Origin of the sequence: Streptomyces sp. NPDC048185 (genome assembly GCF_043202495.1) — a bacterium.
GTDB lineage: Bacteria > Actinomycetota > Actinomycetes > Streptomycetales > Streptomycetaceae > Streptomyces.
Window position 1 is genome coordinate 111,132 of the sequence record NZ_JBIDAN010000005.1, and the last position, 55,023, is coordinate 166,154.

Here is a 55,023-nt window from a genome sequence, read left to right on the forward strand (position 1 = left end):
GGTGAACGCGCCGGGCCGGCGGGAGTAGAAGTTGAGCGCGCCGAGGTCCTCGTCCTCGGTGAACAGCAGGATGCCCATCATGCTGCCCAGGCCCAGTTTGCGGGCCTCGGGCACGTACGCGGGCCAGCGCCGCGCCTCGTCGGTGAAGTCGGGGATCCGGAAGTGCCGCTCTCCCTCGGACGTGCGGGCGGCGTCGAAGCAGGGCCCCTCCCCGGCGCGTTCCTGGAGCTGGTCGCTGTCGATCACCAGCTGCTCGGTGGGCGCCAGCGACTGCACCCGCCTGCCGCGCAGCAGGAGGATGCCGGCGGCTTCGCAGCCCTCCACCAGCTCGGTGGCCGAGGAGGTGATCCGCTCCAGCGTCTCCCGTACGGATTCCTGGGCCAGCAGATCCCGCGCCAGCGAGGCCATCTCCTCGGCGAACACTCGCCAGTCCATCGCGTCCTCCTGTTCCGCCGCGCCGTCGCGTCACCGCGTCGGCCGGTCCTCTAGGAGTGCCCGGTACACAGGGAGGCAAAAGCGCCGGGAGTCACGGGGGAGGCGCTCCGAACATCTTGTTTCACGCTACACCTATCTGCATAATGCGCTTATGGACATGCCCGTCACAGGTCCTGACGAGCCCGGCGCCTCCTCGGAAGACCTGGTCGTCGCCGTCGAGCAGATGGTCCGGTACGTGCGCCACAGCGCACGGGCCGGAGGGCTGAGCACCGCGGCCTCCTCGGCGCTGGCCCGACTGGGCCGCGAGGGCCCCCAGCGGCTGACCGAACTCGCCCGGGGCGAGGGCGTCTCCCAGCCGAACATGACCCAGCTCGTCACCCGGATGGAACGCGCCGGCCTGGTCCGCCGCGTCGCCGACCGCAGCGACGGCCGGGGCGTGCTGGTGGAGATCACCGCCGCCGGCCGGGAGGTCTTCGCACAGCGCCGCGCCGAACGCGCCCGAGCCCTCGGGCGGCTCATCGACGAACTGACCGAGCCGGAACAACAGGCCACCAGGACCGCGCTCCTCGCCCTGGCCCGTGTGCTCCGCGAGCGCCACGACACGACCTGACGGAGCCCTCGTCCCGTCCCTGACCGTCTCTCTTCCGTTCCCGTCCCCGTCCCCGTCCTCACGAAAGAGAACCGCACATGAGCGCACCGCACGGCAAGGCCGCAAGTCCGTTCCGGCAACCCAAGGCCGTCTGGGCCGTCGCGTTCGCCTGCGTGATCTCGTTCATGGGCATCGGGCTGGTCGACCCGATCCTGCCCGCCCTGGCCGAGAGCCTCGACGCGACACCCAGTCAGGTGTCCCTGCTGTTCAGCAGCTACCTCATCGTCACCGCCGTCGCGATGCTGATCGTCGGCTGGACATCCAGCCGTATCGGCGCCAAGCGCACCCTCGTCATCGGCCTCGCGATCATCGTCGTGTTCGCCGCCCTCGCGGGCGCCACCGGCTCCATCGACGGCATCGTCGGCTTCCGCGCGGGCTGGGGACTCGGCAACGCCCTGTTCATCGCCACCTCCCTCGCCGTCATCGTGGCCTCCGCGAGCGGCGGGTTCGGCGGCGCGATCATCCTCTACGAGACCGCCCTCGGTCTCGGTATCGCCGTCGGCCCGCTGCTCGGCGGGGAGCTGGGCGGCATCAGCTGGCGCGGCCCCTTCTTCGGCGTCGCCGCCCTGATGGCCGTGGCGCTGATCGCCACCCTCGCCTTCGTGCCCGACCTGCCCAGGCCGAAGCACCGCACGTCACCCCTCGCCCCGATCAGGGCCCTGCGCCACCGTGGCCTGCTGACCATGGGCATCATGGCCCTGCTGTACAACTGGGGCTTCTTCACCATGCTCGGCTACGCCCCGTATCCGATGGAGCTCGACGCCCACCGGCTCGGCCTCGTCTTCACCGGCTGGGGTCTGCTGGTCGCCGCCTTCAGCGTCTTTTTCGCCCCGCGCCTGCAGGCCCGCTACGGCACCGCCCCGGTCCTGTACGCCAACCTGGTCGGCCTCGGCATCGTCATGGCGGTCATCGCCGCCGGAGTCGACGACCCCACCACGGTCATCGTCGCGGTCATCGTCAGCGGCGCCTTCATCGGCATCAACAACACCCTGACCACGCAGGCCGTCATGCTCGTGTCGCCGGTCGAGCGCCCCGTGGCGTCCTCCGCCTACGGCTTCCTGCGCTTCATCGGCGGCGGCCTCGCCCCGTACGTCGCCGGAAAGCTCGCCGACGCCACCGATCTGAGCGTCCCCTTCTACCTCGGCGCCGCCACCTTCGTCCTCGCCGTCCCCGTCCTGGCCAGCGGCCACCGCCTGCTCCGCCAGGCCGAGACCGGCACGTCCGCCGGCGAGCCCGCGGCGCCGGCGTTCACCGCCGTCGGCACCCCGGTCACGATGGGCACCCCGCCCGTCGTCGTCGCCGTGGGCGCCCACGACCGGGCCGCCTCCATCGTGGACACCGCGGCACGTCTCGCCCGGGACACCGGCAGCCCCCTCGAAGTGGTCCACGTCCGGCAGACCGCCGTGGTCGAGGAACAGGCCGTCGACACCGAGACCGACGCCGAGGCCCGCAGGGCGGTCACCGCGCACCTCGAGCGGCTGACCGGCCTCGGCATCGCGGCCACCGGCCAGATCCTCACCAGCGTCGGCGACCACGCCGCGGCCGGAAGGGCCCTGGCCCAGCACGCCGCCGAGGCAGGGGCCCGCACGGTCGCGGTCGGCCGGTCCCCGCGCGGCCCCGTCGCACAGTTCGCCGACGGCAGCTTCACCAGCGCGCTCACCCACGCCGCCGGCTGCACCGTCGTCCTCGTCGACCCGGACGACGCACCCCTTCCCCTGACCGCCGCCGCGCTGCCCGGCCTGCGCACCCAGGCGGGCTGAACCGGTACGGCTCAGCGCCGGATGAGACCGAGGCCGGTGGCGGCGGCGACCGCGGCCGTGCGGGAGTCGACGTCCAGCTTGGCGTAGACGCGCGCCAGGTGGGACTTCACCGTGCCCTCGGTCAGGTGCAGCCGGCCCGCGATGTGCTGGTTGGACAGTCCCTCGGCGACCAGCGCGAGGACCTCGGTCTCCCGGCGGGTCAGCGAGGTGTGCGGCCGGCGCAGCCGGGTCATGAGCCGGTCCGCGACGGCGGGAGCGAGCGCGGTCCGCCCCGCCGCGGCGGTGCGCACGGCGGCGGCCAGCTCCTCCGGCGGCGCGTCCTTGAGGAGGTACCCGGTGGCGCCGGCCTCGATGGCGGGCAGCGTGTCGGCGTCGGTGTCGTACGTCGTGACGACCAGGACCCGCGGGGCACCCGAACGCGCGGTGATCGCGGCCGTGGCCTCGGCACCGTTCATGCCCTTGCCGAACTGGAGGTCCATCAGGACGACGTCGACGTCACCGAGTCCGGCCCGCACGACGGCCTCCTCCGCGGTCGCCGCCTCCGCGACCACGGTGATGCCCTCCTCGGTCTCCAGCACCGCGCGCAGTCCCGCACGGACGACGGGGTGGTCGTCGGCGAGCAGCAGCCGGATGGGCGTCGGGGCGGTCTCGGTCACGGCCGGTCCTCCGGGTCGTCGTCGGCGGGGGTGAGGGGGAGCCGGGCGGACAGGGCGGTGCCCCGCCCGGGGGCGGACTCGACGGTGAGCATGCCACCGACGGCGCGCACCCGGGCCCGCATGGCGGCCAGCCCGAACCCGCCGGCGCCGTCCGCCCCGGGCACCCGCACGGCGGCCGGGTCGAAGCCCACGCCGTCGTCCACGACACTCAGGACGACCGCGTCACCGAGGTGGCTCAGGGTGACCTCGGCCGTGCGGGCCCGGGCGTGCCCCACCGTGTTGGCCAGCCCCGACTGGGCGACGCGCAGCAGGACGACCTCCTGCGCCGTGGGCAGCGGGCGGGGCGGCCCGGCGAGGCGGAACCGCACGTCGAGCCGGTTCCGGTCGGCGGTGGTGGCGCACAGCCGCTCCAGCGCGCCGGCCAGGGGAGTGTCCTCCAGCGCGGGCGGGGAGAGGGCGACGACGAAGCGACGGGCCTCGGCCAGATTGTCCAGCGCGGCCTGCCGGGCCTGGCCCACGTACGTGACGGCGGGCTCCGGCCGGCCGGGCAGGGCCCGCTCGGCGGCGCGCAAGAGCAGCTGGATGCTCGACAGTCCTTGGGCGAGCGTGTCGTGGATCTTCCGGGCCAGCCGCTCGCGCCTCGAGGACGCCCGCGGCACGCTGGGCGTCGGCCAGGTCGGCACGGGTGACGGTGAGCTCCTCGATCAGCCGGCGCCGCTGCTCGCTCTCCCGGTACAGCGCCTGGTAGCCCCACACCACCGCGACGGCGACGGCGGCACCGAGGGCCGGACCGATCGCGGTGGCCGCCGTGAACGTGCCCTCGTGGACGGAGAACGCGGCGATCGCGGCGGCCGCCGTGCCGAGCACCGCGGCCGGTCCGGCACGGCGCGGGAGGAGATGGAGCTGGACGAAGTACAGGGGGAAGGCCAGCCATACCGCCTCGGCGGACAGGGCCAGCAGTACGAGCCATCCCGCGCCGACGGCCGTCAGCCACAGGGCCGCCGCGCGGCGGGAGGTGCTGACCGCCCGGAGGGCGGGGCCCACGGCGTACACCGCGCCCAGCACGACGGCGGCGGCGACGACGGCGGGCGCGTGCGGCCGGCCGTCCGCCACCGCACGCAGCGCCGCCAGGACGAGCAGGCCGGCCAAGAGCAGGTGCATGGCCCAGGCCAGGGAGCGGGGGGTGGGAGTCAGCGCGTTCACGATCGTTCCAGCGTACGGACCTCCCGCCGGGCCGGGCATCTGCCGAAAGTGAGAGGCCGGCCCGCACCCTTCGGCCCCCGAAGTGCCCGCCCGGGGCCGATGCCCGGCGGCCCCCCGGACGGCGACGGTGGGGGTGTCGCCGACCACGCGGTGACACCCCCTGCTTTCCTCCGCCGCACCGCTTCGAAAGGCCGGGCGAAGACGTGTTTGTCGCCTTGAGAGACCTGACGTTCGCCAAGGGCCGGTTCGCCCTGATGGGAACCGTCGTCGTACTGATCACCCTGCTGGTCGGGCTGCTGTCCGGACTGACCGCGGGCCTCGCCCGGGAGAACGTCTCCGCCGTCACGTCCCTGCCCGCCGACCGGATCGCCTTCGGCGCGCCGAGCGGCGGCCAGGACCTGTCGTACGCCGACTCCACCGTCACCGAGACCCAGTGGCGCCGGTGGGCCGGCGCACCCGGTGTCCGCAGCGCCGAGCCGCTCGGCATCACCACCACCCGCGCCGACGCCGGGGACCGGAGCACCGGCGTGTCCGTCTTCGGCGTCCGGCCCGGCTCCGCCCTCGCCCCCGCCGGCGACCGCCTCGACGACCGTGCGGTGGTGCTGTCCACCGCCGCCGCCCGGGAGCTCGGCGTCCGGGCGGGCGGCACCGTCACCGTCGCCGGGCGGCGTCTGACCGTGGCCGCCGTCGAGGGCGACGCCTCCTTCAGCCACACCCCGGTGGTGTGGACGAGCCTGCGGACCTGGCAGGCGATCGCCCCGCCCACCGGCACCGCGGACGTCCCCACCGCGACGGTGATCGCCCTGGACACCGGCCCGGGCGCCGACCTGGCGGCCACCGACCGGGCGGCCGGCACCGAGACGGTCACCAAGGACGGCTCGCTCTCCGCGATCGGCTCCTACCCTTCCGAGAACGGCTCCCTGCAATTGATGCGCGGCTTCCTGTTCGCCATCTCCGCCCTGGTCGTCGGAGCCTTCTTCACCGTGTGGACGATCCAGCGCAGCGGCGACATCGCCGTCCTGAAGGCTCTGGGCGCCACCACCGCGGGGCTGCTGCGCGACGCGCTCGGGCAGGTGGTCGTCCTGCTGGCCGGCGGGACGCTCGTCGGCACCGCCGCCGCCGTCGCGACCGGCGCCGCGGTCTCCCATGCGGTGCCGTTCGTCCTCGCGCCCGCCACCGTCCTCGTCCCGGCCGCCGTGATGATCCTGCTCGGCGTGCTCGGGGCGGCGCTCGCCGTGCGCCGCATCACGTCCGTCGACCCGCTGACCGCCCTGGGGAACGCCCGATGAGCTTGCGCCTGACCGACATCACCCTGACCTACCCCGACGGCGACGGCCGCCTCACCGCGCTCGACCACGTCACCCTGGACGTGCCGCGCGGCAGCCTCACCGCCGTCGTCGGCCCCTCCGGCTCCGGCAAGTCCAGCCTGCTCGCCGTCGCCGCGACCCTCGTCACCCCCGACGCGGGCACGGTCGTCGTCGACGGCGCCGACACCGGCGGGATGAGCCGCGGCGAGCTGGCCGACCTGCGCCGGCGCCGTATCGGGATCGTCTTCCAGCAGCCCAGCCTCCTGCCGTCCCTCACCGCGGCCGAGCAGCTCCAGGTCATGGCCCACATCGACGGCCGCGACCCCCGCGCCGCCCGGGGCCGGGCGCTGGAACTCCTCGGTGCCGTCGGCCTCGCGGACCAGGCCGACCGCCGGCCCCACCAGCTGTCCGGCGGCCAGCGTCAGCGCGTCAACATCGCCCGTGCCCTGATGAACGACCCCGGGGTGCTGCTGGTCGACGAGCCCACCAGCGCCCTCGACCACGAGCGGGGCGCCGCCGTCGTCGGTCTGATCACCCGGCTCACCCACGAGCGGGACACCGCCACCGTGCTGGTCACCCACGACCGGACCCATCTGGCCGCGGCCGACCGTGTCACCGAGGTGCGGGACGGACGTCTGAGCGTGCCCGCACCCGCCGGGTGACCGCGCCGCCGTTCAGGAGCCTTCGGGGCGCGGCCGTCCGGCCGCACCGGGCGGCTGGATCCGCATGCCGGGCCGGCGCCGATGGACCGTCAGGTACGTCACCCCGTCGGGTCCGGCCTGGACGGCACGCGTGGAACCGTACGGCAGCCAGGTCAGCAGCCCCGGCCGCAGCGGGCGGTCGCCGTCGGCGCAGACGAGCGTGGCCGCCCCGTCGAGGACGAGCAGCAGGACGTCGAGGTCGGGCTCGGTGTGCGTGCCGACCCGTCCGGACGCGGGAACGCGGACGACGTTGGCGTCCAGCTGGCGTCCCGGTTCCGCGAGGCGCCACAGGGCACCGGCCCCCGCCTCCCCGGTGCGGGCGAGGAGTTCTGTGGTGTCGCACAGGACCCGGGGGAGAGGGGCCTCCTCGGCCGGTGCGGGGGAGCCGTCGTCCTGCGCCGTCATCGGAAGTCACCGTCCGCCGTGTCCGACCGCGGCCGCCCGCCGCCCCGTTGAGCGGCCGTCCCGGCAGGGCCCGTCACGTGACGCGGTCCACAGGGCCACAGCCGCAGGTAAAAGGGAATCTAACATGCGTATTTGTTAGGGTCCCGGTGTGCGGCTCACGAAGTTCACCGACCTGGCGCTGCGTTCCGTGATGCGTCTGGCGGTACTGAAGGACGGCGACGACCCCCTTGCCACCCGCGAGGTCGCCGAGGTCATCGGCGTGCCGTACACGCACGCCGCGAAGGCCATCACCCGCCTCCAGCACCTCGGTGTGGTGGAGGCCCGGCGCGGCCGGGGCGGCGGACTGACACTGACCGACCTGGGGCGGCACGCCTCGGTCGGCTGGCTGGTCCGGGAGCTGGAGGGCGACGGCGAGGTCGTCGCCTGCGAGGGCGGGACGCCGTGCCCGCTGCGCGGGGCGTGCCGGTTGCGGGGGGCCCTGCGCGCCGCCCAGGAGGCGTTCTACGGCGCGCTCGACCCGCTGACCGTCGCCGACCTGGTGGCCTCGCCGACGGGTCCGGTCCTGGTCGGACTGACGGTTCGCCCGTCCGAGTGATGCGCGGGTGGGACGGCACGTGCCGACCCGCGACTCAAAACACGAAAACTGTCTACCAATTCAAGGAGTCGCTGTGCTCTCCGAGCAGTCCGTCCCCGTGGTCCGGGCCACCCTCCCGGCGGTCGGAGCGGCCATCGGTGACATCACCGAGCTGTTCTACCGGAAGCTGTTCGACGCTCACCCCGAGCTGCTGCGGGACCTGTTCAACCGGGGCAACCAGGCCGGCGGAGAGCAGCAGAAGGCACTGGCCGGGTCCATCGCGGCGTTCGCCGGCCTGCTGCTGGAGCGGCCCGAGGACCGGCCCGACGCGATGCTCTCCCGGATCGCGCACAAGCACGCCTCCCTCGGCATCACCTCCGACCAGTACAAGGTCGTGCACCGCCATCTGTTCGCGGCGATCGTCGAGGTCCTCGGCGACGCGGTCACCCCGGAGGTCGCCGCCGCCTGGGACGAGGTCTACTGGCTGATGGCCAACGCGCTCGTCGCCATCGAGGCACGCCTCTACCGGGAGGCCGAGGTCGCCGAGGGACAGGTCTGGCGCCGCATGGAGATAGTCGGGCGGCGCGAGGAGAGCCCCGACGCGGTCTCCCTCGTGCTGCGGCCCGCGGACGACCGCCCCGCGCGTCCCTTCCGCCCGGGCCAGTACGTCAGCGTCCAGTCCGAACTGCCCGACGGCTCGCGGCAGATCCGCCAGTACAGCCTGTCCGCCGCACCCGGCCGCGCCGACCGGCGGATCACCGTCAAGCGGGTCCAGGGCGCCGGACAGCCGGACGGCGAGGTCTCGTCCTGGCTCCACGCCACCGCGCGCGAGGGCGACGTCCTCACCGTCTCCGAGCCGTTCGGCGACCTCGCGCCGGCCGAGGGCGACGGTCCGCTGCTGCTGGTCTCCGCGGGAATCGGCGTCACCCCCATGCTGGCCGTGCTGGACCACCTGGCCGCCACCGGCACCGACCGCCCGGTCACCGTCGTCCACGCCGACCGCACCCCGGCCGACCACGCCCACCGGCAGGAGCAGCTCGACTTCGTGCGCGCGCTCCCGGACGCCCGGCTCCACCTGTGGTACGAGGAGCCCGGCGACCAGGCGCCGGAGGCGTCGGCCGGACTCGTCGACGTCGACAGTCTGGACCTGCCCGTGGGGCTCACGGTCTACCTGTGCGGCCCGGTGCCCTTCATGCGCGCCGTCCGCGGTGACCTGCTGCGCCGCGGGGTGCCCGCCGAAGCCGTCCACTACGAGGTCTTCGGCCCCGACCTCTGGCTCGGGCAGCAGTAGCACCACCCCGCGAACGACGCCCGCCGCGCACACGCCGGGACTGCGTTAGGCCGCTGCGGTGAAGGCCGTGGTGATGGCCGTGTCGACCCGGGCGTGCACGACCAGCCGGGGGCCGGTGGTGTCGGCGTTGTTCTCCAGCAGCCGCCGGACGGGCGCACTGTGGGTGACCACACTCATCAGGACACCGAGACGACCGCACCACTGGTGCGCCCGGAGCACGGCACTGACCGCGGCACCGCTCGAGGCCTCCTCGGACAGGACGATGACGACCGGAACCGGCTGATGGGCGTCGACGAGGTTGGTGATGTGCGTGGACAGCGCGGCCCGCCCGTCGATTCCCGGATCCTGATCCACCGTGATGACGAGGACTCCATGCTCCAGGGTGTGGGACAGCATCGTGGTGGCCTCCGATCTGACGCCTGATGGCGAAGTGCCTTCAGTGAAAGTGCCCCGGACCCGGTCCGCAATGCGCGGCGGCGGCGACGCCGCCGCCGGAGCGTCCCCGGCACGACCGCGCCGCGGCACCGGGTGCCCGAGGAGACGGGGCGAGACCGTGCCGCCGAAGGGACCTGCGGGCCCCGCCCCGCCGCCGCGTACGATCGTCCGGACCCTCCCCTGCAACCGGCAAGGAGCCGCGACCGGTGCACGCCCTCCTCCCCGCCCCGCGGAGCGGGCCCCGCCTGCTCGACCTGGAGCGACTGACCCGCGTGGAGGACGGCGAACGGCTGCACGCCCTGCTGTGGCGTCCCGGGCCGGGCTGGCGGATGGCCGGCAGCGCCGTGCTCGGGGGCGGCATCGCCGACTGTGCGTGGGTCCTCAACGCCCAGGTGACGCACGGTTATCGGCGCACCGACCCCGCCCGGCACCTCGCCGACCTGGCGCTCGCCGCCGGAGCCGAGGGGCGCGGCATGGGCCTGATGACCGCCGCCGACGTCCGCGACCCCGGCCGCGCGCGGGACGGCGGCACGGAAGCCGTCGTGACCGCGGGCGTCTCGGTACGCGGCTGGGCGGCCGCACCGCAGGAGGGCGGCACGGGGACCCCCGGACCGGGCACCATCAACATCCTCGCCGCCCTGCCGGTGCCCCTGAGCGACGCCGCCCTGGTCAACGCGGTCATCACGGCGACCGAGGCCAAGGTCCAGGCACTGCTCGAAGCGGGCCTCGACTGCTCCGGTACCCCGACCGACGCCGTGTGCGTCGCCGCCCTCGCGCCGCGTCCCGGCGCGGAGGTCCACGCCTTCGCGGGCCCCCGCTCCGAGTGGGGCGCCCGGTTGGCACGGGCCGTCCACCGCGCCGTGCTCGACGCGCTGCCCGCCACCGCTCACGGCTGAGTCCCGGCCCCAAGTCCTCCCCGCCGCGTGCCGCTCCGGCCGCCGGCCGCGCCGCCCCGAGGGACTACAGCGAGGTCCTGCGCCGTGCCGCCGCCGCGCGCAGGGCCAGCGCCACGGCCAGCAGCACCCAGGCCACGACGCAGTACGCCCAGGCCGTCGCACCCCGTGCCGCGCCGACGGCGCTCCAGACGGCCCACAGCGCGAGCACCACGCACAACGCCGTCCACGAGATGTCGGCGACACGGGTGCGCAACTGCGCGCGCTGCCGTGTGCCGGGTTCCAGATCGCCGAGACCGTCGTCGACGGGTGTCTTCCGGTCGTTCACGCAGGGCTCCTTCGCTGGAGTACGCACGAGTGGCTGTCGGGTACCCCCTCGGGGGACGCGCAAGCGGTCCCGGCACACGTGCGCGGGGACGGCCCGCTCCGGCCGTCCCCGCGACTGTCCTCACCTACCGCTCAGCGCTGTCCGCTCTTCTCCAGCGCCTTGTCCAGCGCGGCCGCGAACCCGTACGCCCACAGCTGGTTCACCCGGCTGCGCTCGGTGGAGTTGGGGTACGGGTTGGTGCACGACGGACCGGGGCCGCCGCCCGACATCAACTCGCTGCACGGGCCGGTGTAGTGGTCGGGCAGGCCGAGCACGTGCCCGGTCTCGTGGGCGGTCACGCGGGTGGAGTCGTACTGCTGGTTCTGTGCGTAGTCGAGGAAGATGTAGCCGCTGCCGTGGCCGTCCGTGGAGGCGTACGAACCGCGGGAGTCGTTGCCCTCGTAGTACGAGAAGTCGGCGCCGGAGCTGCTCTCCTGGAGGCGCACGTTGGACACCGAGCTGTTCCAGATCTGGGCGCTGCGGGATATCTGGGTACGGAAGCTGGGCGCGTTTCTCGTGCTGTAGTAGACGGTGACGGCGGCCGCCGAGGACGGGCTGGCCGCCCGCTTCTCGGCGACGGACTTGACGACGGCCTCGAAGAACTCCTGGTTGGCGCGGGCGTCTTCGGCCGAGCCGGCCGAGGGCTGGTACCCGGCCTGAGCCACGGGGGCCTGGGGCTGGGGAGCGGCGGCCGTCGCGGCCGGGCCGGTGCCGAGCACGGCGGCGGTCAGGCCGAGACCGACCGCGGTGGACAGCAGGGGCAGGGTGATGCGCATCGATGACTCCTTGCGTGGGGGAGTGGGGAGAAGTCGTCACCGGTGAGTGTGGGGCGCCCATGAGCCCGCTGTGATGATGGCAACAGGCGATAGGACCGGGCTATCACCCAGGTTCGGCCGGAGTGCAGAACTCGCCCTGTTCCGCCGCGTTTTGTTCACCTGGCGCAACCATCTGTTCCGCTCTACGCTCCCTGCATGGAGCTCGAGGTGAGGCATCTCCGCGCGCTGTGCGCCATCGCCGACGCCGGTAGCCTGCACCGGGCGGCACGCCAACTGGGTGTCGCCCAGCCCACGTTGAGCACCCAGCTGAGCCGCATCGAACAGGCCCTGGGCGGGCAGCTGTTCGTCCGGGAGCGCAGCGGCTGCCGCCCCACCCCGCTCGGCCGTACCGTCCTCGGCCGGGCCCGCCCGCTGCTGGCCGACATGCGGACCCTCGTGCGCGAGGCGCGCGCCGCCGCGGCCGGAGGCGACAGCCGGCCGCGCATCGGCTCCACCGCGAGCCGGGCCCTCGCCGGCTGGCTGCGCCGGCTCAGACGCCCCGGCCTGGAACCGACGCTCCAGATGGACGTCTCGGCCAACGCGCTGCTGCGCAGGGTCGGCGACGGCCAGCTCGACGTCGCCTTCGTGCACGAGGTGGAGGGCTGCCCGCTGCACGTCCCCGACGGCCTGCGGGTGCGGGTCCTGGTCGAGCGCGAACCGCAGTTCGTCATGCTGCCCGCCGACCACCCGGCGGCGGCCCGCCCCGTCGTCCACCTCACCGACCTCGCCGACGACCGGTGGATGGTCGACCCGACCGTCGACGGCGAATGGGACGGCGTGCACCGTATGCTGCGCGCCGTCGGCCTCGACCCGCGGGTCCTGCACGGCGACTACCACACCGCCGCGTCCCTCGTCGCGACCGGCGAAGTCGTCACCGTCTGCCAGCCCAGCTCCCAGTCCCGCCCCGACATGGCGGTGCGGCCCCTGCACGGCGACCCCCTCGGCGTGCGCCTGCTGCTCGCCGCCCGCACCCGGGCCGAACTGGACGCGGTCTTCCCCGCGCTGGAGGAGGCGTACTGGGAGGTGGCCCGCCAGTCCTGCGTCTACCGGGAGTGGCTGGAACGCCCCCGGCCGCACCCCGTGGCCCCGTGCTCACCGGCCGCCGGAGCGGGGACCGACCGGGCGGAGTTCGTCCCCGCCCGCTGAACCGGACCATCGGACCATTCGGGTGCTTTCTCTCCCGAACCGGTATGACAACAGGGCCAAACGGTTACCGACAGGGGCATGAGCTCTGCGCGACGACTACCCCCCATGCGTTCGATGGCCGTGATGTGTGCCCTGGGCAGTTCCCTGCTGCTGATGACGGCCTGCACCAGCGCCGATACGACACGCTCGAGTGTCGCCGAGGCGGCACCGACCGATTCCCCCACCGGTACCGCTTCCCCGACCGACACCACGTCCTCCCCCACCGCGTCCCCCTCCATGGACGAGGACCAGGCCGAGCGCAAGGCCCTGGTCCCGATGGCCAAGGTGACGTGGGACAAGGCCGCCGACACCGCCGTCAAGGAGGTGTCCGGCAGCAAGCTCGTCGACCTCGAGCTGAAGAAGACCTCCGCCGAGGCGACCGCGTCCCCCACGGGCTCGCCGATGCCGAGCACCCCGAACCCAGCCCCCAGCACGGGCGCCCCCGAGTGGCAGGCGAAGGTCGCCGTCTCCGACGGCACCGTGCACTGGATCGACATCGACGCGGTGAGCGGGAAGGTCTTCCGCACCCAGGTCGATCCCGACCAGGACGCCGACGACAAGAAGGAGATCGCCGACCGGCTGAGCAAGGCCACCCAGACCCCGCAGCAGGCGGTGAAGGTGGCCACCGGCAAGGCCAAGGGCACCGTCACCGGCGTCGAACTCGACGAGAACGACAACCAGCAGCTGATGTGGGCCGTCGACGTCGTGAACACCGACAACTGGTACAAGACGACCGTCGGCGTCGACGCCACGAACGGCAAGATCCTCAGCGAGAACGTCGACACCGACTGAACCTCCGTCGGCCGAGCACGTCGGGAGCAGCGGGCCACCTCGCCCGGCTGCTCCCTGTCGGCGTGCCGTCCGGTGTCAGACGGCGGCCTCGACGGCCTCCGTCCCCTCGCTCCGCATCCTGCCCGGAAGGGTCAGTACGGCCAGGAAGCCGCAGACCGCGACCGCGGCGAAGAAGTAGAACCCCCACGGGTGACCGATCCCCGAGGAGACCAGGGCGCCGGTGATCGACGGGCCGACGATCGAGCCGATCCGGCCGATGCCGGACGCCGAACCGAGCGCCGTGCCGCGCACCGAGGCCGGGTAGAAGTTCGTCACGTAGGCGTAGACGAGCACCTGCGCGGAGAAGACGAAGACACCGGTGAGGAAGACGACCGCGTTGAGCAGCAGGTCGCTCTCCATCCTGACGCTCAGACAGGCCAGCATGAGCACCGACACCGCGAACCAGCCCATCGTGGTGATCTTGATGCCCCGCCGGTCGGCGACCCACCCGCCGAGGACCAGGCCGACGACGCCGCCGACGTTGAGCACGAGGAGCTGTGTGACGGCCGTGGGGACGGGGTAGCCGGCGTCGTTCATGAGCTTCGGCAGCCACGTGTTGAGGCCGTAGACCAGCAGCAGCCCCATGAACGAGGCGACCCAGATGCCGATGCCCGCGCGCAGGTAGGCCGGCTTCAGCAGCTCGGTGAACGGCACGCGTGCGGTCCCGTCCCGCTTGGCCCGCACGAAGGCCTCCGACTCCGGCAGCTTGAACCACTGGACGGCGGCGACGACGAGGCCGACGGCACCGAGCACGTAGAAGAGGATCTCCCAGTCGTCGGTGACCTGCAGGGCCAGCAGCGAGGTGATGACGGCGCCGGTGTGGTAACCGGTCATCGTCAGCGTGCTGGCACGTGCGCGGCGGTCGGCCGGCATGTGCTCGGCCATCATGGTCAGCGAGACCGGCATGCAGGCGCCGAGGCCGAGACCGGCGGCGAGGCGCAGCGCGGCGAACAGGGCCACGGAGTTCGCCAGCGGCACCACGATGGTGAAGACCGAGAAGACCACGACCGAGCCGATGAGCAGGCGGCGGCGTCCCAGCCGGTCGGCGAGCGGGCCGACGCAGACCGCGCCGATGGCCACGCCGACGAGCGAGAGCGTCGCGACGGTGGTGGCGTCACCCGCGGTCATGCCGAGATGGTGGGTCTTGAGCAAGGTGGGGATGATGGCGCCGAGGACGACGAGGTCGTAGCCCTCGAGCAGGACGGTGATCCAGCACAGCAGCACGGTCCATCTGCTGTTTCCCGGGGCGCCGGTGCGGGCCGGCGCGTCGGACGTGGTGGCGGAAGCCATGACTTTCCCCCCAGGGGACGGGAGCGGGCGAGCGGACGGGGAGGAGCGGGTGGGACCTCAGAACGGGTAGTCGGCGATGTCCGGGCGGACCGTGACCCACTGGGTCTCGGTGAACGCCTCGACGTTGGCCGCGGCACCCCCGAACCGGGAGCCGGTGCCGGAGGCCTTGACCCCGCCGAAGGGGGCGTTGGGCTCGTCGCCCACGGTCTGCTCGTTGATGTGGATCTTGCCGGAGTCGATCCGGTCGGCGAGCTTCATCGCCGTGCCGACGTCGCCGAGGATGCCGACGGACAGCCCGTACTCGCAGTCGTTGACGATGTGCGCCGCCTCCTCGAGCGTGGAGAAGCCGATGACGGGGGCGACGGGGCCGAAGATCTCCTCGCGCCAGGCCGGCATGTCGGTGGTGAGACCGGTCAGCACGGTGGCGCGGTAGCAGGCGCCGTCGATCTCACCGCCCGCCGCGACCTTCGCGCCCGCCGCGACGCTGTCGGTGACGATGCCGTGCACCCGCTCCAGCTGACGGCGGTCGATGATCGGGCCGAGCGCCACGTCCTCGCGCGCCGGGTCTCCGACGGGAAGCGCCTCGGCCTTCGCGGCGAGCGCGGCGGTGTACTCCTCCACCAGCGACTCGTGGACGATGTGCCGGCCGGTCGTCATGCAGATCTGGCCCTGGTGCAGGTAGGAGCCGAACGCGCCCGCCGACGCGGCTTTCTGCACGTCCGCGCCCGGCAGCACGACCAGCGCGTTGTTGCCGCCCAGCTCCAGATGGGCCCGCTTCAGCAGTCGGCCGGCCTGCTCGCCGATCGCCCGGCCCACCGGGGTGGAGCCGGTGAAGGAGACGACCCGGACCTCGGGCGCCTCGACGACCGCCCGGCCGACCGAGCCGTCGCCCGGCAGCAGGTGGAGGACGCCGGCGGGGAGCCCCGCCTCCTCGAAGATCCGGGCGATGACGACACCGCCGCTGACCGCCGTGCGCGGGTCCGGCTTGAGCAGCACGGCGTTGCCGAGGGCGAGGGCGGGGGCCACCGAGCGCAGGCCGAGGATGAGCGGGAAGTTGAAGGGCGCGATCACGCTGACGACACCGGCCGGACGGCGGCGCGCGAGCGACCAGCGGGCCTCCTCGGAGGTGAGCACCTCACCCTGCGGATGTGTCGGCAGGCCCGCGCACTCGAAGCACTCACCGATCGCGAGCCCCACCTCGAAGCCCGCCTTGGTCCGCACCGAGCCGGCCTCGCGCACCAGCCAGTCCTCCACCTCGGCGGCGTGCTCGGTGAAGAGCTCGCCCGCGCGGCGCAGCACGGCGGCCCGCTGCTGCGGGGAGGTCGCCGCCCACTCGCGCTGGGCCTTCGCGGCCCGGGCGGCGGCGCGCTCCACGTCCTCGGCGGTGGCCGTACCCACCGCGCCGAGCCGGTCGCCGGTGGCCGGCTCGACGACCGGGTGTGCGGCGGGGGAGTCCTGCCAGCCGTCGCTGAAGAACTTCCCGCCCCAGACGTCGCTGTCCAGGAATGTCATCGTCTTCCCCTTCATCGGGATCTTCGGGTGCCGAGCGCCTCGGCGGCTCCGGGCGCTCGGCCGGTCGTCCGGTCCGGCGCTGTCAGGACGGCGTGGTGAGCGCCGTGTCCACCTGGATCAGCCGCGGACCGTCGGGCCGTTCGGCGAGCACGGCCCGCAGTTCCTCCGCACCGCCGACGTGCTGGGCGCGGACGCCGTAGCCCTCCGCGATGCGGGTGAAGTCCAGCCCCGGGATGTCCAGCCCGGGAGCGTCCGGCACGCCGAGCAGGCCGCCGAACCAGCGCAGCGCCCCGTACGTGCCGTTGCGCAGCAGCACGACGGTCAGCGGGACCCGGTGCTGGGCGGCCGTCCACAGGGCGGTGATGCCGTAGTTGGCTGAGCCGTCGCCGACGACGCCGGCCACCGGGCGGCCGGGCTGCCCCATCGCGACGCCCACCGCCCCGGGCAGCCCGAAGCCGAGCCCGCCGGCCGCCGGGAAGAAGTAGGAGCCGGGGCGGCGCAGGTCCATCTGCCGCCACCACGCGGCGTTGGTCGACGTCGACTCGACGACGTACGCGGTGTCCTCGGGCAGTTCGTCGCGCAGCGCGGCGAAGACCTGCTCGGGGTGCAGGCCCGGCCCCTCGGCGGTGAGAGGCTCGGGTGCCGGCAGATAGGCGCCGGCCGGCTCGGCAGGGGCCTCGAGGGTCTGCAGCAGCAGGTCGACGACCGCACCCGGGTCGGCCACCAGGGCCTCGCCCATCGGTGCCCGCGCGGCGGCCGAGGCGTCCTCGGTCACCTGGACGAGCCGGGTGCCCTCGGGCAGGTACCGGCCTGGCAGGTACTCGTGGTAGCGGAACACCGGTGCGCCCAGCACGAGCACCAGGTCGTGCCCCTCGAACGCCCGCGAGATCGGCGCGATCCCGGCCGGCAGCACGCCCCGGAACAGCGGGTGCCGGTTGGGGAAGGGCAGCCGGAACTGCGACGGCGCCGCCCACACCGGCCCGCCCAGGCGCTCCGCCAGCCGGACGGCGTCGTCGAACAGGCCCGCCGAGTCGATGTCCCCGCCCAGCACCAGCGCGGGCCGCCGGGCGGCGGTGACCCGCTCGACGAGCCAGCGGCTCTGCTCCGCGTCGGGCACGGAGGCCCGCCGTACCTGCCGGTCGAGGACGGCCAGGGCGTTGTCGCCGGCCTCGGCGCCCCAGTCGTCGTACGGCACGGACAGGTACGTCGGCCGCCGCTGGAGCCGGGCCTCGAAGACCGCCTGGGCGAGCGCCCGAGGCACGTCCTCGGCGCACGCCGGCTCCGCCGCCCAGCCGACCAGCGGCTTCATCAGGGCCGGAGCGTCGACGCTGGCCAGGTTGGCCTCGGGGCCGACGGCGGGCCGCACCTGCTGACCGGCGACGACCACGAGCGGGGTGCGCGAGGCCACGGCGTTGGTGAGGGCGCCCATCGCGTTGCCGGAGCCCGAGGCGGCGTGCAGGTTCACCAGCACCGGACGGCCGGTCGCCTGGGCGTACCCGTCGGCCATGCCGACGACGGCACCCTCGTGCAGACCGAGGACGTAGCGGAAACCCTCGGGCAGGCCGGCGAGGAAGGGCAGCTCGTTGGAGCCGGGATTGCCGAAGACGGTGGTGAGGCCCTGGCGCTCCAGGAACTCGTGGGAGACACGACGCACGGATGGCACGGACGTTCCTTTCGAAGTGACGCCCGACACGCTAAGCACCCCGCGACATGGGCACCAATAGATGTTTCGGGGGTCCGATATAGAGTCGATCGATATGGGCACCTTCGATCTCAACCTGGCCCGCGTCTTCGTCCTGCTGTACGAGACCGGCAGCGTCACCGCCACCGCGGAGACGCTCCACGTCACGCAGCCCACCGTGAGCTACAGCCTGGGCAAGCTCCGGCGGCACTTCGACGACGAGCTGTTCCGCCGCACCGGCCGCGGGCTGACGCCGACGGCGGGCGCCCGGCGGCTGTACGAGCCGTTGCAGCGTGCCCTCGCGGACATCGACGGGACGGTCCGGCAGGCCGACACGTTCGACCCGGAGACCATGTCGGGCCGCTTCACCATCGCCCTGTCCGACCTAGGTGAGGCGACCCTCCTGCCGAGGCTCCTCGCCGCGGCCCGCGAGCGTGCGCCGGGGGTGTCCTTCACCGTGCGCCCGTTCGACGTGGAGGACGCCGAGAGCCATCTGCGCCGCGGCGACCTCGACGCGTTCGTGGCCACACCGGTGCTGACGTCGCACCGGACCGTGCGCATCCCGCTCTTCCAGGAGCGCTACGTCCTCATGGTGGCCGCCGACCACCCCCGCGTCCGGGGCGACGCGGTCACCCTGCCGGAGCTCGCCGCCGAGCACCACGCGACGGTGTTCGGACCGAGCGGCCACGTCACGCCCCGCGCGCTCCTGGCCGCGCACGGGCTGCTCGACCGGGTGATCGTGGACGCCACCCGCTTCTCGATGCTGCCCTACCTGCTGGAGCAGACCGACCTGATCGCCATCGTCCCCGAGTACGTCGGCGAGGTCTTCACCGCCTCCCACCGGGTGCGCCTGGTGCGGCTCCCGTTCGAGACGGACCCGATCGAGGTCGCGCTGTACGCCCGCCACGAGTCCTCGCGCAGCCCGGCGCAGCGCTGGCTCGTGCGGTTCATGGCTCAGGTGCTGGGCGAGCAGATCAGCCCGGCCCAGCTCCCGCCGACAGCGGCCCGTTGAGCCCGGCGCCGCCTACGGCTGGATCGTCCGGCCCCGGCTGCCCCGTGACGCGGCCGGAGCGATCGCCGCATCTTCCGCCGGGCGCCCCGACAGGTACTGCGTCGACCTGGCCGCCGACGGTACCGAGGTGCCCTGTTCAGCTCTGCCTGAGCCACTCCTCGTACCGCGTCGCGGCCGTCTCCACGGTGTCGTCCCCGGTGAGGATGCCGTCCGGGACGCCCGCGAAGAGGCCCGCGTCCTCGTCGGTGACGACCGAGCGGCCGTCGGGGCGGGCCGCGAGGGTGATCGAGCCCAGCCGGTCGAGCCGGTGGACCTCGGGGCCCGCGATCTGCCGGAAGCCCTCGAGCGGACGGCTCTGCGCCGTGTCGGCCACCGCGCGCGCGACGTCGGCGGCGGCGATCGGGCGAAGCTGCGTCGACGGCAGACGCACCTCCGTTCCGTCGGTGCCCATGTCCATGACCGGACCGACGAACTCGAAGAACTGGCCGGCCCGCACGATGCTGTACGGCACACCGCCCTCGCGCAACGCCTCCTCCTGGGCGACCTTCGCCCGGTAGTAGCCGATCTCGGGCAGCCGTTCGATGCCGATGATCGACAGCGCCACATGGTGGCGGACGCCCGCCTCCTTCCCGGCGGCGACCTGGTTCCGCGTCGACCGGACGAAGAAGTCCCGGGCAACCTCCTCCTCGAAGGAGGGGGAGTTGGTCACGTCCACGACGACCTCCGCACCCCGCAGTGCCTCGCTCAGCCCTCGGCCGGTGAGCGTGTCCACACCTGTGCTGGGCGAGGCGGCCACGGCCTCGTGACCGCCGTCGTCCAGAAGGCGCACCACCTGCGCGCCGATCAGCCCCGTACCACCGATGACCACGATCCTCATCGTTCTCTCCGTCCCTCTCGGTCTCCCGTCGGGCCGACGCCGTTCGCCGGTCCCCTTGCGCCGAGGCGCCCGGCAACACGACGACGCGGCGTCCGGATCCGTGACAGCCGGGCGCGGCGCGTGTTTGCCGCCGGAGTGACAGGCAAAGCGGTGTCCATGAGCGATCCGAACAAGGACACGAACAAGAAGCCCGACACCACCCGGACGGCCGCGTCCAAGGCCCGCGGCGCCGCGGACCGGGCGACCGCTCCCGCCTCACGAGCCGCAAAGGCGGCCGGTGACAAGGCCACTGACGCGGGGTCAGCGGCCAAGGCCGGAGCCGAGCGCTCGGCCCAGGCCGCGTCCGGGGCGGTGCAGACGGCGGCCAAGGGCGTCGAGGCCGGGCGCCGGGCGGTCATCACCACGTCGGGGCACGTCGCCACCACGGCGAAGACGGCGTGGACGGTCATCGCCCAGCGCAGGCTCGTCGCCGCGGGCGTGGGCGCCGGCCTGACCGCGATCAGCGCGGCCTCGTACGCCATGGGCCGTCGCGCGGGACGTCACACGCACGGGCCCCTCACCCGCCTCACCGGCGGCCGGATCTGACGCCCGTCGCACTGCCCGCCGGGACGGCGTGCGCGCCCGTCCGGGCAGAACGGGCCACGGGAGGGCCGAGCGACCGGTCTCCCGGTCCGGAGGAACGCGCGGTGGCCGCGCCGGCCCTGGTGTCACTGCCGGCGCGGCCGGTTCCGGCCGCTGCCGCACCACCGCCTCGGACATGACGTTCGCCCCGCCCCCGGGCGGGGAAGGTCCACCCCCGTTCCCCGGACAGGGGAAGATGGGACCGCGAGCGAATGCACGACCGATGCGGAGGAGTGGGCGCATGCCACACGAACGGGCCGGGCGGCCGGCCGACCCCGAGGACCTGATCGACGTCGCCAGGCTGGTGACGTCCTACTACGCCCTGCACCCGGACCCCGCCGAGCCCGGTCAGCGCGTGGCCTTCGGCACGTCCGGGCACCGCGGATCGTCCCTGGCGGCGGCGTTCAACGAGGACCACATCGCCGCGACCAGCCAGGCGATCTGCGAGTACCGCGAGGCCCAGGGCACGACCGGCCCGCTCTTCCTCGGCGCCGACACCCACGCGCTGTCCGAGCCGGCGAGGATCACCGCGCTGGAGGTGTTCGCCGCCAACGACGTCACCGTGCTCATCGACACCGCGGACGGCTACACCCCCACCCCGGCCGTCTCCCACGCCATCCTCACCCACAACCGGGGCCGTACCTCGCACCTCGCCGACGGCGTGGTCGTGACCCCCTCGCACAACCCGCCGGCCGACGGCGGCTTCAAGTACAACCCGCCGAACGGCGGCCCCGCGGGCTCGGACGCGACCTCCTGGATCCAGGACCGGGCCAACGAGATCATCACGGCCGGCCTGAAGGACGTCCGGCGCGTCCCCTACGCCCGGGCCCTCGCCGCCCCCGGCACCGGCCGCTACGACTTCCTCGGCGCGTACGTCTCCGACCTGCCGAGCGTCCTGGACCTCGACGCCGTCCGGTCCGCCGGGGTGCGCATCGGCGCCGATCCGCTGGGCGGCGCCTCCGTCGCGTACTGGGGCCGGATCGCCGAGCAGCACCGCCTCGATCTGACCGTGGTCAATCCGCTGACCGACCCCACCTGGCGGTTCATGACGCTGGACTGGGACGGCAAGATCCGCATGGACTGTTCGTCGCCGCACGCGATGGCGTCCCTCATCGAGCAGCGCGACCGCTTCACCATCGCCACGGGCAACGACGCCGACGCCGACCGGCACGGCATCGTCACCCCCGACGCCGGCCTGATGAACCCCAACCACTATCTGGCCGCCGCCATCAACTACCTGTACGCCCACCGCACCGAGTGGCCCGCCGACGCGGGCGTGGGCAAGACGCTGGTGTCCTCCGGCATGATCGACCGGGTCGCAGCGGACCTGGGCCGACGCCTGGTCGAGGTGCCCGTCGGGTTCAAGTGGTTCGTGGACGGACTGGTCGGCGGCACGCTCGGCTTCGGCGGCGAGGAGTCCGCGGGCGCCTCCTTCCTGCGCCGGGACGGCTCCGTGTGGACCACGGACAAGGACGGCATCATCCTGGCCCTGCTCGCCTCCGAGATCACGGCCGTCACCGGCAGGACCCCGTCCGAGCACTACGCCGCCCTCACCGCCCGCTTCGGCGAGCCCGCCTACGCCCGCATCGACGCCCCCGCGACCCGCGAGGAGAAGGCCCGCCTGGCCAAGCTGTCCCCGGCCCAGGTCACCGCCGACACCCTCGCCGGCGAACCGGTCACCTCCGTGCTCACCGAGGCGCCGGGCAACGGTGCGTCGATCGGCGGCATCAAGGTGACCACGGAGAACGCCTGGTTCGCGGCCCGCCCCTCGGGCACCGAGGACGTCTACAAGATCTACGGCGAGTCGTTCCTCGGCCCGGACCACCTGCGGCAGGTGCAGGACGAGGCCAAGCTCGTCGTCCTCGGCGCCCTGGGCGGCTGACAGCCGCGCCCGTGCGCCCCCGGGCCGGTCACTCCCGGCCGGCCCGGGGGAGGGCCACGGTCAGCCCGCGGATCTCGTAGCCGCCGATCGCCTCCCGGAAGCCGACCTGCGGCCGGCGGGTCATCCGCAGGCCGTCGAGGGCGAACAGGCGGCTGAGGAACACATCCGTCTCCAGGAGGGCGATGTGCGCTCCGGGACACCGGTGCGGTCCGTCGCCGAAGGAGAGCCCCGCCCCCACCTCCGGTGCCCTGCCGGGCCGGACCAGCAGGGGGTCGTCGCCCACCGCCCGCGGGTCGGCGTTCGCGTGGTCCAGCAGGATCTCGACGTGCTCGCCCGGACACACCGTCACCGGGCCGTCGGGCGAGTCCAGTCGAAGCTCCTCGGTGGCCCGGCGGCGCAACTGCCCGACCACGGGCTCCAGTCGTAGCAACTCCCGGAGGACGGCCATGCGCCCGGCCTCGTCCGCCGAGCGGTAGTGGCCGAGCAGCGCGGCGTCCGTGAACAGGTGCCAGGCGGCCAGGCACACGAACTCGCGGGTCGTGACCATGCCGGCCGCCGCGAACGTCAGGCACTCGCCGAGGATCTCCGCGTCCGAGCAGCCCTCCGAGATCAGGTGGGAGATCAGGTCGTCGTGCTCCCGGCGGCGGTGCGCGCGAACGGCGGGGCGGACGTCGGCGAGATGGATGCGCAGCCAGTTGGTGTTCTGCCGCAGGAGCCAGTAGAGGCCCCGCACACTGGTCAGGCCCGGCTCGCCGAACTCGTCCGGGAAGAACCGTTCCAGCCTGCGGCGGATGCCGGGTCTGCCGTACCGCAGGCCGACGACCTCGCTCACCACGCCGATGGCCAGTTCGAAGGCGAGGTCGGACAGCTGGGCCTCACCGGCCGTGCGCAGGGCCGCCAGCTGCTCCTCGGTGATGCGGACCATCAGCGCGCGGTAGTGCTCGTCCACGCGGCGGGGGGTGAAGAAACGCGCGGTCTGCCGACGGTGCTCCCGGTGTTCGGGCCCGTCCCGGTAGAGCACGGGCCGGCGGATGCGGGGCGGCAGCTTCTCCACCGTCTCGATGCCGAGACCGGCCTGCACGGTTCCCCGGCCGCGCAGCAGCGCACGCGCCACGGCGTGGTCGTGCACCCGCCACGTCCCGTCGTCGGCCCGGCTGACCGGGCACGTCGGCCGGTCCCTGCCCCGGTCGGCCTTGCGCGCGGATCCCGCGTCCTCGTGCACCGTCGGACACCCCCCAGTCCGTTGCCGGGCGACCCCGCCCGGTCCGACCGTCGTGGTCACAGGATCGGGCACGCGCCGGTCCGCCGGCCAGCCCCGATCGCGCCGACAACGGCTCCCGGCGACGGGCGGAGACGGCGTCCCGGCAGTCCGGCCCCACGGCGTACCCGGCACGTTGCCGGTTCTCGACGCCATGGCCGGGAACAGCCGGCCACCTCGGTGCCGGAGGCCCGGCCGTCGCCGGCCCCTCGCGGGCGAGGTGCGGTCGCCGTCCGCCCAGGCCGTCGGGACGCCCGGTGGCCTCGCCGACCCGCGACCACGTCGGCCGCGATCCGGCCCGGCCCGTGCCGGCGGTGGGGGCCCGCGGTGAGACGAGGGACGCCCGGACGGCCCGATGACGGCCGTGCCTGATGTTTCCGGAGATTTGCGGGTAGACGGGCTGGCGTAACGGTCAAGGCTCGGGAAGAGGGCGGATCGGATGAACGGGGCTGCCCGCAATGGGGACCGGCTGCGAAGGACGCCGCTCAGTGTTTCGGCGGAGTACGAGGGCATTCCCGGTGACATCGCCCGGGGCAGGGAACTGGCCCGGGGCTTCGTGGCACGTCTGCGGGCGGCCCGGGGGATCGTGGTGTCCGACCGGGCGGCGGACCTGGTCCAGCTCGTGGTCAGCGAGCTGCTGACGAACGCCTGCAAGTACGCGCCCGGGCCGTCCACGGTCGGCCTGGAGCTGACCGAGGGCCGGGTGGAGGTCAGCGTGTGGGACAGCGACCCGGTGCTGCCGGTGCCCGCGGCCTCGGATCCCGCCCGGGTCGGCCGGCACGGGCTGGAGATCGTCATGGCCGTCTGCCAGACGTTCGAGGTCTGCAGAGAAACCGGCGGCAAGCGCACGACGGCCGCGGTGCGGCTCGCCGATGCGTGAACGACCGGCCGTGAACCAGGGCCCCGAGCGAACCGGGCGCTGAGCGAACCGGGCCCCGAGCGAACCGGGGCTCCGAGTGACCCGGGCGGGCGGCTCCCGAAGGCTTCCGTCACGCTCCGGCGGGCCGACCGCCGGGCCGCGGGAGCCGGTACAGCACGCTCCGGCGCAGGGGACCCTCGGGCACGCCCGGGTCGTCGAAGTCGTCGGCCGGATCGCGGGTCATGCCCAGCCGGAGCATCACGGCCCGCGAACGGCGATTGCCGACGGCCGTGATCGCGAGCACCTCCGCCGCAGCCAGCTCCTCGAAGGCGAAGGCCACCGCCGCGCGGGCGGCCTCGGTGGCGTAGCCGTGGCCCCAGGCCGAACGGGCCAGCCGCCAGCCGGCCTCGATCCCGGTGAACGGCATGCCGTCCTCGACCGGATCGAGCCCCGTGAACCCGATGAACTCACCGGTGGCCGCGACCTCCACCGCCCACCATCCCCAGCCCCGCCGCTCCAGATCGGCCTGGAAACCGGCCGCGGACGCCTCGCTCCGCTCCCGGGTGAGCACCCCGGGGAAGTACTCGCGGACCACCGGGTCGGCGTTCAGGCCGGCCCACGGGGCCAGGTCGGACTCCCGCCACCCGCGGAGGAGGAGACGATCGGTGCGCAGCTCGGGCATTGCGTCAACCTAGTGGGACCGCGCCCCGCCCGGCCACCGGATATCGGCTCGCCGTCGCTGCCCGGACGGCCGGCGGCGTTCGCCCCATCGGTCGCTTTCGGGCGGTTCGTCCGCGCTCTCTGAGGGAACCTGGCGGGATGGACGGCATCGGAAGGCTGTGAGGGTCGTGACGTCACGCTGGGCGGGCCACCGGGAGGGCGACGAACCGGGACACGGCGGGGCGCCTGCCGTTCCCGGGCCCGGCTTCGCCCGCGCCGTACTCCAGGACCTCGGTGCCGGCGTCCTCACCCTCGACCCGTCCGGGCGCATCACCTCGGTGAACCCGTGGGCCGAGCAGCTGCTGGGACGGCCGGCGGCGGAGATGACCGGGCGCGACGCGCACGACCTGCTGCACCGGTACGCCGACGGCAGCCCCGTCCCCCGTGAGCGTTGCGCCCTGCGCAACCCCCAGCGCGGGACACCCGCCGAGGAGGGGAGCGAGGAGTACTTCCAGCGGGCCGACGGCAGCACGGTACCGATCATCTGGGCCACCACCCCGCTGGTCGTGAACGGACGGCCGGAAGGGGTGGTGCTCGTCTTCCACGACTTCAGCCTGCACCGCAGCGCCGCCGAGGAGGCGCAGGCGCGCACCGATGCGCTGGAGACCCTCACGGCCCAGCTCCACCTGGTGGCCGAGATCTCGACGGTGCTGGTCCCCACCGAGCGCACCTACGTCTCCATCCGCCGCCTCCTGCGGCTGCTCGTGCCCGAACTGGGGCAGTGGGCCGCCGTCGACGTCCACCCGGGCGGGCAGGACGTCCTGGAGCGGCTCGCCGTCCGCAGCAGCACCCACCCGCAGCGGGCCCGGCGGCTGCGCGGACCGCTGACCTCGCTGCCGAACCCGTCCCGCGCGGCGCTGGCCCGGCTCGTCAACGGCGACCGTCCCGTCGTGCTGACCGCCGAGGAGCTGCTCCACGACCCGCCCGCCCCGCTCGCGGCCACCCACCGCCCACTCTTCGAGCAGCTCGGCGGGCACACCGCCGTCGTCGTCCCGCTCCGCACCCGGCAGCGGTCCTACGGCATCCTGACCGTGGCCCGCGCCGGGGACTCTCCCGCCCACACCGAGGCCGAGGTCGCCCTGCTCGCCGACATCGGCCGCCGCGTCGGGCTGGTCCTGGACAACGCCCGGCTCTACCACGAGCAGCAGAACGTCGCCGAGACCATGCAACGTCAGCTGCTCACCCCCCTCCCGCAGGTCGACCACGTCCGCATGGCCGCCCGCTACTGGCCCGCCGAGAGCGCCATGGAGATCGGCGGCGACTGGTACGACGCCTTCCTGCTGGCCGACGGGGTGCTGGCGCTGGTCATCGGGGACGTCGTCGGGCACGACCTGCAGGCCGCGGCCCACATGGCGGAGGTCCGCAACATGCTCCGCGCCCTGGCCTGGGACCACCAGGAACCGCCCAGCCTGATCATGCACCGCCTCGACGAGGCCGTCACCCACACCAGCGACGCCCCCATGGCCACGCTCGTCTTCGCCCGCGTCGAGGGCCCCGAGGGCGGACCCTGGCGTCTCCACTGGGTCAACGCCGGTCATCCGCCGCCCCTGCTGATCACCTCGGACGGCGGGACCCGCTACCTGGAGGGCGGCCACGGCCCGCTGATCGGCATGAGCGAGGCCCTGCGCCTCGGCCTGGAATGGCCCGACGCCCGCGAGGAGCTCCCACCGGAGAGCATCCTCCTGCTCTACACCGACGGCCTGGTGGAAAGCCGTGAGCGCCCGATCGACCTCGGCATGGCCAAGCTCCGCCACCACGCCGGCGTCCTGGCCCGGCGGCTGGGGGAGCGGACCGTCGACGACTTCTGCGACGAACTCCTGGCCCGCATCGCGCCCCGCGGCGACGACGTGGCCCTGCTCGCGCTGCGGCTGCCCGGCGCGGGCGTCGGCGCCGCCGGAGACACGGCACCGCCCCCGCCGTCCCAGTCCCGGTACAGCGAAGCCGCCCCCGAACGGGCCGCGCCCGGCTCCCGCCGCGAGCACCCGGAGGTCCTGGACCCGACCCACGAGGACCCGGAGGACCAGGGCCCGCGGTAGGCGCGGGGGCGCGACGCCGGGAGACGGGGCCACCGTCCTACGGCCGCCGCAGCAGTCCCCGTTCCATGGCCACCACCACCGCCCGGGTCCGGTCGTTCACGTCGAGCTTGGCGAACAGGCGCAGCAGGTGGGTCTTGACCGTCGCCTCCGAGATGACGAGGCGTCTGCCGATCTCCGCGTTGGTGAGGCCGTCGGCCACCGCCCCCAGCACGTCCGTCTCACGGGCGGTGAGCGGATCCTGGACCGGGCGCCGCATGCGGGCGATCAGCTTCTCGGCCACCCGCGGCGCCAGCACGGTCTCACCCCGTGCCGCCGCGCGGATCGCGTCGGCCAGCTGCTCACGGGTGGTGTCCTTGAGCAGGTAACCGATGGCACCGGCCTCCACCCCCCGCTCGATGTCCTGGTCGGTGTCGTACGTCGTCAGGATCAGTACCCGGGTCCGCGGGTACCGGGCGACGATCTCGGTGGTCGTCCCCACCCCGTCGAGCACCGGCATCCTCAGGTCGATCAGGGCCACGTCCGGGGCGTGCCGCTCCACCAGGCCGAGGGCCGCCCGGCCGTCCCCCGCCTCCCCGACGATCTCGATGCCGTCCTCTCCCGCGAGCAGCGCGACCACGCCCGCCCGCATGACGGTGTGGTCGTCCACCACGATCACCCGGATCCGTCCGCCGGTCATGACGTCGCCCCGCCTTCCGTGCCGCCGGCCTCGGCCGGCATCTCCAGAGGAATCACCGCGAGCACCCGCGTCCCGTCGCCGACCGAGCTGGTGACCGTCAGCCTGCCGCCCAGCTCCGCCAGGCGCTTGCGCATCCCGTCGAGTCCGAAGCCCGTCGACTCCTCCGGCGCGAAGCCGATGCCGTCGTCGGTGATCTCCAGCTCCACACCGTAGGGCAGGCGGGCCAGGACCACCCCGACCGTCGAGGCCCGCGCGTGCTTGCGGACGTTGGCGAGGGACTCCTGGGTGCAGCGCACCAGCGCGATCCGGGTCTGCTGGTCGCACCGGACGTCCGCCAGGTCGGCGGCCACCGAGAGCCCGGTGTCCTCCGCGAAGCGGTCCAGGACGCGGCGCAGCGTCTGCGCCACCGTGCCGGCCGGTGTGCCGCCCCGCCGCTGCGCCGAACCGACCAGCTCCCGTGCCTCGGCGAGGTTCTCGCGGGCCGTCGCCTCGATGGAGCGCAACTGCTGGGCGCTGCGCGCCGGTTCGGTGCCGAGTCCCGCCCGTGCCGCCTCCGCGAGGACCACGATCGACGCGAACCCCTGGGCGAGGGTGTCGTGGATGTCCCGCGCCATCCGCTCCCGTTCGTCCGCGGCCCCCTGACGCTGGTGCGCCTCCGACAGCTCCGCCTGGGTCCGCTCCAACTCGACGATCAGACGCGCCCGTTCGGTGCTCTGCGCGACCACCGCGTGCGCCCACAGCCCGATCAGCACACCCACGGCCACGACGATGAGGGTGGACACCGTCGTCTCGCCGAAGAACTCCAGCGACCAGCCCTGCCGCAACCAGCTCCCCGCCAGCGTCGCCGCGGTCGCCAGTCCGAGGAAACCCATGGACGCCCTCGGGGTCCGTCCGAACATCCAGTAGTGCGGCAGCGTCACCATGAACAGCGCCGCGTAACTGCCGCCCAGGTACGCGAGGCCGCCCAGCGCGCCCACCAGCACCGAGAGGTAGACCTGCGGCCGCACCACGGGGTTGTCGGGGAAACGGTCGAGGACCGCGTAGCACAGCACCACGCAGCCGAGCAGCGCGAGCGCCCGGTACCTGCTCCAGCCGGGCCCCTCCATGGTGGCCAGACCGACGGCCATGGCGGCGAACAGCACCCAGCACACGGCGTTCCAGCGGCGCAGCGAGGCGGACCAGAGGGCGTCGGCGGAGGGCCCGGTGAGAGCGGTCATGCCGGTCAACGTACGTCGACCACCGGCCGGCCGGGTACCGTGAGGTCCGGTTCGGCCGCGACCGGCAGTCCCGGGCGCGACGGCCACCAGGTCTTCTCGCCGAGCAGGAGCAGCGCCGCCGGCAGGATCATGATCCGCACCACGAAGGCGTCGAGCAGCACCGCCGCGGCGAGGACGAACCCGATCTGCTTCATCTCGATGATGTGCAGGAGGACGAAGCTCACGAAGACGGTCGTCATCACGACCGCGGCACTGGTGACCACGCTCGCCGACGTGCGGATCCCGTCGAGCACGGCCTGCCGCGTGGGCACCCCGGCGAGCGCCGCCTCCCTGATCCGGCTGACCACGAACACCTGGTAGTCCATGGAGAGGCCGAAAAGGATCACGAAGAGGAACAGCGGGACCCGTGAGCCGATCGATCCCGTGGAGTGGAAGTCCAGCAGCCCCTCGGCCCAGCTGCCCTGGAAGACGAGGACGAGCAGTCCAAGCGCCGCGGCCGCCGACAGCAGGTTGAGCACGACGCCGATCAGACCGAGCACCACGGAACGGAAGGCGTACACGGTCATCGCGAACGTCACCAGCAGCAACGCCCCGAGAACGAGAGGGAGTTTGCTGTTCTGGTGGGCCGGATAGTCCGCATAGCGGGCCACGTCCCCGCTGACGCCGTACTCCACGCCGTCGACCCGGCCGACCGTGGCCGGCAGGTAGTCGTCGCGCAGACGGGTGAGGGAGTCGCGGGCCTCCGCGGAGTCGCCGAGGTGGGGCACCGTCAGCCGCAGCACGCTGATGCGGTGGTCGGCCGACGTACTGACGGCCGAGGCGCCCGAGAACAACGGGTCCTTGCCGGCCAGCCCGGAGAGCCCGCGCAGCGCCTCGGTGACCTCCCCGCCGCGTTCCGCGTCGGCGCGCACGACGACGTCGTGGGTGACCCGCCGTTCGGGGAAGGCCTCGTTGAGGCGGTCGTACACCCGCATCGCGGGGATCTCGCGGGAATGCGTGTCCCGGCTCATCTCCGTGATCTTCAGGCCGGCCAGGGGCAGCGCGAGGGCGAGCAGGGCGAGCACCGAGACGCACAGGGTGGCGAGCGGGTGCCCCGTGGCGGGCCGCAGCAGGGCCGTCCAGGTGCGGCCGGTGCCGTCGCCGCGTACGCGCCGGACCGGTTTCCCGTGGTCCGCCCGGCGCTGCGCCCTGCGCTCCGCGCGCCTGCCGAGCACGGTCAGCAGCGCGGGCAGCGCCGTCAGGGAGCTGGCCACCGCCACCAGTACGACCACGATGGTGCCGGTCGCCAGCGAGGAGAAGATCACGTCGGAGGCCAGGTACAGCGTCGCCGTGGACGCGACGACCGCCAGGCCCGACACCACGACCGCCCGGCCCGACGTGGCCGCCGCCAGCTCCACCAGGGCCTCGCTGCTCAGCCGGCCGCCGGCCCGGGCCCGTTCCTCCCGCTCCCGTTTGAGGTGGAAGAGCGTGTAGTCGACGCCGACCGCCAGGCCGATCATCAGGATCACGTTCGTGCCGACCCCGGCGTCGGGAGAGAGGTGGGAGACCACCATCGACAGGCCGATCGCCCCCGCGATGGACGTCAGCGCGAGCAGCAGCGGCACGGCGGCCATGACCACCGACCCGAAGGCGACCAGCAGGGTGACCAGGGTGACCGGCAGCGTGATCTTCTCGGACAGCGCCAGGTCCTCGCTCCGCTGCCGGTCGACCCCCTTGCTGACGGACGGGCTCCCGGTCTCCTCCAGCAGCAGCCCGGGGTGGGCCTTCCGCACGGCGGCGGTCTGGGCGAGGAGCGCGTCCACCTTGTCCTTCGCCTCCCGCTCCTCGCCCTTCAGAGCCACCTCGACCATCAGGATCCGGCGGTCGCCCGACCACACCGGTGCGGCCACGCCCGCCACCTCGGGCAGCGCCTCCATCCGGTCCGTCAGGTCCCGCGCCGCCGCCTCGGCCGCCGGTCCGTCCGTGGCGCCCGAACGGGACGAGATCAGGATCTGCTCGGTGGACCTGCGCTCCAGGTGCCCTTCGGCCGCCATGGCCTCGGCTCGGCCGGCCTCGCCGACGCGGTAGTCGGCCGTCCTGGCGCTGTTCGTGCCGACGGCCGTGCCGGTCACCAGACACAGCACCACGAACAGGAGCCAGCCGACGGCGGCCCGCCAGGGGTGTCGTGCGCTCCAGCGCGCCATGCGCACAGTCATTGAGTTCATGCCCGAAAGCCTCGCGGGACAGGGCAGTTGACGGACAGAGGTGTCCGGCTGAACCTGCCGTCCACCGATCGGTGGACGGCGGCGGTGGGGAAGACCCCCCGAGTCCGCCGACCGCATGCCCCGGGCCGGCGGGGTTCACCCGGGTGAGCGCCTTGAGTGGTGGAAGAGGAGCGGCTGACTGACGGTAAATCACGTCAGGGCCGGGTCGGATCAGCTGACGAAGCACCAGCTGCCCGGTCGTGGCGGAAGGAATCTCAGATGCGATCTGCTCGCACTCTCCTGGCCACAGCGGCGGCCTCGGCCGTCCTCGTCCTCGGCGCTCCCGGCGCCTACGCGGCCGGTGGCGACTGGGACCACGACGACTCTTCCTACAGCAAGGAGCACGACGACGGAAGCAAGCACGACGAGCCGCGCGGCGGGATGCACACCGGTGGCGGTGCGCTGACCGCGGTGAACGAGGGTGACTGGGGCGGTTCCGGCGACAGCGGTGAGAAGTCCTGGGGCGGCGGCGAGCAGGAGAAGCCGCGCGGCGGGATGCACACCGGCGGCGGCGGGCTGGCCCAGCCGGGCGCGACCGCGGGCGGGCTCGCCGTCCTGGGCGTCGCCGCCACCGGCCTGTACGCCGCGCGTCGCAGGAAGTCGGCTCACGGAGCGGCCTGAGCCATGCCGGGCGCGATAGCAGTCGGGCCGCCACCCGCGCACCGCGTGGCGGCCCGGCTCGCCGCCCGCCCTCGCCCCGCCGCCGTGCCTAGTGAGGTGTTTCCCGATGGCAGTACCCCCCTCTTCACCCGCCGGTGACGCCCCGGCCCCCTCCGGCTCCCGGGGAGGCTGGACGGTGCTGTGCGCCGTCGCTCTGCTGCTCGTGGCGATGAGCCTGCTCGGCGGGCACGACACGTCGGCCGACTCCTCGCGTCCGCCGCTCTTCCCGGGAGCCGGGGCGTCGGCCCCGGCGGCGGTCGGCTCGGCCACCGCGGAGCCGCCCCGCGACGACCCGCCGACCGCCGACCCGTCCCCCGCGGACCGGGAGACGGATCTGCCCCGGTCGAGACCCGTGCGGCTGCTGATCCCGGAGATCTCCGTCGACGCCCCCTTCACCGACCTCGCCATCGGTGAGAACAGGCAGCTCCAGCCCCCGCCCGCGAACGACACCAACCTCGTCGGCTGGTACGCCGAGGGAGCCTCTCCCGGCGAGACCGGCACCTCGATCATCGCCGGACACGTCGACACCAAGACGTCCGCCGCCGTCTTCGCCCGCCTCGACCAACTGGAGGTGGGGGACGTCTTCCACGTCGAGCGGGCCGACGGACGCACGGCGTCCTTCGTCGTCGACGACCTGCAGACCTTCGCCAAGGACGCCTTCCCCAGCAGCCGCGTGTACGGCGACGCGGACCGGCCGGAGGTACGGCTCATCACCTGCGCGGGCGACTACGACCGCAAGGTAAAGGACTACACGGACAACCTGGTGGTCTTCGCACACCTCACCTGAGCCCCCCTGGTGCCCGTCCGCGCCGGTCACCCGGGTAGTGCATACGACTCGCGCGCTCCCGGGGGCGGGCACAGGATCGAGGCGCTGGCGTCGCATCACCGCGGCCGACGTTCAGTACCGCCCCCGCGAAGGAGATGTGCGCAGGATGACCACCATGTCCACCCCTGCTTCCGAACCGCTGACGCGACAGGTCTCGCACCGTGTCTCCCAGTCCGTGTTCGACGGCTCCCGGCTCCGCGTCGTCCTGCTGGTGGACGTCAACGACGGAGCCCAGCAGCAGTTCCTCGAAACCTACGAGCAGCTGTGCAGCCACGTCGAGTCCGTACCCGGACACGTCAGTGAGCAGCTCTGCCAGTCCATCGAGAACCCGTCCCAGTGGCTCATCACCAGCGAGTGGGAGAGCGCGCCGCCGTTCCTCGACTGGGTGAGCAGCGAAGAGCACGTGCGGATGGTGAAACCGCTGCACAGCTGCGTCCGGGACACCAGGTCGCTCCGCTTCCACGTCGTCCGCGAGACCGGCGGCCCCGCCGTGGGCGCCGAGGCGGCCAAGGGAAGTCTCCAGACGGCACCGCGGGTGGGCGACGGCGTGATCCGCCACGCGCTCACCTTCACGGTCGAGCCGGGCAGCGAGGAGTCCGTCGCGAAGCTCCTCGCCGACTACGCCGCCCCCGAACCGCAGGTCGACGCCAACACCCGGCTGCTGCGCACCTCCCTGTTCATGCACGGCAACCGCGTGGTGCGGGCCATCGAGGTACGGGGCGACCTGCTCGCGGCGCTGCGGCACGTCGCCCAGCAGCCGGAGGTGCGTGCCGTCGAGGAGGCCATCAACCCGTACCTGGAGCAGGACCGGGACCTGAGCGATCCCGAGTCGGCCCGGGTCTTCTACACCCGTGCCGCGCTGCCGGCCGTCCACCACGTGACGGCGGGGCAGGAGGAACCGGAGGCGGAACGGCACGCGCTGTCGTACCCGGCCCGCCCGGGGTGCGGCATGCGCCTGGCCCGGCTGCTGGCCCAGCGGGACGAGGCGGCGGCCGACGACCCGCGCAGCCCGGTCCTGTGCAGCACCATCTTCCAGCGGGACGACGTCGTGGTCCGGCTGATCGACCTGCGCGGCGGTCTCGACGCCTGCGACCCCGCGGTCGCCCTCGGCCTGCCCGACGCCGGCCAGGCGGCCGAGCTGACCACGCTCCTGGACGAGCCGGCCGGTGCGGAGGCCGCCGCCCGCGACGACGGCGCCGGCCTCGCCCGGGCCCTCCGGGGTGCCCGCATGGCCCCCGTCACCGACCGCCGCTCACCCGGCGCCTGAGCGACGCCGGGCACGCACCGGACGGCCGCCGGACCGCGACGTGCGCGGTCCGGCGGCCGTCGTACGGGCGCGCGCCGGCCTACTCGGCGGGCACGGTGCAGTCGAACGCGTGCAGGTAGGGGTTGACCGGGCGGATGTCGTCGATGACGAGACCCGCCTCGGTCAGCCGGCCGACCATGCTGTCGGTGGTGTGCTTGGCACCGCCGACGTTGAGGAGCAGCAGCAGGTCCATGGCGGTGCTGAACCGCATCGAGGGCGTGTCGTCGACGAGGTTCTCGATGACCACGACCCGCGCCCCGGGGCCGCCCGCCGCCATGACGTTGCGCAGGGCGCGGGCGGTGCTGTCGTCGTCCCACTCCAGGATGTTCTTGATGATGTACACATCGGCCTGGACGGGAATGGCCTCACGGCAGTCGCCCGGCACGATGCGCACGCGGTCGGCGAGCGCACCCCCCTCGCGCAGCCGCGGGTCGGCGTTCTCGACGACGCGCGGGAGATCGAGCAGGACACCCTGCATCGACGGGTACTTCTCCAGCAGGCTCGCCACCACGTGCCCCTGCCCGCCGCCGATGTCCGCCACCGACCTGCTTCCCGACAGGTCGAGAAGGGCCGCGACGTCCTCGGCGGACTGCCGGCTGGACGTCGTCATGGCGCGGTTGAAGACCTCGGCCGACTCGGGGGCGTCCTCGTTGAGGTAGGTGAAGAACTCCTTGCCGTACAGGTCCTCGACGACGTTCCGGCCGGTCCGCACGGCCTCGTCCAGGCGGGGCCACGCGTCCCAGGTCCACGGCTCGGTGCACCACAGGGTGATGTAGCGCAGGCTGTGCGGGTCGTCCTCGCGCAGCAGCAGGGACATGTCGGAGTGGGCGAACGTGCCGTCCTTGTGCTCGGTGAAGACGCCGTAGCACGTCAGGGCGCGCAGCAGCCGGCGCAGCGGCCGGGGCTCGGTCTTCACCGCGGCCGCGAGGTCGTCCACGGTCATGGGGGTCTCGCCGAGGGCGTCGGCGACGCCGAGCCGTGCGGCAGCGCGCAGGGCGGCGGCGCATGCCGCCCCGAACACGAGCTCCCTCAGCCGCATCGGCGGGGGAGGGGCGGTCTGTACGGTCGTCATGTGCCGCTTTCCTTCCTTCTTCGGTCCACGGGTGGGCTACGGGCGGGCGGTCAGCACAGCCCCGCGGGCTTGGAGGCCCGGCACGAGTTGCCGCTGAAGGTGTTGGCCGTGCCGGTCTCGGTGCTGACGAGGTCGGCCGGTGAGTTGTCGCGCAGCACGTTGCCGCTGACCTCGTTCTTCTCGCCGGCGACGCCCACGAGGCTCTTGAACAGGACGATGCCGCCCGACAGCGGGGAGGTGCCGGAGTGGCCCTCGACCGTGTTGGCCGTGACCCGGACCTTCTCGGTGCCGGTCAGGACGATGCCGGAGCCCTGCAGGGCGGGCAGCCGCTCGGTCTTCGGGCACGACTTGTTGTTGCGGGCGACGTGGTTGCCGCTCACCACGAGGTCGCCGGCCTTGGGGCTGTTCTCGTCGCCGACGACGAAGACGCCCGCGCAGTTGCCGGTGATGCGGTTGTCCGCCACGGCGAGGTTGCGCAGCCGCCGCACCGTGACGCCGATCCGGTTGCCCTCGAGCCGGTTGTCCTCGACGACCGTGCCGCGGGTGTTCGCGGCGCCCTGCTCGGCCGCGATGGTGTTGGCGAGGAAGATGCCCGCGTCGCCGTTGTCCCGGGCGGTGTTGTCCCGGAAGACGCCGCGGACCGAGCGCTCCTGGGCGATGCCCCAGACGTCGTTCTTGTCGGCCGTCACGTTGCGCACGGTCAGCCCGTCGGTGGCCATCGAGAACACACCCGCGCGCGCGAACCCGGTCACCCTCAGGGAGGCGACGGTGACGTCCTTGACCTTCTTGTTCTTCGTCCCGACCACGCAGATGCCGTTGCCCTTCTCGGCACAGGTGCCCGTGGCCTTCTTCGTGCTCGGCTTGATGACCGTGTACCGGCCCATGCCGCGCAGTGTGAGCCCGGGGGTGCTCACACTGACGCTCTCGTGGTAGGTGCCGATGCTCACGAGGACGGTGTCGCCGGACTCGGCCGCGTCCACGGCCTTCTGGATCGATTCTCCGGGGTGGACCACGTGGACCGCGGGGATGTGGGGGACGTCCGGGAAGGCGCCTGCGGGAGCCGCGCCAAGACCCGTTCCGACCATCGCAGCGGTGCACACCAGGTACACGACATGGCATTTCTTCATATTCCGCACGTTATGCCCGACCCGTTCTCGGGCGGCGGACGATGAGCCATCCGACGGCGTGTCATGTGGGCGGCGCACGGGGGGCGTTCACCGCGACTGGTCATGCCGCCCGAGGGCAGACGCAGAGGTGATCTTCACATCGGCTCCCCGAGGAGGACACCGCCCGTGACCACGCCCGAGCAACGGACACGCCGCCTGCCCGCCGGACGCCGCTTCGACCTGCGCGCGACCGCCATGTTCTTCGGACTCGCCGCCCTCGGCCTGGGCCTCGTCGGCATGGTGGTGCGCATGGCGTTCGGTGTCGCCGAGCACCGTCCCGCATGGGCCGTGCTCCTGTTGCTCGGCGTGGCGGTGGCCCTCCTCGTCGGCCGGCGCGGAAGGTCCGGCTTCTCCACCGCGAGGCTGGCCCGGCGCACCACCCACGCCCTGGAACAGGCCACGGCCACGGCGCTCGACGCGCTGGACGCGGAGCGCCCCGCCGGGCCGGTCCTGGCGACGCGGCCCGGCGCCGGGAGTCCCGCGGCGCCGGTCCCCGCCGCGGAGCTTCCCACGGTGGAGGTCCCCGCGACGGAGGTTCCCACCGTGGAGGTCCCCGCGACGGTGGTCCCCGACCCCGACGTCCTGAGCCCCGACGAGTTCGAGCAGGCGATAGCCGACCTCTGCATACGGGACGGATGCGCCGAGGTCGAGGTCGTGGGCGGGGCCGGAGACCTCGGCGCCGACGTGCTGGCGGTGGCCCCCGACGGCCGGCGCCTGGTCATCCAGTGCAAGCGTTACGGCGCGGACAACAAGGTCGGCTCCGAGGAACTGCAGCGCTTCGGCGGCACCTGCTTCACCGTCCACGAGGCCGACGTGGCGATCCTCGTCACCAGCAGCGACTTCACCGCGCCCGCCGCCGACTACGCCGAGCAGTGCGGCATAGTCTGCGTCGACGGACGGCGACTGCGCGCGTGGAGCGAGGGCGCGGGGCCCGAGCCGTGGTCCGCGCAGCCCTGGGCGGAGCAGGAGACGGATCTGCCCGACCGGGCGGCGTGGTGATGTCCCACGGCCTGCCGCCGCGCCGTCGGCCCGGCGGCATGGACCCGCCTCCCGGTGGCAACCTGGACGGCATGAGCAAGACCGCACTGATCGTCATCGACATGATCAACACCTACGACCACAAGGACGCCGACCAGCTGATCCCGTCCGTGGAGCCCGTGGTGCCGGTGGTGACCGGCCTGCTGCGCCGGGCGCGGCACAGTGACGTACCCGTCATCTACGTCAACGACAACTTCGGCGAGTGGCGCTCGCACCACGGGGAGATCCTCGACAAGGCCCTGTCCGGACCGCACGCCCGGCTCGTGGAGCCGCTCCAGCCCGACGAGTCCTCGCTCTTCGTGGTCAAGGCACGCCACTCGATCTTCTTCGAGACCCCGCTGACGTACCTGCTCCACGAGCAGGGCATCGACCGGCTCGTGCTGTGCGGGCAGGTGACCGAACAGTGCGTGCTCTACTCGGCGCTCGACGCGCACATCCGCCACCTCGACGTCGTCGTGCCGCGGGACGCGGTCGCGCACATCCACGCCGACCTCGCGGACGCCGCGCTGCGGATGATGGAACGCAACATGGGTGCCCGGATCTGCGACAGCGACGAACTGTGGGGCTGAGGAGCTGAGCAGCCGCCTTCTCCCGGGGCCCGCGGCACGCGCGCACGGCTCGGAGCCGAGGGCGGCGCCTACCGCACCGCGGCGCTCTCGGCATGTCGGTCTCACCGTGCCGACCCCGGTGGGGGCCTCCGTGTGCTCCGTCCGGCGCAATGCGGTCCCGGTCGCCACGGCAGTCCGTGGGCACGAGGTGTAACAGTCTTTGTATGATCTGTAGACGACATGCTCATACGAGCACACGAGCCGACTCGCACGGCCGCGGCATCCCGTCCGTCCTGGTGGCCCTGACCGCCGCCGCCGTCCTGGGGACGGCCACCCAGGCGGCAGCCTCGCCGGCGCTCCTCCGCGCGACGGACTGGGACGCCATCGCCGAGTGCGAGTCCGGCGGCAACTGGAAGGCGAACACCGGAAACGGCCACTACGGCGGCCTGCAGTTCAAGCAGTCGAGCTGGAAGGCAGCCGGCGGTCTCAAGTACGCGCCCCGGGCCGACCTGGCCACACGCAAGGAACAGATCAAGGTGGCCGAGCGCCTGGCCCGCATGCAGGGAATGTCGGCCTGGACCTGCGCCTGAACCGGCCGGCGGCGCCGATGCCTCCTTCCTGCGGACCCGGGCAGACTAGTCATGAGACCCGTCCGGTCCCGGCAGGCAGAGGAGGGCTCGGCAGCCATGAGACATCCCCCGGACCGTCTCGCCGACCCGCGCGCACGGCTCGGCGACATGATCTTCTCCAGAGTGGCGGGGCCCGAGGGCCGGGACAACCGCGCCCGCATCCACGGCACGCCCGGCCCCCGCTGGTTCGGCCCCGACCGGCCCGTCAGACGCGTGCACGGCGACGCCTCGATGTTCATCGGGGGCCTGTCCGCCCTGCTGCTCCAGTCGCTCCACCCGCTGGCCATGGCGGCCGTGGCGGCCCACTCCGGGTTCCGCGGGGACCCCTGGGGCCGGCTCCAGCGGACCAGCACCTTCCTGGCGGTCACCACCTTCGGCACGGCCGACAGCGCCCAGGAGGCCTGCGACCGGGTGCGGGCCGTCCACGACAGGGTGCGCGGCACCACCGCCGCCGGGGAGGCGTACTCCGCGGCCGACCCACAGCTGCTGTGCTGGGTGCACGTCGCGGAGGTCGACAGCTTCCTGCGCGCTCACCAGCGCTACGGCGCCCGGCCCCTGGACGACGAGGGCTGCGACGCCTACGTGGCCGACATGGCACGCGTCGCCACGGCGCTCGGGGTGCCCGACCCGCCCGTCGACCGCGCCGGTCTCGACGAGCGGCTGGCCGCCTACCGCGGCGAACTGCGCGCCACCGGCGAGGCACGCAGCACCGCCCGTTTCCTGCTCCTGAACCCGCCGGTCCCGCTCCTCGCCCGGCTCCCGTACGGCGTCATCGCCGCCAACGCGGTCTCCCTGCTGCCACGATGGGCCTCGCGCGCCCTGTGGCTGCCACGGGTGCCGCCGGCCGAGACGCTGTGCGTACAGCCGCTGGGCACGGCCGTGACCGCGGGGATCCGCTGGGTGATGGCCCCGCCCCGCGACGCGGCGTAGCACCTGCCCGCCGACGGCGGGGAGGTCAGTCTCCCGGCCCCGGATCAGGCCGCACCGGTGCCCGCAGGCCCGCCCGGGCCGCCTCAAGCTGGGCGGCGAACGCGATGCCGAGGAAGAGCGCCACCGCGGTCAGGTTGGCCCACAGCAGCAGCGCGATGAACGCGGTCAGCGGACCGTAGACGGCACCGAACGCGCCGCTGCGCCCGACGTACAGCGCGAGGAGCCACGTCGCGCAGACCCACAGCACCAGGTGGACCGCGGAGCCGAAGGCCAGCCAGGTGTAGCCCGGCTGGTCGCGGCGGGGCGACCAGCGCAGGATCACCGCGGAGGCGACCCAGGCCAGCAGCAGCCCCGCGGGCACCTCGAGGGCGCCCCACCAGCCGCCGCCGCCCGGGCCGCCGGCCGACTCCGCGACCGCGTCCCCGACGGCCTCACCGGCGACGAGCACCACGAACCCCAGCACCATCGGCAGTCCGGCGGTGAGCGCCAGGACCAGCGCCCTGGCGTACTTGCGGGGGAAGGGCCGGTCCCGCTCGATGCCGTAGATGCGGTTGGCGCCCCGTTCGATCTGGCCCATGGCCGACGCCAGGTTCAGCAGCGCGAACCCCAGGCCCAGCCATAGCGCGAGTGTGCTCCAGACGTCGCTGTGGGCGCTGCGCCGGGTGCCCTCGAACGCCTTCTCCACGACGTCGGCGCTGGCACCCGGAACGATCCGGCCGAGCGTGAGCTCGACGACGCGGCCCACGCCCTCCGTGTGCACCGACGTCGCGAGGCCCACCAGCACGACGGTGAACGGCACCAGACCGAGGACCACCTGGAAGGCCAGCGCCCGGGCGTTGGTGAAGCCGTCCGCGTAACGGAACCGGGCGAAGGAGTCGGTCAGCAGCCGCAGGCCGCCGTACCGTCTGAGCGCGGTCAGGGCTTCGTCGCCGGAGAGTTCGTCCCCGATCATGTCCCGCGTCTGCGGCACGTGCACGGCGGTTCCCACGGTCGGCTGCTCCTCGTGTCGGGACGGGCGGGTCTTCCACCGTCCTGATGCCCCGCGAACGCGAGGAGCTGCGCGGAGCGGACGACCGGCCTCGCCGCGCACGGGGAAGGAGGCTCTGCCGGCCGGTCCCGCAGGGGTGACGGGAGCGGTGCGAGGGCGGCCCCGGACGTATCGGCGTGACGAACGTCCGGGACCGCCGTCGGCTCCCCCCGCAACTGGTTGCCCAGGCCCCTTCGCGCGGAAACGGGGCGCGGTGGTCACCGGCGGAAGTGCACACCCAGGGGTTACTCCGGTCAACCCGGTGTGACCGCCGCGGTCCGGCCCGACTGCCGGTCCCGCCCGCCGACGGGGCCGACGGCGGCGGGCCGCGGCAGCCCGTAGTGCTCCCGCAGCGTCCTGCCCTCGTACGCGGAACGGAACAGCCCGCGCGCCCGCAGGACCGGCACCACCTGGTCGGCGAAGAGGTCGAACCCGCCGGGCAGCCAGGGCGGCATGATGTTGAAGCCGTCGGCCGCACCGTGCTCGAACCACTCCTGGATCTCGTCGGCGACCTGCTCCGGCGTACCGGCGACCACGCGGTGGCCGCGGGCACCCGCGAGACGGTGCAGGAGCTGACGGACCGTCGGCTGCTCGCGGTCGACGATGTCCAGGACGAGCCGGAAGCGGCTGCCGTTGCCGCGCTCGCCCCGGGTCTCGATGAGCCGGCGCGGTACCGGCCCGTCCAGCTGGTCCTCGCTCAGCTCCAGACCCAGCAGCCGCTGGAGCAACTGGAGCGAGTACGCGGGCTGGGTGAGTTCGTCGAACTCCTCGTGCAGGGCCCGGGCCTCCGCCTCCGTCGAGCCGATGAAGGGGCTGATGCCGGGCAGGACGATCACCTGGTCCGGGTCGCGGCCCAGCGCCGCCACCCGTGCCTTGAGGTCGGCGTAGAACTCCTGGCCGTTGCGCAGCGTCTGATGGGCGGTGAACACCGCCTCGGCGTACGCGGCGGCGAAGGCACGGCCGTCCGCGGACGAACCGGCCTGGACCTGGACCGGGCGGCCCTGCGGGGAGCGGGGGAGGTTCAGCGGACCGCGGACCTTCAGGTGGCGGCCCGTGTGGTCGATCTCGTGGATGCGGTCGGTGTCGGCGAACAGGCCGCTCTTCTGGTCGGCGACCAGGGCGTCGTCCTCCCAGCTGTCCCACAGCTTCGTCACGACCTCCACGAACTCCCGCGCGCGGTCGTACCGTTCGGCGTGGACCGGGTGCTCGTCGAGACCGAAGTTCCCGGCGGCCTGCGGGGCGCCGGTGGTGACGATGTTCCAGCCGGCCCGGCCTCCGCTGAGGTGGTCCAGCGACGAGAAGAGACGGGCCAGGTTGTAGGGCTCGAAGTAGGTGGTCGACGCGGTGGCGATCAGCCCGATGCGCTCGGTGGCCGCGGCGACGGCCGACAGCCAGGTGAACGGCTCGAGCCGGAAGCGGCTGGCGTAGCGCACGTTGTCCGCCAGGGACGGGCCGTCAGCGAAGAACACGGCGTCGAACGCGGACCGTTCGGCCCGGCGGGCGAGGTCCTGGTAGAAGCCGATGTCCAGCAGCCGCCCGGGATCGGTGCCGTGGTGACGCCAGGCGGCCTCGTGGTGGCCGCCCGGGTAGACGAACAGGTTCAGATGCAGTTTCCGGGCACTCATGCCGCGTTCTCCTCCTCGAGGACGTCCACTCCCAGCCGGGTGAGCAGCCGGCCGCGCAGGGCCGCGTACTCGGAGCTGCCGTGGCGGCGCGGTGCCGGGAGATCCACGGGCAGGTCGGCCGCGATCCGGCCGCGGTCCAGCACCACGACCCGGTCCGCGAGCGCGATGGCCTCGTCCACGTCGTGCGTGACCAGGAGCACGGCCGGCCGGTGCCGCTCGCACAGGCGCCGCAGCAGAGCGTGCATCCTGATCCGGGTCAGCGCGTCCAGGGCACCGAACGGCTCGTCCGCCAGCAGCAGGTGCGGCTCGCGTACCAGGGAGCGCGCCAGTGAGACCCGCTGCTGCTCACCGCCGGACAGCTCCACCGGCCACGCGCGTTCCCGCCCCGCGAGCCCGACCTCGGCGAGGGCGTCCCTGCCCCGCGCCTCGGCGAAGGGCCCGTCCAGGCCGAGGACGACATTGTCGAGCAGCCGCTTCCAGGGCAGCAGCCGGGCGTCCTGGAAGACGACGGAGACATGGTCGGGCCGGGTGAGGCCGCCGCTGCCCGCGACCTCGTGGTCCAGCCCGGCCAGTGCCCTCAGCAGGGTGCTCTTGCCGGAACCACTGCGACCGAGCAGCGCCACGAACTCGCCCGGCGCGATGGACAGGTCGAGCCCGTCCAGCACCCGGCGGTCACCGAAGGAACGCACCAGGTTCTCGGTGCGGACCGCCGCCCGGCCCTCGGTCCGGTTCAGCCCGCCAGAGTGCGTCGCCACGACAGGGCCCTCCTCTCCACGAGTCGTACCAGGGCATCGGAGAGCAGACCGAGCAGGCCGTACACGACGAGTCCGACGATGATCACGTCGGTCTGCCCGTACGTCCGCGCGAGCTCCATCATGTAGCCGATGCCATTGGTGGCGTTGACCTGTTCCACGACGACCAGGGCGAGCCACGCGGCGGTCACCGCGAAGCGCATGCCGAGCAGGAAGCCGGGCAGGGCGCCCGGCAGGACGACGTGGCGCACGAAGGCGAGCCGGCCCAGCCGCACGGTCTCGGCGAGCTCGGCGTAGCGGCTGTCGATGGTGCGCAGCCCGTTGTGGGTGTGGATGTAGACCGGCACGAAGACGCCGAGCGCGATCGTGACGACCTTCATCGTCTCGCCGATGCCGAACCAGAGGATCAGCAGCGGTATCAACGCCAGCGAGGGGACGGCCCGCTTGATCTGCACCGGGCCGTCGATCACGGCCTCGCCGATCCGGCTGAGTCCGGCGACGAGGGCGAGCAGCAGCCCGCCGACCACGCCGAAGAGCAGACCGAGGAGGGCCCGCTGGGCGGAGGTGGCCAGGTGGGACGGGAGCTTGCCGTTGTCGATCAGGTCGCCCGCCGTGCCCGCGACGGTCCACGGCGCGGGCAGGCTGCGGACGTCGATGACGCCGAGGCCGGTGCCCGCCGCCCAGAGCGCCAGCAGCAGCGCGGGTCCGATCGCCCATCCGCCGGGCACCGGCCGGCCGGGGCCCAGGCGCCTGCGGCGCGGCCGGCGCGGGACGGGGGCCGCGGCGACGGCCGCCGCCGGCGGCGCCTTCTTGCCGAGGGCGGTGGTGCTCATGACGGTGTCCCTTCGCCGGTGCGGGCCGCGTCGGCGACCGCGTCGGCGGCCACCCGCTCGTAGCGGCGGTCGAAGAGGAGGTCCGCATCGAAGGGCTCGCGGTCCTGCTCCTTGGCCAGCAGGTCGATGGTCTGCTGCTGCCGGCGCACGGCGTCGGTCCAGTCGGCGGGTATGTCCGGGTGGCCGGCCCGCCGCACCAGGTATTCGCCGTCCGCACGGCTCAGGCCCTGGTCCTCGACGTAGTAGCCCGCGACCCATTCCTCGGGATGGGTGTCGACCCAGATCTGGGCCCGCGCCCAGAACGTGATGAGTTCCCTGACCGCCGCCGACTTCTGCGGGTCGGCGACGGACTCGGTGAGCGCCCACAGGTGCGCGGGGTCGTCCCGGAGACCGTGCCTGACGGTCGTGGCGCCCTCCTTGCCGTAACGGGACAGATAGCGCTTGATGTTGACGTCCGCGATCGGGGCCGCGTCCACCTGACGGTTGCCGAGGGCCGTGGGATAGACGTCACCGGTACTCGCGAGTTCGACGAGTTCGACGTCCTCCCGGCCGAGGCCCGCCTTCTGCAGAATGCGCAGGACCAGCGCGCCCTGCGCCTGTCCCGGGCTGTAGGCGATCTTCTTTCCGCGCAGGTCCGCCAGTGTGCGGATACCGGCGCCGGGGGCGATGCCGAGTTCGTAGATAGGGTTCTTGACCGGATCCTCGCGGAACTTCGCCGCCACAAGTTTGGTGTCCAGGCCCGTCCAGTGGGCGTTGATCGACGGGATGTCGGCCGCCGAGCAGACGTCCAGGGCGTCGGCGCGGAACGCCTCCGAGCACTGGGGGCCGCCGCTGATGTGGGCCCACTTCACCTTGAAGGGCAGCTTGTCGATCTGCCCCGACAGTTCGAGTGCCACCTTGAGGTCCGGTGCACCGACCGTGAGGGTGGTGCCACGGGCCACCGTGGCCGGGATCGCCTCGCCCGAGACGTCCTTGCTGCTCGAGGTGGTCTGCGGCGGGGCCACGCAGGAGGCGAGGGCGAGGGAGAAGGTCAGCAGCAGCGCGGCGACGGTGGCCGGTCGCCGGATTCCGGGCAGGGGTGTGCGAGGGGTCATCGTGGCCTTCACAGAGAAGAGGAAGCGCCCTGGGGAGAGAAGGGCGGGACGCCGATGCGGTGAGGACGCGTACGGACGGAGGGCAGTGGGGCGGTGGAGCTCAGCTACACACCGCGGTGGCGACGCGCATCAGATCGATGGCCCGCCTCTTCCGGAACTGCCGGGATGTCCGCATGCGCCGGACGTTATCGACGCCCGGAAAACGGGGTCAAGGCCCACCGGCCCCAACTGCCCGCACCGCCATGACTCGTTCGTCGCCGCGCCATGTTGCGGAAACACGTCATGTTCCGGCAACGGCCAGGCCGGTTGCCGGCCCCGTGACGCCGTGCCGCCGTACGTAGGCCGGTGCTCATGTCACCGGTCAGGGAGGAGCACCCACGCGCGCTGCTCGCGGGTGCCTCGCGCCGGTGGGTGCGGCCGCTGCCGTCGGGGCGTGGCCCTCGTGCTGTCCGTGGCCCCGTCCGCATCCTGGGAGGCGGCCTGCGCGACGGTACTACCGAAACATGACGCGACCCCGCCCGTATCCCAGTGACCTCTCCGAGACGCGCCGGCTCGACTCGATCAGGACCGCCGTGGAGCAGTCGTGACCAGGACGACGCCGCGGGAGCTGCCGCCGCCGTGGCGGCCTGCGAGATCACGATGGCCACCGGTCAAGCGCTCGGGGCGAAGGGCAGGGCTTCCCGGAATCCCGGAGTCCACCCTCACCAGGGCAGCGGGCCATCCAGGCTGAAGAACCCGGCGGTCGGTCCGTCCGCGGCGAGCGTGGCCAGTTGCACGAGCACTGCCGAGCCCTGCGCGGGGGTGAGGTGCCCGGTGTGGTTGTTGCTGTCGGTGTCGACGTAGCCGGGGGCCGCGGCGTTGACCAGGATGCCGTCCGGGCGCAGTTCGTTGGCGTACTGCACTGTCAACGCGTTCAGCGCGGATTTCGACGGGTTGTAGGCGGCCGACGGCAGCAGGGAGGCGAAGGGGCCGTCGGGGTCGCTGGTGAGCGTCAGCGACGCGGCGTGACTGCTCACGTTGACGATGCGCGGGGCAGGAGAGCGGCGTAGCAGGGGCAGCATGGCGTTGGTCACCGCGATCACTCCGAAGACGTTGGTCTCGAACACCTGGCGGACCATGGCCAGGCTGACGCTGCTGGGGACCTGGTCGGTGGCTTCCGTGGGCGAGACCCCCGGGGCGGTGCCGGTGATTCCCGCGTTGTTGATCAGAACGTCGAGATGGCCGTAGTTCTCCTCGAGTTGCTTGGCAGCCGCTGCGACGGTGGTCCGGTCGGTGACGTCAAGGAGGACCGCGTGGGCGTCACCGCCGGCTGCGCGCAGTGCCGCCGCTGTCTGCTGGCCGCGGTGCTGCTCCCTGGATCCGACCACGACTGTCATGCCCAGGGCGGCGAGCTGCTCGGCGGTTGCCCGTCCGATCCCCTTGTTCGCTCCGGTGACCAGCGCGATCTTGTGCTGTTGTGCGGTCTGGTTGCTCATCGTGACGTTCCCCTTCTCGGGAGGGTCGGCTTTCTCGGGAGGGCCGGTTGCGAAGTGTTCTCGCCCTGCCGGCTCGACAAGGGCTCGAAGCTTGGTGTGCTTCGGGGCTCCGGAGACAGCGGGCGCACCGTTCCCAGTGGTCCTGGGACCCGGTACACACGCAGTCCGGCCGCCCGTTCTTCGTCACCCGCATGGGGGAGTCAGCAGCGAAACCGGAAGCGCGCTGACGTCGCGGGCCGACGGGCAGACAGGTGGGGCGAGGACCTGCAGGCGGGTGAGGTCGTTGTCGGGCGAGTGCGTTGCTCGTACGAGGAATCAGGCCCGGGCTCCGGCTAGCCCAGGTAGGCAGCCCGTCGGAATCAGCGGGGCGCGCATCGAGGTGTCGCGTCGTCCTCGCTGTCGGTCGGCGCCGGTAGGACGGCGCGCGTGAGCGGCGTTCGAAGACCCGTTCTGTTACGTCAACGGATGCACGGGAGACACCTGGTGCAGGTGGACGAGAACGTCGAACGCGTCTGGCAGGGAGGCGACGGCGAGGTGTTCGGCCGCGTCCCTGGAGGGGGTGTACACACCGCTGATGACGCGCACTTTCACCGGTCCGCCGTCCCATCCGACGTCGCGCAGGTCGACCCAGTGGGCGGGCCGGCCTGTGGCGCCGAAGCGGGCGTCGAGCCATTCGGGGGCCGGTTCCGGGACGGTGACGGTGCCGAGGTCGCCGTGGCGGAAGCCGATCGCCGCGGAGGCGTAGCGCTTGCCGTAGTGGTCCCGCAGCACACTGCCGACCGTGGGCTGGGAGCCGCGTTGGGGCGCCAGACCGAGGGTCACCGCAGCCGCCGAGGTGTGCGCTATGCCGTCCCAGTAGGCAACGCGATGGCCGGTGCGGTGCTCATGGTCGATGATCGTCTCGGCCCAGGTGCGGGCGTCGCCCGCGTAGTTGTCGCGTCCGGCGACGCTGCGCTGGTGGAAGTCCACGATGAGGCGCATCCGCTCCAGGACGTCGTCCCCGGGCAGCTCCGCGACGATCGCGAGGGCGTCGCGGGCATGCTCGGCGAAGGGCCGGCCCGGGTGCAGCCCTCTGGCCCGCTGCACGTGCTCGTCGATCTCGTGTGCCGTACGGATGGGCTCCAGGTGGGCGGCCATGTCGGCAAGCCGGTGCGGGGCGGCACGGCGCACATGCTCCATGACGGCGTCGTAGTCGGCGGGCTGTGCCTGGGCGGGCTTGATCCCGAAGATACGGACCGGGTCGTCCGGGTGGTCCTGGTTGAAGGCGCGGATCCACTCCAGCGCCGCGGCCATCTCGGTGGTGCGCCAGGGCCGCCAGGCATCGGCCAGGGTGGATCGTGCCGTGCCCGCGCCTCCGGTGACGTACGCGTCGAGGGTCGCCCCGACGGAGGTGTTGTCCTGTAAGGCCAGTGCGCGGAAGCCGTGTTCGCGGACGAGACGGCGGAAGAGCTGGTCACGCACGTCGAAGGTCTCGTGGGCGAATCTGGTGGACTCGCCGAGTCCGGCGACGGTCGTGCCGGTGGCGAGCGCGTCGGCCAGGTCGTCGAGTGCGGTCAAGGCGGTCATGCCGGTCAGGGCAGTCATGCCGGGACTCCTTCACGGATCGGTGCGAGCGCCCGCGCCCAGGCGACGACGTCGTTGAGCAGGGCGGTGAGGGCGGAGTACTGGTGCGGGCACGGAGTGAGGTCCCCCGGCTCGGTGGGCGCGGAGAAGGTGAAGTCGTGGTGCAGGGACAGCGCCACCTGGCTGCGTACGGTGGCGACCTTCAGTTCGGCGAGGACCAGCCGGAGGTGCTCGACCGCGCGGGTCGCGCCATGCAGGCCGTAGCCGACGAAGCCGGCCGCCTTGTTGTTCCACTCGGCGTAGACGAAGTCGAAAGCGTTCTTCAGCGCGCCGGGGATGGAGTGGTTGTACTCCGGTGTGACGAACACGAATCCGTCGCAACCGGCGATCGCCTCCGCCCAGAGGACGGTGTGCGCCTTGCTGTACCGGCCGGACGCCGCCGGGTGCGTCTCATCCAGCAGCGGCAGGCCGAAGTCGGCGAGGTCGATGATGTCGAAGCCGACCGCCGGCTGTTCCCGCGCGGCGGCTTCGACCACCCACTCGGCGACGGCGCGGCCTCGGCGGCCGGGGCGTGTGCTGCCGATGATGATGCCGATCCTGGTCATGGATGTCTCCTCAACAGGCGAGAGTTGCACCGATCGGTGTAGCCGTTACGCCGGCCGGTGTAGTAAGTGCAAGCATCGGTGTAATCGACTAGGGTTGTGAAGCGTGACCGAGAAGAAGAGGCCGGTCGGCCAACCGGACAAGCGCCGGGCGATCATGGCCGGGGCGCTGACGCTGTTCGCCCGCGACGGCTACACGCGCGCGGGACTGGATGCGATCGCCGTCGCAGCGGGCGTCTCCAACCGCACCATCTACAACCACTTCACCGACAAGGCCGAGCTGTTCCAGGCGGTGATGCAGGAGAGCACGCAGCGGGTCGCGGACACGATGGTCGACATCATCGACCGTCATCTGACCAAGGTGGTCGATCTCGAAAGCGACCTGATCGACTTCGGAGTTGCCTGGCTCGGCGTGCTGACCTCCGACCTGGCCCCGCATTTCGCGCTCATCCGCCAGATCAACGCCGAGACCGAGCACATCCCGCCGGACGCGCTCGCGCTCTGGCACGAGGCAGGCCCCGGCCGCACCCGGCGCGAACTGGCCGAACGTCTGAGCAGGATCGCCGAACGCGGCGACCTCGCCATCGGCGACCCCGCCCGCGCGGCCGGACACCTGATGCTGCTCATCTCCGCCGACAACCTCACCGACCGGGCGGACCTCCACCACGAGGAGGCGCTCCGTCAGATGGTCGCCGCAGGGGTCTCGACCTTTCTCTACGGCTACGCAGAACGGGCTGCGGACGGCGAACACGATGCCGAGTACCGCTCGTGACGCGGCCCCGCAGCCTCAGTGTTCACCCGCCGCCGAGCTGTGCTGGGTCCGTGTGCTGCCGACCTAGCCAGCGGCCCTGAATGAGTCGTTTCCTTCCCGGAGCAGCGAACCGCGGTGACCCGGCAACCAACCTCAGCCTCACAGAATGGACGTCCGTCCTCTGGCTGACGGAATCTGTTCGACGGATCGGGCCGGGACAGGCCATGATGCGCATTCGTGACAGCGATGAAGCAGTTCGTGATCCGGGCCGCGGCCCGCAACAACGCCGAGTGGTGCGCGTCGATGAGCCGGTCGCACGGTTTGGCGGGCGAGTTCGGGTTGCATGCTTGGGCCGTTCCGGCCCGGCCGCCGCTGTACTACCCCGACGCGGTGACGCTGCTGCCGGGGGCCTGTGCCGCCGCGCTGGTGGACCGGATCGATACCGCCGCTCCCGGCGCCTGCGTCAAGGACAGTTTCGCCGACCTCGATCTGGCGGGGGCCGGTTTCAAGGTGCTGTTCGACGCGCAGTGGATCCACCGCCCGGCGAGCGTGCCGACCACCTCATCGGATCTCGCCTGGGATGTGGTCAGCAGCCCGGACATGCTGCGGGCCTGGGCCCTTGCCTGGGACGACGGGGACGGCAAGGCGGACCTTTTCCGACCCGAATTGCTCGATGACCCGGCGACGTCCGTGCTCGTCGGACACTCCGCTGACGGCCTGGTGGCCGCTGGGGCGGTGGCGAGCCGCAGCGGCCATGTGGTGGGAATTTCCAATGTTTTCGCGGTGGAGGGCGGCGCCGACCGGGCCTGGCCGGTGGTGCTGGACGCAGTGCACCGGCTGTTCCCCACCCTGCCCGCGGTGGGCTATGAGCACGGTGCGGACCTGGATGCCGCCCTCCGTCATGGCTTCGAGGTGGTCGGTCCGCTGCGAGTCTGGCTGCATGGCTAGTGCTGTGACCGGGAAGGTTCACCGGGTTTGTTGAGCCGTGAGGGACGGGGTGAACGGTTCGCGTGGTGGGTGAGACGATCGCGCTGTGACCATTCACCTCCATGACTTCGACGGCGAGCACTCGCTGACGTTGGATGTCGGCGGCCTGGCTGCCGATGCCGCCATAGTTGCCGCCGGGCACGAGCCGAACGGGTACTTCTGGGAGGGTCTCGTGCGGTTTGCCTGGCCGGATATTGCCGAGCACGTCGATTTCGACAGCGAGGCAGGCATGTTCTGCGCGGTCGGCAGTTCGGGCGACCTCGCGCGACTGAAGATGGCCGTCGAATCCGTCATCACAAACCCCGAGGCAGTCCGCAACATCATTGCCCGTGCGGAGGCTTCGGGCGTCGAGTTCGACGACTGACGCTGTGACCTGGCCGGGTTGAGAGGGTCAGGCTGCGGCCGGCAGGGGCCTGCCGCCCCAGCGGAGACCTCGTTCGCTGCGGACTCGTGCGCGTTCGCGTCGTTGGGCCGCCAGGACGTCGGGGTGGCGGGCGTTGTTGTTGCGCCAACGCAGGTAGGCGTGCAGGGCCCGGGTCTGGACGGTGTGGTTCGGATGGTGGGAGTTGGCGAGGGTGAACTGCCGCAAGGGCCCGAAATAGGCCTCAATGGGGTTGGCCCAGGACGCGTAGGTGGGCGTGAAGCACAGCTCGACCTTGTTCCTGGCCGCCCACCTGCGGATCTTCCAGTTCAGGTGGGCGGAGAGGTTGTCCAGGATTACGTAGATCGGGCCGCCGTCCGGGCGGGCGGCGCGGATCGACCGCAGGGCAGCCCAGGTGTGGTCGATGCCCTTGCGGCGCCGGGTTGACACCCCACAGCTTGTCGTCGCCGACGGAGTAGCAGCCGTGGAAGTAGGTGATGCCGTGGGTGCGGCGGTAGGTGGCCGGCAACCGGTTGGGGCGGTTCTGTTCGGCCCAGCAGGAGCCGGCGGTGGGACGGATGCCCAATGGTCCGAACTCGTCGAAGGCGAATGTGCGGTCCGGACGCTCGTTGACCGCGTACTCGATCCGGGCCAGCTTGGCGTCGAAGGCGGGGTCCGGGGACTCCTTCCAGGTCTTCGTCCGCTGGAAGGTGACCCCCCGGCGGGCCAATAAGCACCGCAAGGCCTCGCGGCCGATCCGGACGGGCCTGGCGATATTCCGACGCAGGTGGTCGGCGAGTTTGCGGACCGACCAGTGGGTGAAGGGCTTGCCCAGCACGGTCGGGCGGGTGGTGGCCGTCTGGATGACGAAGTCCTCGTCGTTACTGCTCAGCAGGCGGGGACGGCCTCCCGCCCACTGAGGGTTGAGACATGCGAGCCCGATCTCGTTGAAGCGGTGGATCACGTCACGGACGGTGTCCTCGTCCGCCTGGACCAGACGCGCGATCACCGGGACCGGGCTGCCGCCGGCCGAGGCCAGCAGCATCATCGCCCGCCGGAACCGCACCGAGCTCGTACTGCCCCGCCTAACGATCTGCTGGAGCTTCTGCCCCTCCTGCTCCGTCAGCCTCCGGACCCTGACCGGTGGTGCCATCTCGCCTCCCCTGCTGGTTGGAAGCGACATCGCTTCCAACCAGCACAACGAGCACCCCGGTGAACCTATGCGGTCACAGCACTAGACAGGCAGCACTGGTGCGGCCTGCCCCGGGAACACCCCTGGGGCGGGCCGCGCGTGCGTTTCCCCCTCTTCGTACCCCACTCTGCCCTGTTCCGTCTCGGACCGCCCGCGTCTGCCATGCTCGGCTACCCCCAGGCGGTGCCCCACCGGCCGGGCTGGGCCGCTTACCTGCGCCGCCGACTTGGCCCCGGTTCGGCGCCCGGATGCCGCGATCCCACTCGGGGCCGTCCCCGGCGCCCGGCCCTGGGCCCCGGTCCGTTTGCCGCACCCCCGTTCTTTCTGGCCCGACGCGTGCCAGGCCCGTGGCCAGCCGGACAGCTGGTCCACTCCAACACGGCATGAGGGCTGCTTGACCGGCTTGAGCCCGCAGCACCCACGGTGCGCGTCGTCCGCCACAACCCCACACTGGAGAACCACCGTGTTCGATATACCGCCGCAGCATGCTGCCGCCGTCAAGCAGGCGGAAACCGCCCTCGTCACCCGATTCCCCCGCCACGTCCCCGACGAGCAGGACGGATGGCTCATCCTGACCCGTTCGGACCGGCCGATGGTCGTATGGGACCTGAAGGAGAAGACCGGCGCCGACACCCCCGAGCAGGAAACCAAGCGCATCGAATGCGCCGGCGTCCTGGCCGCCGTCGGCCTGGCCGTCACGCTTCCCCCGGACGCCTACATGGTGTTCTTCGCCGAGATCCCCGCCGATCGCACCAGCCCCCGCTACACCGTCGTCACCGACGACAGCGGACTCGGCGGCATGTTCGGCGGCCCGCACCTCGTCATGGACAACTGGACGGGAGTCCACGTCGCCACCGCCCACACGCCCGAGACGGCTGCACAGCGCTGCGCCGACTTCACCCGCGCACAGGACACCCTCGACGCCCAGGTGGCCTCCGGCAGTCTCCCGGCAGGCAGCTGCGCCACCCCCGACACCACCGCGTAGACCGCCCCCGCCCCTGGAGGTCTGCGAACAACGTGCCCCACTCCGGCCTCCCCGCGGGGCCGGAACCGGAGCAGTTTCCGGGGCGGTGCCGTCCGTACGGCCGACGCCGCGCGTTCGCCGGGACGCCGCGCGACGGCCGGTTCCGGATCGGGAGCACGTCATCCAGCTTCCGCGGCCCGGCCATAACGACAGGTAGAGCACCTCGGGACTCCACCAGTTGCCGGGCTTGCCCCGCGCAGGGACAGCGTGCTGCCACCCCGAGCCGCCGTCCGACGGCCGGACAGCCACGCTGAGAGGACCGACCCATGGTTTCCGACCTCACCCCGCTTCGCCACGAGCAGGCGGCGATTAACCGTCTGACCGAACGCCTCGCCGACCTGGGCGTCCCGGCCACCGCTATACAGGCCCTCGTCGACAACGCCGACCCCGGCCGGTGCGACCACTACAAAGGCTTCAGCGACTGCCAACTCGACCTCGGCCACCCGGAGGAGGACCACTTCTGCGTGCATTCGCCCCTACCGGGGGAGAAGACCCAGACCAAGTGGGCGACCAGGTGGAACTCACGCAGTAAGTGGGCACTCGACCGACGCTTCACCCTGCCCGACCCGGCGACGCCCGCCATGCGCGCGCACGCCGAACTCGTCAACGAGGCACGGGTGTTCATCTGCCAGCCGGTCACCGACACCCTGCTGTACCTGCACATCCGGCTCGGCAGGAACGACACGGGCCTGCACACCTGGCTGCACCGCATCGGCTTGAGCCGCGAGCAGGCCACACGCACCGAACACGGCGACTACCTCGCACGCGGCCACCTCAACGGCGCCCGCATCGCGTTGATCGCGCACGCTTACTCCTACCGCTGACCACCAGGACCGGGCCCCCACCAGTCCGGCCCGCCCCGCAGCCACCGGTCCCGGCACCGCGCCCGCGGTGCCGGGTCCGCCCCCCGCGTGCACCCGGATACGCCACCAGGCGAGCCAGCACTGCCCTTCGCGTACATGCGCTCACGAGGTTGGATGGCTTCATGGTGAGACGACAACGGACGAAGCAGCGGGCGCCCTTCGGCAGGCCGAAGAACATCACCCTGCTGGCGACGGCGGATGGCTGGCGCTACAGCGTCGCCACGGAAGAGGGCGGAACACTGTGCGGGCGTCTCGCCGATGTGCCGGCCAGCGCCGACCCAGCCGAGGCGCGGACAGCCGCAGAAGCCATGGTGACGGCCCTCGCACAGGACTTCCACGGCGCCAATGCCGAAGTGACGTGGGGCTCAGCTCCGGAAAGGCAGTCCTGGACAGGCGAGGTGACCCTGGCAACGCCCCCGAGAAGCTGAGCTGGTTGTTCAACGTCCGACCGCCGGGGGTGGCTCAGTCAAGCCAGATCAGCATCGCGTGCCCGGCGGATGCGCCACCTTGGAAGAACTCGGTCAGGGGAGTCAACAGGTCGCGGGCCCACTCCAGTGAGGTGGGCGAGTCCCAGATTTGAGGGTAGACGCCAGCCTCGGCAAGTTCGGAGGGATCGACCCCCTCGATGAGCTGGTCGTACGTCGTCTGCTGCAGGGCGTCTGCAGCCAGCCGGACCCGGTCTGGAGTCAGATACTGCGGCGGCCCGTAGCCCCAGTCGTCGGCAGCGAGGAGTTCCTCGCCGTGGACGATGTCGACCGGGAAGGCCGAGCGTCGCAGAAGGAAGCCGAGCAGATCCCATGTCTTATGAGTGGTGAAGTGCCGCGCCTCGTGCGGGGCTGGCTCCTGCCCCTCCTGCGCGTCCTGAATTGCCTCGGCGAGATCCAGGGCCCATTCGGGATCCTTGACGGCCTGGTCCAGTTCCGCAGGCGTGACGCGCAGGTACTCCCCATTCATACTCATGCGCCGCAGCTTACGGAGCGGGTCTGACAAGCCCGGGCTGGGCCTCAGCTGCGGGGAACTTCGTGCGTCGGGGCCCGGTGCCCTGCCCAGGCTGGGCCGGCCGTGCGTATGCCGTGCCGGTGGCGCGGACTCGCGACCTTGCTTGTGGCGTCGGTGGCAGCGCCGCCCGGCAGGTCCGTTCCGGCCGTGCCCCCCGAGATCGGCTCGCCGCGGCCTGTGTCGCCTCGACCCGGCCCCGCACCGCCAAGGCCCGCGCCAGGCATGGGCCGGTAGTTGCGGGGCTTAATCCCCGGTCAGGGCAGTCTCGGCTTGGCCGGTAGGGATGCTCCCGCCCCCAGGTGCGGTCGA

General features: G+C 72.7%; 53 protein-coding genes and 2 pseudogenes (1 of these 55 cut by a window edge). 27 read left to right on the top strand and 28 right to left on the bottom strand.

Going from position 1 to position 55,023, the window contains the following annotated elements; genetic code table 11:
- Window positions 1–435, bottom strand: partial view of a GAF and ANTAR domain-containing protein gene (locus tag ACGF3H_RS16490; RefSeq protein WP_362497550.1) — the 5' portion only. The gene continues 255 nt to the left of window position 1, outside the view; the window shows 435 of its 690 coding nt (coding positions 1–435); it begins with the start codon at window positions 433–435; its stop codon lies beyond the left edge, outside the window.
- A gap of 151 nt (window positions 436–586) precedes the next feature.
- Between ACGF3H_RS16490 and ACGF3H_RS16495 the strand changes: the two genes are divergently transcribed.
- Window positions 587–1,045 carry a MarR family transcriptional regulator gene (locus tag ACGF3H_RS16495; RefSeq protein WP_362497553.1) on the top strand — a complete coding sequence of 153 codons (459 nt, stop codon included), beginning with the start codon at window positions 587–589 and terminating at the stop codon, window positions 1,043–1,045.
- A 77-nt stretch (window positions 1,046–1,122) separates the two neighbouring features.
- On the top strand, window positions 1,123–2,844 hold the full coding sequence (locus ACGF3H_RS16500; protein ID WP_362497556.1) for an MFS transporter: 1,722 nt from the start codon (window positions 1,123–1,125) through the stop codon (window positions 2,842–2,844).
- 11 nt (window positions 2,845–2,855) lie between these two features.
- Here the strand turns inward: ACGF3H_RS16500 and ACGF3H_RS16505 are convergent, their stop codons facing one another.
- Both ACGF3H_RS16505 and ACGF3H_RS16510 read right to left on the bottom strand, forming a co-directional pair.
- Window positions 2,856–3,500, bottom strand: coding sequence for a response regulator transcription factor (locus ACGF3H_RS16505; RefSeq protein ID WP_362497558.1), 645 nt, complete (start codon window positions 3,498–3,500; stop codon window positions 2,856–2,858).
- Window positions 3,497–4,661, bottom strand: a pseudogene (locus tag ACGF3H_RS16510) (sensor histidine kinase). The gene ACGF3H_RS16505 and the pseudogene ACGF3H_RS16510 overlap by 4 nt, the downstream one beginning before the upstream one ends.
- Before the next feature lie 245 nt (window positions 4,662–4,906).
- Here ACGF3H_RS16510 and ACGF3H_RS16515 point away from each other — a divergent pair.
- Entirely contained in the window at window positions 4,907–5,992 is a 1,086-nt protein-coding gene (locus ACGF3H_RS16515) for an ABC transporter permease (protein WP_362497561.1), read from the top strand.
- The gene (locus tag ACGF3H_RS16520; protein WP_362497564.1) at window positions 5,989–6,672 is read left to right on the top strand and encodes an ABC transporter ATP-binding protein; all 684 of its coding nucleotides are present in this window, start codon (window positions 5,989–5,991) and stop codon (window positions 6,670–6,672) included. Before ACGF3H_RS16515 ends, ACGF3H_RS16520 begins: the two co-directional genes overlap by 4 nt.
- 12 nt (window positions 6,673–6,684) lie before the next feature.
- Here the strand turns inward: ACGF3H_RS16520 and ACGF3H_RS16525 are convergent, their stop codons facing one another.
- Window positions 6,685–7,116 (bottom strand): hypothetical protein, encoded by a 432-nt coding sequence (locus tag ACGF3H_RS16525; protein ID WP_362497566.1) that lies wholly within the window; start codon window positions 7,114–7,116, stop codon window positions 6,685–6,687.
- A 148-nt stretch (window positions 7,117–7,264) separates the two neighbouring features.
- On the opposite strand from ACGF3H_RS16525, the gene nsrR reads away from it, so the two are divergent.
- The gene (gene nsrR, locus ACGF3H_RS16530) at window positions 7,265–7,711 is read left to right on the top strand and encodes a nitric oxide-sensing transcriptional repressor NsrR (protein ID WP_362497569.1); all 447 of its coding nucleotides are present in this window, start codon (window positions 7,265–7,267) and stop codon (window positions 7,709–7,711) included.
- Window positions 7,712–7,784: 73 nt separating this feature from the next.
- Window positions 7,785–8,981 carry a globin domain-containing protein gene (locus tag ACGF3H_RS16535; protein ID WP_362497571.1) on the top strand — a complete coding sequence of 399 codons (1,197 nt, stop codon included), beginning with the start codon at window positions 7,785–7,787 and terminating at the stop codon, window positions 8,979–8,981.
- Window positions 8,982–9,026: 45 nt separating this feature from the next.
- On the opposite strand, the gene ACGF3H_RS16540 is transcribed toward ACGF3H_RS16535, so the two are convergent.
- Complete coding sequence (locus tag ACGF3H_RS16540) at window positions 9,027–9,377, bottom strand: hypothetical protein (protein WP_362497573.1); 351 nt, start codon at window positions 9,375–9,377, stop codon at window positions 9,027–9,029.
- Between the two features lie 245 nt (window positions 9,378–9,622).
- Here ACGF3H_RS16540 and ACGF3H_RS16545 point away from each other — a divergent pair, with 245 nt between their 5' ends.
- On the top strand, window positions 9,623–10,312 hold the full coding sequence (locus ACGF3H_RS16545) for an adenosylcobinamide amidohydrolase (protein WP_362497574.1): 690 nt from the start codon (window positions 9,623–9,625) through the stop codon (window positions 10,310–10,312).
- A 64-nt stretch (window positions 10,313–10,376) separates the two neighbouring features.
- On the opposite strand, the gene ACGF3H_RS16550 is transcribed toward ACGF3H_RS16545, so the two are convergent.
- Both ACGF3H_RS16550 and snpA read right to left on the bottom strand, forming a co-directional pair.
- Window positions 10,377–10,637: a hypothetical protein gene (locus tag ACGF3H_RS16550; RefSeq protein WP_362497577.1), complete on the bottom strand. Its 261-nt coding sequence runs from the start codon at window positions 10,635–10,637 to the stop codon at window positions 10,377–10,379.
- A 131-nt stretch (window positions 10,638–10,768) separates the two neighbouring features.
- Window positions 10,769–11,452, bottom strand: a complete 684-nt coding sequence (snpA, locus tag ACGF3H_RS16555; protein WP_362497579.1) for a snapalysin — start codon at window positions 11,450–11,452, stop codon at window positions 10,769–10,771.
- A gap of 195 nt (window positions 11,453–11,647) precedes the next feature.
- Here snpA and ACGF3H_RS16560 point away from each other — a divergent pair, with 195 nt between their 5' ends.
- Both ACGF3H_RS16560 and ACGF3H_RS16565 read left to right on the top strand, forming a co-directional pair.
- On the top strand, window positions 11,648–12,637 hold the full coding sequence (locus tag ACGF3H_RS16560) for a LysR family transcriptional regulator (protein ID WP_362497581.1): 990 nt from the start codon (window positions 11,648–11,650) through the stop codon (window positions 12,635–12,637).
- Window positions 12,638–12,742: 105 nt separating this feature from the next.
- Window positions 12,743–13,468 carry a PepSY domain-containing protein gene (locus tag ACGF3H_RS16565; RefSeq protein ID WP_362497584.1) on the top strand — a complete coding sequence of 242 codons (726 nt, stop codon included), beginning with the start codon at window positions 12,743–12,745 and terminating at the stop codon, window positions 13,466–13,468.
- Between the two features lie 75 nt (window positions 13,469–13,543).
- Here the strand turns inward: ACGF3H_RS16565 and ACGF3H_RS16570 are convergent, their stop codons facing one another.
- From ACGF3H_RS16570 to mdlC, 3 genes are all read right to left on the bottom strand, one after another.
- The gene (locus tag ACGF3H_RS16570) at window positions 13,544–14,797 is read right to left on the bottom strand and encodes an aromatic acid/H+ symport family MFS transporter (RefSeq protein ID WP_362497587.1); all 1,254 of its coding nucleotides are present in this window, start codon (window positions 14,795–14,797) and stop codon (window positions 13,544–13,546) included.
- A 57-nt stretch (window positions 14,798–14,854) separates the two neighbouring features.
- A complete protein-coding gene (locus tag ACGF3H_RS16575; protein ID WP_362497589.1) occupies window positions 14,855–16,309 on the bottom strand; it encodes a benzaldehyde dehydrogenase in 1,455 nt (484 codons plus the stop codon).
- A gap of 82 nt (window positions 16,310–16,391) precedes the next feature.
- Window positions 16,392–17,972: a benzoylformate decarboxylase gene (gene mdlC / locus ACGF3H_RS16580; protein WP_362497591.1), complete on the bottom strand. Its 1,581-nt coding sequence runs from the start codon at window positions 17,970–17,972 to the stop codon at window positions 16,392–16,394.
- A 94-nt stretch (window positions 17,973–18,066) separates the two neighbouring features.
- Between mdlC and ACGF3H_RS16585 the strand changes: the two genes are divergently transcribed.
- A complete protein-coding gene (locus tag ACGF3H_RS16585; protein ID WP_362497594.1) occupies window positions 18,067–19,002 on the top strand; it encodes a LysR family transcriptional regulator in 936 nt (311 codons plus the stop codon).
- 136 nt (window positions 19,003–19,138) lie between these two features.
- Here ACGF3H_RS16585 and ACGF3H_RS16590 read toward each other — a convergent pair whose 3' ends face one another.
- Window positions 19,139–19,879, bottom strand: a complete 741-nt coding sequence (locus tag ACGF3H_RS16590) for an NmrA family NAD(P)-binding protein (RefSeq protein WP_362497597.1) — start codon at window positions 19,877–19,879, stop codon at window positions 19,139–19,141.
- Window positions 19,880–20,035: 156 nt separating this feature from the next.
- Here ACGF3H_RS16590 and ACGF3H_RS16595 point away from each other — a divergent pair, with 156 nt between their 5' ends.
- Window positions 20,036–20,464 carry a hypothetical protein gene (locus ACGF3H_RS16595; RefSeq protein WP_362497599.1) on the top strand — a complete coding sequence of 143 codons (429 nt, stop codon included), beginning with the start codon at window positions 20,036–20,038 and terminating at the stop codon, window positions 20,462–20,464.
- A gap of 277 nt (window positions 20,465–20,741) precedes the next feature.
- Complete coding sequence (pgm, locus tag ACGF3H_RS16600) at window positions 20,742–22,382, top strand: phosphoglucomutase (alpha-D-glucose-1,6-bisphosphate-dependent) (protein WP_362497602.1); 1,641 nt, start codon at window positions 20,742–20,744, stop codon at window positions 22,380–22,382.
- Between the two features lie 28 nt (window positions 22,383–22,410).
- Here the strand turns inward: pgm and ACGF3H_RS16605 are convergent, their stop codons facing one another.
- Complete coding sequence (locus ACGF3H_RS16605) at window positions 22,411–23,604, bottom strand: cytochrome P450 (RefSeq protein WP_362497605.1); 1,194 nt, start codon at window positions 23,602–23,604, stop codon at window positions 22,411–22,413.
- A 475-nt stretch (window positions 23,605–24,079) separates the two neighbouring features.
- Between ACGF3H_RS16605 and ACGF3H_RS16610 the strand changes: the two genes are divergently transcribed.
- The gene (locus ACGF3H_RS16610) at window positions 24,080–24,520 is read left to right on the top strand and encodes an ATP-binding protein (RefSeq protein ID WP_362497608.1); all 441 of its coding nucleotides are present in this window, start codon (window positions 24,080–24,082) and stop codon (window positions 24,518–24,520) included.
- Between the two features lie 109 nt (window positions 24,521–24,629).
- Here ACGF3H_RS16610 and ACGF3H_RS16615 read toward each other — a convergent pair whose 3' ends face one another.
- Complete coding sequence (locus ACGF3H_RS16615) at window positions 24,630–25,181, bottom strand: GNAT family N-acetyltransferase (RefSeq protein ID WP_362497610.1); 552 nt, start codon at window positions 25,179–25,181, stop codon at window positions 24,630–24,632.
- A 166-nt stretch (window positions 25,182–25,347) separates the two neighbouring features.
- Here ACGF3H_RS16615 and ACGF3H_RS16620 point away from each other — a divergent pair, with 166 nt between their 5' ends.
- Complete coding sequence (locus ACGF3H_RS16620) at window positions 25,348–27,255, top strand: SpoIIE family protein phosphatase (protein ID WP_362497613.1); 1,908 nt, start codon at window positions 25,348–25,350, stop codon at window positions 27,253–27,255.
- Window positions 27,256–27,292: 37 nt separating this feature from the next.
- On the opposite strand, the gene ACGF3H_RS16625 is transcribed toward ACGF3H_RS16620, so the two are convergent.
- From ACGF3H_RS16625 to ACGF3H_RS16635, 3 genes are read right to left on the bottom strand one after another with little or no spacing between them, the layout of a single operon-like run.
- The gene (locus ACGF3H_RS16625) at window positions 27,293–27,931 is read right to left on the bottom strand and encodes a response regulator transcription factor (protein ID WP_362497615.1); all 639 of its coding nucleotides are present in this window, start codon (window positions 27,929–27,931) and stop codon (window positions 27,293–27,295) included.
- Window positions 27,928–29,148 (bottom strand): sensor histidine kinase, encoded by a 1,221-nt coding sequence (locus ACGF3H_RS16630; RefSeq protein WP_362497617.1) that lies wholly within the window; start codon window positions 29,146–29,148, stop codon window positions 27,928–27,930. Before ACGF3H_RS16630 ends, ACGF3H_RS16625 begins: the two co-directional genes overlap by 4 nt.
- Window positions 29,149–29,153: 5 nt before the next feature.
- Window positions 29,154–31,352, bottom strand: a complete 2,199-nt coding sequence (locus ACGF3H_RS16635) for an MMPL family transporter (RefSeq protein WP_362497619.1) — start codon at window positions 31,350–31,352, stop codon at window positions 29,154–29,156.
- A 258-nt stretch (window positions 31,353–31,610) separates the two neighbouring features.
- Between ACGF3H_RS16635 and ACGF3H_RS16640 the strand changes: the two genes are divergently transcribed.
- The 3 genes from ACGF3H_RS16640 to ACGF3H_RS16650 all read left to right on the top strand — a co-directional run bounded on the left by ACGF3H_RS16640 (window position 31,611) and on the right by ACGF3H_RS16650 (window position 34,144).
- Window positions 31,611–32,012: a hypothetical protein gene (locus ACGF3H_RS16640; RefSeq protein ID WP_362497622.1), complete on the top strand. Its 402-nt coding sequence runs from the start codon at window positions 31,611–31,613 to the stop codon at window positions 32,010–32,012.
- A gap of 106 nt (window positions 32,013–32,118) precedes the next feature.
- Window positions 32,119–32,838: a class F sortase gene (locus ACGF3H_RS16645; RefSeq protein WP_362497624.1), complete on the top strand. Its 720-nt coding sequence runs from the start codon at window positions 32,119–32,121 to the stop codon at window positions 32,836–32,838.
- Window positions 32,839–32,983: 145 nt separating this feature from the next.
- Window positions 32,984–34,144, top strand: a complete 1,161-nt coding sequence (locus ACGF3H_RS16650) for a SchA/CurD-like domain-containing protein (protein WP_362497627.1) — start codon at window positions 32,984–32,986, stop codon at window positions 34,142–34,144.
- 79 nt (window positions 34,145–34,223) lie between these two features.
- Here ACGF3H_RS16650 and ACGF3H_RS16655 read toward each other — a convergent pair whose 3' ends face one another.
- Window positions 34,224–35,255, bottom strand: coding sequence for a methyltransferase (locus tag ACGF3H_RS16655; RefSeq protein WP_362497630.1), 1,032 nt, complete (start codon window positions 35,253–35,255; stop codon window positions 34,224–34,226).
- Between the two features lie 50 nt (window positions 35,256–35,305).
- Window positions 35,306–36,382, bottom strand: coding sequence for a right-handed parallel beta-helix repeat-containing protein (locus tag ACGF3H_RS16660; protein ID WP_362497632.1), 1,077 nt, complete (start codon window positions 36,380–36,382; stop codon window positions 35,306–35,308).
- 165 nt (window positions 36,383–36,547) lie between these two features.
- Between ACGF3H_RS16660 and ACGF3H_RS16665 the strand changes: the two genes are divergently transcribed.
- The 4 genes from ACGF3H_RS16665 to ACGF3H_RS16680 all read left to right on the top strand — a co-directional run bounded on the left by ACGF3H_RS16665 (window position 36,548) and on the right by ACGF3H_RS16680 (window position 39,566).
- Window positions 36,548–37,420 (top strand): restriction endonuclease, encoded by an 873-nt coding sequence (locus ACGF3H_RS16665; protein ID WP_362497635.1) that lies wholly within the window; start codon window positions 36,548–36,550, stop codon window positions 37,418–37,420.
- Between the two features lie 71 nt (window positions 37,421–37,491).
- Entirely contained in the window at window positions 37,492–38,028 is a 537-nt protein-coding gene (locus ACGF3H_RS16670; protein ID WP_362497638.1) for an isochorismatase family cysteine hydrolase, read from the top strand.
- A 203-nt stretch (window positions 38,029–38,231) separates the two neighbouring features.
- On the top strand, window positions 38,232–38,597 hold the full coding sequence (locus tag ACGF3H_RS16675) for a transglycosylase family protein (RefSeq protein ID WP_362497640.1): 366 nt from the start codon (window positions 38,232–38,234) through the stop codon (window positions 38,595–38,597).
- Between the two features lie 96 nt (window positions 38,598–38,693).
- Window positions 38,694–39,566 carry an oxygenase MpaB family protein gene (locus ACGF3H_RS16680; RefSeq protein ID WP_362497642.1) on the top strand — a complete coding sequence of 291 codons (873 nt, stop codon included), beginning with the start codon at window positions 38,694–38,696 and terminating at the stop codon, window positions 39,564–39,566.
- Window positions 39,567–39,591: 25 nt separating this feature from the next.
- Here the strand turns inward: ACGF3H_RS16680 and ACGF3H_RS16685 are convergent, their stop codons facing one another.
- The 8 genes from ACGF3H_RS16685 to ACGF3H_RS16720 all read right to left on the bottom strand — a co-directional run bounded on the left by ACGF3H_RS16685 (window position 39,592) and on the right by ACGF3H_RS16720 (window position 48,540).
- Window positions 39,592–40,554, bottom strand: a complete 963-nt coding sequence (locus ACGF3H_RS16685) for a YihY/virulence factor BrkB family protein (RefSeq protein ID WP_362497645.1) — start codon at window positions 40,552–40,554, stop codon at window positions 39,592–39,594.
- Between the two features lie 293 nt (window positions 40,555–40,847).
- Window positions 40,848–42,218: an LLM class flavin-dependent oxidoreductase gene (locus tag ACGF3H_RS16690; protein WP_362497648.1), complete on the bottom strand. Its 1,371-nt coding sequence runs from the start codon at window positions 42,216–42,218 to the stop codon at window positions 40,848–40,850.
- Window positions 42,215–42,973, bottom strand: coding sequence for an ABC transporter ATP-binding protein (locus ACGF3H_RS16695; RefSeq protein ID WP_362497650.1), 759 nt, complete (start codon window positions 42,971–42,973; stop codon window positions 42,215–42,217). Before ACGF3H_RS16695 ends, ACGF3H_RS16690 begins: the two co-directional genes overlap by 4 nt.
- A complete protein-coding gene (locus tag ACGF3H_RS16700) occupies window positions 42,949–43,803 on the bottom strand; it encodes an ABC transporter permease (RefSeq protein WP_362497653.1) in 855 nt (284 codons plus the stop codon). Before ACGF3H_RS16700 ends, ACGF3H_RS16695 begins: the two co-directional genes overlap by 25 nt.
- Window positions 43,800–44,897: an ABC transporter substrate-binding protein gene (locus tag ACGF3H_RS16705; protein WP_362497656.1), complete on the bottom strand. Its 1,098-nt coding sequence runs from the start codon at window positions 44,895–44,897 to the stop codon at window positions 43,800–43,802. Before ACGF3H_RS16705 ends, ACGF3H_RS16700 begins: the two co-directional genes overlap by 4 nt.
- 701 nt (window positions 44,898–45,598) lie before the next feature.
- Window positions 45,599–46,372: an SDR family oxidoreductase gene (locus ACGF3H_RS16710; RefSeq protein WP_362497658.1), complete on the bottom strand. Its 774-nt coding sequence runs from the start codon at window positions 46,370–46,372 to the stop codon at window positions 45,599–45,601.
- Between the two features lie 453 nt (window positions 46,373–46,825).
- Window positions 46,826–47,956, bottom strand: a complete 1,131-nt coding sequence (locus ACGF3H_RS16715; RefSeq protein WP_362497661.1) for an erythromycin esterase family protein — start codon at window positions 47,954–47,956, stop codon at window positions 46,826–46,828.
- Entirely contained in the window at window positions 47,953–48,540 is a 588-nt protein-coding gene (locus tag ACGF3H_RS16720) for an NAD(P)H-dependent oxidoreductase (protein WP_362497664.1), read from the bottom strand. The genes ACGF3H_RS16715 and ACGF3H_RS16720 overlap by 4 nt, the downstream gene beginning before the upstream one ends.
- A gap of 103 nt (window positions 48,541–48,643) precedes the next feature.
- On the opposite strand from ACGF3H_RS16720, the gene ACGF3H_RS16725 reads away from it, so the two are divergent.
- The 3 genes from ACGF3H_RS16725 (at window position 48,644) to ACGF3H_RS16735 (ending at window position 50,639) form a co-directional block, all read left to right on the top strand.
- A complete protein-coding gene (locus tag ACGF3H_RS16725; RefSeq protein ID WP_362497666.1) occupies window positions 48,644–49,309 on the top strand; it encodes a TetR/AcrR family transcriptional regulator in 666 nt (221 codons plus the stop codon).
- Between the two features lie 216 nt (window positions 49,310–49,525).
- Complete coding sequence (locus tag ACGF3H_RS16730) at window positions 49,526–50,236, top strand: hypothetical protein (RefSeq protein ID WP_362497668.1); 711 nt, start codon at window positions 49,526–49,528, stop codon at window positions 50,234–50,236.
- 85 nt (window positions 50,237–50,321) lie between these two features.
- A complete protein-coding gene (locus tag ACGF3H_RS16735) occupies window positions 50,322–50,639 on the top strand; it encodes an Imm51 family immunity protein (protein ID WP_362497670.1) in 318 nt (105 codons plus the stop codon).
- Window positions 50,640–50,666: 27 nt separating this feature from the next.
- Here the strand turns inward: ACGF3H_RS16735 and ACGF3H_RS16740 are convergent.
- A pseudogene (locus tag ACGF3H_RS16740) lies at window positions 50,667–51,789 on the bottom strand (IS630 family transposase).
- Between the two features lie 502 nt (window positions 51,790–52,291).
- Here ACGF3H_RS16740 and ACGF3H_RS16745 point away from each other — a divergent pair.
- The 3 genes from ACGF3H_RS16745 to ACGF3H_RS16755 all read left to right on the top strand — a co-directional run bounded on the left by ACGF3H_RS16745 (window position 52,292) and on the right by ACGF3H_RS16755 (window position 54,143).
- Window positions 52,292–52,813: a hypothetical protein gene (locus ACGF3H_RS16745; protein ID WP_362497672.1), complete on the top strand. Its 522-nt coding sequence runs from the start codon at window positions 52,292–52,294 to the stop codon at window positions 52,811–52,813.
- Window positions 52,814–53,118: 305 nt separating this feature from the next.
- On the top strand, window positions 53,119–53,676 hold the full coding sequence (locus tag ACGF3H_RS16750; protein WP_362497675.1) for a hypothetical protein: 558 nt from the start codon (window positions 53,119–53,121) through the stop codon (window positions 53,674–53,676).
- A gap of 161 nt (window positions 53,677–53,837) precedes the next feature.
- Window positions 53,838–54,143 (top strand): hypothetical protein, encoded by a 306-nt coding sequence (locus tag ACGF3H_RS16755; RefSeq protein ID WP_362497677.1) that lies wholly within the window; start codon window positions 53,838–53,840, stop codon window positions 54,141–54,143.
- Window positions 54,144–54,177: 34 nt separating this feature from the next.
- Here ACGF3H_RS16755 and ACGF3H_RS16760 read toward each other — a convergent pair whose 3' ends face one another.
- On the bottom strand, window positions 54,178–54,675 hold the full coding sequence (locus ACGF3H_RS16760) for a YfbM family protein (protein ID WP_362497679.1): 498 nt from the start codon (window positions 54,673–54,675) through the stop codon (window positions 54,178–54,180).
- Between the last annotated feature and the right edge of the window lie 348 nt (window positions 54,676–55,023).

What these genes read in the sequence shown, in the direction of transcription:
- ACGF3H_RS16495 (WP_362497553.1), top strand. Translation starts at nt 587, where the DNA reads ATGGACATGCCCGTCACAGGTCCTGACGAGCCCGGCGCCTCCTCGGAA.
- ACGF3H_RS16500 (WP_362497556.1), top strand. Translation starts at nt 1,123, where the DNA reads ATGAGCGCACCGCACGGCAAGGCCGCAAGTCCGTTCCGGCAACCCAAG.
- ACGF3H_RS16520 (WP_362497564.1), top strand. Translation starts at nt 5,989, where the DNA reads ATGAGCTTGCGCCTGACCGACATCACCCTGACCTACCCCGACGGCGAC.
- ACGF3H_RS16525 (WP_362497566.1), bottom strand. Translation starts at nt 7,116, where the DNA reads ATGACGGCGCAGGACGACGGCTCCCCCGCACCGGCCGAGGAGGCCCCT.
- ACGF3H_RS16540 (WP_362497573.1), bottom strand. Translation starts at nt 9,377, where the DNA reads ATGCTGTCCCACACCCTGGAGCATGGAGTCCTCGTCATCACGGTGGAT.
- snpA (WP_362497579.1), bottom strand. Translation starts at nt 11,452, where the DNA reads ATGCGCATCACCCTGCCCCTGCTGTCCACCGCGGTCGGTCTCGGCCTG.
- ACGF3H_RS16560 (WP_362497581.1), top strand. Translation starts at nt 11,648, where the DNA reads ATGGAGCTCGAGGTGAGGCATCTCCGCGCGCTGTGCGCCATCGCCGAC.
- ACGF3H_RS16565 (WP_362497584.1), top strand. Translation starts at nt 12,743, where the DNA reads ATGCGTTCGATGGCCGTGATGTGTGCCCTGGGCAGTTCCCTGCTGCTG.
- ACGF3H_RS16570 (WP_362497587.1), bottom strand. Translation starts at nt 14,797, where the DNA reads ATGGCTTCCGCCACCACGTCCGACGCGCCGGCCCGCACCGGCGCCCCG.
- ACGF3H_RS16575 (WP_362497589.1), bottom strand. Translation starts at nt 16,309, where the DNA reads ATGACATTCCTGGACAGCGACGTCTGGGGCGGGAAGTTCTTCAGCGAC.
- ACGF3H_RS16585 (WP_362497594.1), top strand. Translation starts at nt 18,067, where the DNA reads ATGGGCACCTTCGATCTCAACCTGGCCCGCGTCTTCGTCCTGCTGTAC.
- ACGF3H_RS16590 (WP_362497597.1), bottom strand. Translation starts at nt 19,879, where the DNA reads ATGAGGATCGTGGTCATCGGTGGTACGGGGCTGATCGGCGCGCAGGTG.
- ACGF3H_RS16595 (WP_362497599.1), top strand. Translation starts at nt 20,036, where the DNA reads ATGAGCGATCCGAACAAGGACACGAACAAGAAGCCCGACACCACCCGG.
- pgm (WP_362497602.1), top strand. Translation starts at nt 20,742, where the DNA reads ATGCCACACGAACGGGCCGGGCGGCCGGCCGACCCCGAGGACCTGATC.
- ACGF3H_RS16610 (WP_362497608.1), top strand. Translation starts at nt 24,080, where the DNA reads ATGAACGGGGCTGCCCGCAATGGGGACCGGCTGCGAAGGACGCCGCTC.
- ACGF3H_RS16615 (WP_362497610.1), bottom strand. Translation starts at nt 25,181, where the DNA reads ATGCCCGAGCTGCGCACCGATCGTCTCCTCCTCCGCGGGTGGCGGGAG.
- ACGF3H_RS16625 (WP_362497615.1), bottom strand. Translation starts at nt 27,931, where the DNA reads ATGACCGGCGGACGGATCCGGGTGATCGTGGTGGACGACCACACCGTC.
- ACGF3H_RS16630 (WP_362497617.1), bottom strand. Translation starts at nt 29,148, where the DNA reads ATGACCGCTCTCACCGGGCCCTCCGCCGACGCCCTCTGGTCCGCCTCG.
- ACGF3H_RS16635 (WP_362497619.1), bottom strand. Translation starts at nt 31,352, where the DNA reads ATGAACTCAATGACTGTGCGCATGGCGCGCTGGAGCGCACGACACCCC.
- ACGF3H_RS16640 (WP_362497622.1), top strand. Translation starts at nt 31,611, where the DNA reads ATGCGATCTGCTCGCACTCTCCTGGCCACAGCGGCGGCCTCGGCCGTC.
- ACGF3H_RS16645 (WP_362497624.1), top strand. Translation starts at nt 32,119, where the DNA reads ATGGCAGTACCCCCCTCTTCACCCGCCGGTGACGCCCCGGCCCCCTCC.
- ACGF3H_RS16650 (WP_362497627.1), top strand. Translation starts at nt 32,984, where the DNA reads ATGACCACCATGTCCACCCCTGCTTCCGAACCGCTGACGCGACAGGTC.
- ACGF3H_RS16655 (WP_362497630.1), bottom strand. Translation starts at nt 35,255, where the DNA reads ATGACGACCGTACAGACCGCCCCTCCCCCGCCGATGCGGCTGAGGGAG.
- ACGF3H_RS16660 (WP_362497632.1), bottom strand. Translation starts at nt 36,382, where the DNA reads ATGAAGAAATGCCATGTCGTGTACCTGGTGTGCACCGCTGCGATGGTC.
- ACGF3H_RS16670 (WP_362497638.1), top strand. Translation starts at nt 37,492, where the DNA reads ATGAGCAAGACCGCACTGATCGTCATCGACATGATCAACACCTACGAC.
- ACGF3H_RS16675 (WP_362497640.1), top strand. Translation starts at nt 38,232, where the DNA reads ATGATCTGTAGACGACATGCTCATACGAGCACACGAGCCGACTCGCAC.
- ACGF3H_RS16680 (WP_362497642.1), top strand. Translation starts at nt 38,694, where the DNA reads ATGAGACATCCCCCGGACCGTCTCGCCGACCCGCGCGCACGGCTCGGC.
- ACGF3H_RS16690 (WP_362497648.1), bottom strand. Translation starts at nt 42,218, where the DNA reads ATGAGTGCCCGGAAACTGCATCTGAACCTGTTCGTCTACCCGGGCGGC.
- ACGF3H_RS16700 (WP_362497653.1), bottom strand. Translation starts at nt 43,803, where the DNA reads ATGAGCACCACCGCCCTCGGCAAGAAGGCGCCGCCGGCGGCGGCCGTC.
- ACGF3H_RS16705 (WP_362497656.1), bottom strand. Translation starts at nt 44,897, where the DNA reads ATGACCCCTCGCACACCCCTGCCCGGAATCCGGCGACCGGCCACCGTC.
- ACGF3H_RS16710 (WP_362497658.1), bottom strand. Translation starts at nt 46,372, where the DNA reads ATGAGCAACCAGACCGCACAACAGCACAAGATCGCGCTGGTCACCGGA.
- ACGF3H_RS16715 (WP_362497661.1), bottom strand. Translation starts at nt 47,956, where the DNA reads ATGACTGCCCTGACCGGCATGACCGCCTTGACCGCACTCGACGACCTG.
- ACGF3H_RS16720 (WP_362497664.1), bottom strand. Translation starts at nt 48,540, where the DNA reads ATGACCAGGATCGGCATCATCATCGGCAGCACACGCCCCGGCCGCCGA.
- ACGF3H_RS16750 (WP_362497675.1), top strand. Translation starts at nt 53,119, where the DNA reads ATGGTTTCCGACCTCACCCCGCTTCGCCACGAGCAGGCGGCGATTAAC.
- ACGF3H_RS16755 (WP_362497677.1), top strand. Translation starts at nt 53,838, where the DNA reads ATGGTGAGACGACAACGGACGAAGCAGCGGGCGCCCTTCGGCAGGCCG.
- ACGF3H_RS16760 (WP_362497679.1), bottom strand. Translation starts at nt 54,675, where the DNA reads ATGAGTATGAATGGGGAGTACCTGCGCGTCACGCCTGCGGAACTGGAC.